Consider the following 57,671-nt stretch of genomic DNA (forward strand, 5'->3'; position numbering starts at 1 on the left):
TGCAGAAGAATTTGGTGACTTAGGCCCAGTCTATGGCCGTCAATGGAGATCTTGGCCGACGAAGGATGGTCAAACGATTGACCAATTGCGTAATGTTATAGAGCAGATTAAAGTAAATCCAGACTCTAGAAGACATATCATTACTGCATGGAACCCGGCAGAGGTAGATGAAATGGCTTTACCACCATGTCACGCCTTTATGCAATTTTATGTTGCAAATGGCAAGTTATCTTGTCAGCTCTATCAGCGGAGTGCTGATGTATTTTTAGGAGTTCCCTTTAATATTGCCTCATATGCTTTATTAACACATTTAATAGCTAAAGAATGCCATTTAGAAGTTGGAGAATTTGTACATACTTTAGGAGACGCTCATTTGTATGTAAATCATATGGAACAGGTGACAACTCAATTGGAAAGAGAGCCGCGTGCATTGCCAGAACTTCTATTGAACGACCAAAAAGAGTCTATTTTTGATTTTGAAATAGAAGATATTGCATTAGAGGGTTATGATCCGCATCCGCGAATTAAGGCACCAATTGCCGTATAAAATTAGAGGAGGAAACAAATGATTTCACTAATTGTTGCACATGATCCTAATCGTGTAATTGGATTTGAAAACAAAATGCCTTGGTATATTCCAGGTGATCTTGCTTACTTTAAAAAAACAACGATGGACAAAGCCATTGTAATGGGAAGAAATACATTTGAATCCATCGGGCGAGTGCTACCAGGACGGAAAAATATTATCGTCTCGAGAAATCCCGATTATAAAATTGAGGGTGCTGAGGTAGTGACAGACCTAGTTGAGGCAATTGAAATAGCCTCTGCTCATCATGAAGAAGTAATGGTAATTGGGGGTGAACAAATTTTTCGAGCTGTTTTACCTAAAGCAGATAGACTTTATATAACTTTTATCCAACAAAGTTTTGAAGGAGATACTTATTTCCCGCCATATGGTGATGACTGGGTGTTAGTTGAAACAACGGAAGATATGAAAACGCCAGATGGTATTACTTATGCTTATTTGGTTTATGAACGAAAGGTTAGTGAATAATTTGTTTTCGAGTCTAAGAACTTTTGGATTTTTGTTTGGATATTTACCAGTTTCTTTATCTAAATTAATAACTATTAAAAAGCAAAAGAATATCATTACTACTGAGCAATATGATCGACTTGTTCATCGTGTGCCTCAATTATGGTCAAGTGGAATTCTACAAAGAACGAAAAGTACTTTCAGATTTCAAGGGGAAGAAAATCTTCCAAGTGGGCCTGTGTTGTTCATTTCCAACCATGAAGGGAATTTCGATATTCCAAGTTTACTAGCGTATATTCCCAAACCTTTCGGATTCATATCGAAAATAGAAGTAAAAAAACTTCCCATTATCTCGCAGTGGATGGAAGAAATGAATTGTGTATTTTTAGATAGGTCCAATCGAAAAAGTTCCTATCAGTCAATTGAGGATACTGTGAACATTTTAAAAAAGGGGCACTCTATTTTAATCTTCCCAGAAGGTACAAGAAGCAAGGGAGGAGAAGTAGGCGATTTTAAATCAGGATTTGTACGAATTGCAAAAATGGCCAATGTTCCAATTGTTCCAATAGCCATATATGGCACTTCAAACATTATGGAAAAAAATAATAATAAAATTTGTCCTGCTAACGTTCAAATAAGCGTGTTACCCACATACACTGTAGAGAATATTGCCCACAATGAACCGAACAAAATTATAGAGGATTTACATACAATCATTGCTAAAGAAATCGATTTTATGAGTTCAGCTATCAAATAGTTTACAGAACACCAGTATTCTTCTTATAATAGTAATAAGTAGGAAGGGAAGGGATAGCATATGACGAAAGTTCATATAGTAACTGATTCTACAGCGGATTTAACATCAGCCCTGATAGAACAATATAATATACATGTAGTACCTTTGACTATTCATATTGATGGTGAATCATATATCGACGGAGTAGATATAAACCCAGAGGAATTTTTAGAAAAAATGGCGACATCTAAAGAACTGCCAAAATCATCGCAGCCATCATCAGGAGTGTTTAAAGAATTATACGACGAGCTAGGTAAAAATGGTGATCAAATTATCTCTATACATATGACTGGTGGCATGAGTGGAACTGTCAAATCAGCACAAGCAGCTGCTGAAATGTCAACTGCAGATGTTACTGTAATCGATTCGAAATTTATATCGTTTGCATTACTATTTCAAGTGGAAGAAGCAGCTAGAATGGCTTCCAATGGCGAGACAAAAGAAGCAATCATTCAAAAAGTGGAAGATATTCGTAGCAAGTCTGATTTATTTGTAGTCGTAGATACTTTGGATAACCTTGTGAAAGGTGGACGAATTGGAAAAGGAAAGGCAATGCTCGGTTCATTACTTTCTATTAAACCAATTGCAAGCTTAGCGGGTGGGGAGTATACACCGATTGCAAAAGTAAGAAGTCATAAACAAGTTGTTAATTACTTATTTGACCGGTATATAGCTGATACAAAAGGGAAAGTGGTCAAAGCAGTAGGTATTTCGCATGCAAATGGGTTTTCTATGGCGACTCCTTTGATGAATTTAATAAAGGAGTCAGGTTTTTTAGACATCCAAGTTTCGTTTACCTCTCCCGTTATTAGTACGCATACAGGACCAGGAGCAATTGGATTTATGTATATGACTGAATAGGTAAAAGGCAGAGGGCAGGGAAGCGTATTTTTCCCTGCTTTTGTTTTACCAAAAGGGGTTTCTGCAAATGAGATATTTAATAATTATTATAAGCATTATCTTTCTAGTAGGATGTAATTCCAATGATATGGTGGAGGTTAGCTTTTCGGAAAAACAGGATGTGCTTTTTGAAGATTATGTTATTCCTTTTCAGTTCTTCCCGAGAACGATAGAAGTCGTTGGGCTTGGGGATTCTTTAACACAAGGAGTTGGAGATGAGTTAAAGAGGGAAGGATACTTTGGAAGGCTCCAGCAACATTTTTCACAATACAATGGAATAGAAGCTGTAGATTTAACCAATACTGCAAAAAGAGGGCGCAGAAGTGATCAACTATTAAAAATGTTAAAAGCTAGAGATATTGATCATCATATCCGGAAAGCTCATTTAATTACTTTAACTATTGGTGGAAATGACATCATGAAAGTAATAAAAAAAGATTTATTTAATTTGAAAGTTGAGGCTTTTGAGAAGGAATTAAATAAATTCGAAAAGAATTATGAACAGATTCTTGATGAGATTAGGGAGATTAATAGTACTGCCCCAATTATCATCATGGGTTTATATAATCCTATTACGATTGTTACAGATGAGAAATCTGAATTTGATTTAATTTTAAATAATTGGAATGAAGCTATCGAAGAGATGGCTGAAGATGATATGAATGCTTGTTTTATACCAATTGATCATCTTTTCGTAACAAATACAAATTTGGTTTATCATACAGACTTTTTCCATCCCAATAGCAAGGGATATCAGCTTGTTATAGATGAAATAGTTAGCTCAATGCAAGATTGTGGTTTAATAGATGAGGATAACAGGGAATTGTTGTTTTAGGGAGTTGATGGATTGAATAAGTGGAAAATCGCGTTTTTTTTATTAGTACTACTTTTGATCGGCAGTATTGGAACTGTTGTTTATTGGATAACAGCTCCTGTTGAGTCTGTATGGATAGAGGAAACAAACACACCAGCAGAAGGAAATGTGTTAACTGTAAACGCTACGAAAGAGGATTTTCAAGCTATTGCCAATACTTATCTTAAAAAGGCGATGGGAGATAAGCCTCTTCCCCTTCAAATATCAGTGGATGATCAAATTGTTTTGTCATCAGAGTTCACTGCTTTTTCTATTAACTTGCCGGTAAGAATGTTTTTTGAACCATATGTAGAAGAGAATGGAAATATTCGTTTAGAGCAATCTTCCGTCGAAATTGGACGATTAAGTTTGGATCCTGAAACCATTTTAAAGCTCCTGAGAGATTCGATTGAGCTTCCAAAATGGATGGTGGTAGATCCAGAAAAAGAAGAAGTCCTCATTCAATTATCTGATATTCCCATGGACTCTGGAGTTGGAGTTCGAGCAAAAGAGTTGAATTTAGCAGAGGATATCATTACGCTTGAGATTGTAATACCGAAAGAATAGGAGGCAAAACAATGGAAAAAGCAACTTTTGCAGGCGGCTGTTTTTGGTGTATGGTGAAGCCTTTTGATTCGTACGATGGAATTGAAAAAGTAGTCTCAGGATACACGGGTGGACATGTACCTAATCCGACATACGAACAAGTTTGTTCTAATGCAACTGGACATTATGAAGCAGTACAAATCACTTTTGACCCAGCTGTTTTTTCATATGATCGTTTATTAGAAATTTTTTGGCTGAATATAGATCCAACTGATGACAATGGTCAATTTTTTGACAGAGGATCATCTTATCAAACTGCTATTTTTTATCATACAGAAGAGCAAAAAGAAAAAGCGATTGCTTCTAAGGATGCTTTGGATGCTTCAGGCAAATTTAAAGCTAAAATTGCAGTGAAAATACTACCTGCCGCGGAGTTTTACCCTGCAGAGGAGTATCATCAAGATTATTATAAGAAAAACCCTGCACACTATAATGGCTATTTTACGGGATCAGGGAGAGCGGCATTTGTGGAAAGTATAAAGGAGGGGCTATAAATGAAAGAAAATTTAACAGAAATGCAATTTTATGTAACCCAACAAAATGGTACGGAGCCTCCATTTCAAGGAGAGTATGATCAGCATTTTGATGAAGGTATATATGTAGACATAGTATCTGGCAAGCCTCTTTTCCATTCAAAAGATAAATATGATGCAGGTTGTGGTTGGCCAAGCTTTACTCGACCAATTGAAGAACATGAGGTTTTAGAGAAGTTTGATGATACCCATGGCATGAGAAGAGTAGAAGTGCGAAGTAAAACTGCGGACTCTCATCTTGGACATGTGTTCCCGGATGGTCCTAAGGAAGAAACTGGGCTACGCTACTGTATCAATTCTGCAGCACTACGATTTGTACCAAAGGAAAAATTAGCTGAAGAAGGCTATGAAGAGTATAGTAGATTATTTTAATAAATGAATAACTAAAAGGAAGTGGGGAATCCACTTCCTTTTTTTAGTTAAAGTAACAAGTTTTCGCGTGTATATTGAGTTCCCGTTAATCAACCAATAATACCGCTATGATCTCCGTTTCAGTTAGTTAACGGAACGGAAGACTAAGAGCATTATCTTTCGGTTTGTACTACCTAAAGTAGTGAAATTGCATTTTCGAAAGCTTCCTCAATGAATAAGAAAGTATTTTTTCTCTTGTTATCCGAAATGGACTTACCTGTTTCGAGGAGTTGTAGAAGGGTGACCGGACAGGCAAACGCCATAAAATTACCCAAAAAAAGAGATGCTGGTTCGTTGTGACGTCCGTCACAATCAAACTAGCATCTCTAAAAATTTTCTTTCAGTAATCATTAGCAACCGTCTGTCTAAAGCCTTCGAGAACGATTGAATTAGTCTTTACATTAAAGGATCGTCTGGTCTTTTGGGGGTAACGAAATTATAGTTTGAATTCATTTACTACTTTGCTTAATTCATCTGCTTGGTGCGATAATTCCACAGCAGATGCATTAATCTCTTGCATTGCAGCAGATCCTTGTTCAGCAGCAGCAGCGGACGTTTCCGTGTTGGATGCTGTATTTTCGGCAATTTGCGTTACTTCTATAAAAGATGCAGCAACTTCTTGACTAAAGTTTAGTGTTTCTTCGATTTGTTTTACCATCTTATCGATGATGGAAATAGTTTCATTTGTTTGATTCATAATTTGGTCTAGTGAAGTATTCGTTTCGTTTGCAACTTCAACTCCGCGAATTACACTTTCGACACCTTCTTTATTTTGTTTAACAATAGAAGTAACTTCAGTTTGTATAGAAGTTACAATGCCAGTAACTTCTTTTGCAGCCTTCTGGGATTGTTCTGCTAACTTTCTAACCTCATCTGCAACAACGGCAAATCCTCTGCCATGTTCTCCTGCACGAGCAGCTTCAATTGCAGCATTTAATGCTAGAAGATTTGTTTGTTCTGCAATAGCTGTTATCGTTTTTATAATGGATGTAATTTCGTGAGATTTGATACCAAGTGATTCTACAGTTTGAGTCGTATTAGCCATTGTTTCTTCGATACTCATCATTACGTTGGATGAATGCTGTACAGATTCTCCACCTTTTTGAGCAGCTTCAATCATGTGATCGGTAGCTTGTTTAACTGATTGCGCATCATTGTTTAAGTACCTTGTTGCTTCTTCTAATGAATTCATCTTTTGAATTGCTTCCGTCATACTTCTTAATGTTTGATCACTACCGACAGCAATTTCGTTGGTAGAATCAGCAATAGATTGTATCGTTAAGGCGGTTTCGTCTGAGGAAGCCATTAATTCTTGACCACTAGCCGAGACATTTACGGTAAGCTCTCTCACTCTTCTTACAAGGTCTGCTATGGATGATATCAATACATTCGTACTCATAGCTATCTCGGAAAATTCATCTTTTGATCTAACTTTTACTCGTCTAGTTAAATCTCCACCAGCTTGAGCAATATCTAATATAGAGCGGTTTATAGCATTAGTACTCCGCTTAATAGAATAGAAAAGGAAAATACCAAATGACAAAGTAAGTATGACAGAAAAAACAGTAAGAGCTATGAATAATATAAGTGATGTATTATTTTCTTTTTTTAACAAAGCAATTTGTTCAATGTTTTTCTTCTCCAGAATTTCATTCATTGCAGCGATATGTACATCCACATAATTCATCGCAGTTTTACCATTTCCTGTATTAACTAACTTTTGTGCTGCCTCTATACCTTGTTCATCACGAATTTTGATTACTCGTTCTGAGTATCCTAAGTATGTTGTGAAAAATTGATCAATTGATTGTAATTTTTGTGATTCTTCTGGACGATTTTTATATGTTTCTGTTAATTGTTTAATATGTGTAATAGTTGAGTCTTTATATTTTTTATAGCTTGCCATATAATTTTGCTTACCGGTAATAATATAACTTTGTTCTGCATTGGCAAGTTGAGCTATTTCGGTCGCAATCTGATTGACCATCATCTGCTCTTTTATATCCACATTTGTAAATTTCTCTAGAGCTTGTTGAGCAGAGAACATTTTGGTAGAGGTCAGTACAAGCATTAATATTAAAATAATGATAAGAACGGTGAATATTATTAATACTCGCCCTCGTATGGATTGTAAGAAACTCCCTTTGGATGTATCATTATTATCTAATTTATTATCCTTTTTCTTTAATCTTTTAAAAAGAGATAAAGGATTTTCCCGTTTAGCTTTTTCTTTACTCGTTCGATTTCTTTTTATAGAGGGGAATTTCAAGGATTTCAAATTCCTGGTAGTATTACTTCTCAATCAGACCAATCCTTTCAATATGTCAAACTATTATCATTTTTAAGTTTACTTGTTTTAGTTTGAATTATCTACATTTTTTTATTTTTTTATAAGTCTTCAGGACTAAAGGAGGGAAATTTTATGAGACAATCGTTTTATTTATTTGCATTAAAGTATCGTGGGGGTCAAAAGGATGATGAAAAGGCAGTATTTGCTAATAGTATGTTTAACCACCACGATTTTCCAAAAGCAGAAACTTCTTTCGATAAAGTTTCGTTGTATATTGAAGAGCTAGCAGATCCGAATATGCCTGCAACTGTATTTGATGAAATATGGGAGTATTATATAGAGGATTCTAAGTAGCAAGTTCATTGCAATTATAGGAAAAAAACGGTATCATTAAGCCGAAACGTATTAGAAATGAGGTTATTTAAATGAGTATTCATATTAATGCTAAAAAAGGTGAAATTGCAGACACAATCCTATTACCGGGAGATCCACTACGTGCGAAGTATATTGCGGAAACATTCTTAGAAGATGTTGTCCAGTATAATGAGGTTCGTAACATGTTTGGATATACGGGAACTTATAAAGGAAAACGTATTTCTGTACAAGGTACAGGAATGGGAGTGCCATCTATATCTATTTATGTTACAGAATTGATGAATGAGTATGATGTACAAAAGTTAATCCGCGTTGGAACTTGTGGTGCAATCCAAAAAGATGTGAAAGTGCGTGACGTAATTCTTGCTCAAAGTGCATCTTCAGATTCATCTATGAACAAAGTTCTTTTGGATGATATAAGTTTTGCTCCAACAGCTGACTTTGACTTACTATATAAAGCATATAATGCAGGCAAAGAAGCTGGATTGAATTTAAAAGTTGGGAATGTATTTACAGCTGATTTATTCTACAATGAGAACGCACAAAATGAGAAGTGGGCGGACTACGGAGTTCTTGCTGTAGAAATGGAGACAGCAGCTCTTTATACACTTGCGGCTAAATTTGGACGTCAAGCATTATCTGTTTTAACAGTTAGTGATCATATTATCACAGGAGAAGCAACTTCTTCTGAAGAGCGTCAAACAACGTTCAATGATATGATTGTAGTTGCATTAGAAGCTGCAATTCAAGACTAACAACTACTATTAGCTTTGAATAAGATAACAATCATAAATAGACTGTCATCTATATGACAGTCTTTTTTAAAATAATACGATGACTTAAATTATTAAATATTACATACATTATTTAAAGAAGTTTTTTGAAAAGGGTGAAGGATTTGGACGAACAAAAACAAAATAACGAAGAAGAAATTACAGAAATAAAACCAGCATCCAAATATATTAAAATGAAACCATTTGTTTTCCTATTAACTATTTTTGCCCTTGTTGTAGCAACAGCAGCTGTTACACTGATTGCGTTAACATGGGGGGATGAAAAAGTTGTAAATGTAAATGCAGGTGATAAGAGCGAGCGATCTGAGTTCTCTAAATTGTATTTAGCTTACGATAAATTAGAAGAAGAATATTATAAAGAAGTTGATGAAGAAGCTGTGATTAATGGTGCTATTAACGGGATGATTGATGCTTTAGAAGATCCATATTCCGATTATATGAACCAGGATGAGGCTTCTCAATTCAATGAAAATATATCTTCTAGTTTTCAAGGGATAGGTGCAGAGATTCAAGAAGTAGACGGTGTTATTAATATCGTGTCACCTATTAAAAACTCGCCTGCTGAAAAAGCAGGGCTGATGCCAAATGATAAAGTTATGGCAGTAGATGGAAAAGATATTAAAGGATTTAGTGCTTCCGAAGCAGTATTACTTATTCGTGGTAGTAAAGGAACAGAAGTAACACTATCTATACAACGTGGTACTAATGCTGTAATGGATGTAACAATTGTCCGTGATGATATTCCAATTGAAACCGTATATGCAGAAATGTTGGATGATCAAGTGGCACATATTATTATATCGAGTTTTTCAACAAACACATATGATGAGTTGTTAAAAGCGATTGATGCCATGGAAAAAGAGGGCATGAAAGCGTTAGTACTTGATGTTCGTCAAAATCCAGGAGGTTTACTATCTTCTGCAATAGATATTTCTAATCTCTTTGTAGAAGAAGGAAAGAACTTACTGCAAATTGAAATTCAGGATAACAAAGAGGTTACAGTAGCTACCGATGGAACTCGTATCAAAGTACCTGTTACATTAATCATTGATGAAGGTAGTGCTTCAGCTTCAGAAATATTGGCTGGTGCCTTAAGTGAATCTGCAAATGTACCATTAGTAGGCTTAAATTCTTTTGGTAAAGGGACTGTACAAACAGTAAATGATTTACCGGATGGTTCTAATATTAAAATTACAACTGCTAAGTGGTTAACGCCAGAAGGTAACTGGATTCATGAAAAAGGGATTCTTCCAGATCACGTTGTGGAATATCCATCCTATGCTATGTTACCACCTCTAGATACTACTGTAACATTGAAAACTAACCAATCCTCCGAAGCAGTTCAAACTGCTGAAGAAATGTTAAAGGCAGTTGGATATGATGTAGGTGAAGTAGATGGTAACTATGACGCAGAGATGAATGCTGCTGTGAAGAAGTTCCAGACCGACAACAAACTTAAAGTTTCTGGTGATATAGATGGCGATACTTCTTATCAATTGATGAATTTACTTAGAGAGAAAATTTTAGAAGAAGATCCTCAGTTGTTAAAAGCGCAAGAAGTTGTGAAAGATTTGTTAAACAAATAAAGAGTTGGATGAAAGCTGGCCTATACGGTCAGCTTTTTCAACGAGATTAAGGGAGTTTAAAATTATGAAGGATGTCTATTTACTTAGTGGGTTTTTAGGAAGTGGGAAAACTTCTTTATTGTCACATTTAATCGAACAAATGAAAGAAAAGGGTTTAAAGCCAGCAGTAATCATGAATGAATTAGGAAAATTACCATTTGATAGTCGATCTGTGGATGAAGATGTTCCTATTAAAGAGATGTTAGAAGGATGTATATGCTGTACAGGTTCTGAAAAAATGGAGGCACAGTTGCAAATGTTATTAGAGGGAGAAGTGTTTGATGTCCTCTTAATCGAAACTACTGGTGCAGCTCATCCAGTCGAAGCAATGGATGCCGTGTTATCTCCTTATTTTGCAAATAGATTAAATATGAAGGGTATTATTACAGTAGCAGATAGTAAAAGATGGCTTGAGCGTGACAAAATGACCCCTCAAACACGTATGTTATTTATGGAGCAGATAAAACATGCGCATTTAATACTAGCAAATAAAATAGATCTTCTTTCTGAAGATGAAGTAGCTACGGTAACGATGCAAATTCAAGGTTTTAATAGTCACGCACCTATTATTCAGACTTCTAACGCAAAATTGCCATTGAATATGATTACAGGTCTAGAAGCAACTTATCATGGTCAAGAAGTTAAACAAGCGGCAATAGGTAAGCAACTGACCTTATCTTCCCGCTTACATACTTTTTCGGAGCCAGTGGAAAAAGAAGTGTTCGAACAATGGGTAAAAGAACTCCCAGATACCGTCTATCGTATGAAGGGTTATGTACCATTAGTAGGCTATAAAAACCCTTTTCTGTTTCAGTATGCATATGGTATGGTGCAATGGTTACCAGAATATATAAAAATGGAGCCACAGATTGTAATCATTGGAGATCAGGTAGAAGCAATCACTGTAATTGGAAATACGCCAAATGATTAGTGCGTTTCAGTTACTCTACCAAAATCGTCACTCCGTTAATAATATACAAACTGTTGAAGAGGTTAGAACTATTATTCGGTCTGAGTTATTGGACGAATTTACTCATCCTAGAGCTAGGGTATCTATTCAACAGAAGTATAAATTGGCACTCGATCGTATTAGTAATAGTACGCTATCGGTCAGCGAACAACAGATGATGATTGAACTGTATAACGAAGAATATAAAAAACTGTCAACCGATTGTAAAAGCTAATATTTTAGCATAGTGGATAAGTTATCCATAAATCTTTGCTAGACTTGTAGATTTTAAAGAAAAAAATATTCTATTGGATTCATTGGTATATTTTATGTGAAAATTTCATTCCATTTTGTGTTTACAATAGGGGAGCACAAAAGAAGGAGGAAATGAAACATGAATAAAAAACATACGATTATGGCTGGAGTATTAGCTAGTGGATTATTAATCTCTGCCAGTACAGCTAGCGCATCTATGAATACTGGGTTTTCACCAACTACTTCCGAGGCAAAAACATCCATTGTATTTAATGGGGAAGTTCCAAAAAATCTTTCTTATAAAGTAAAATGGAATTACAATATGCAGTTATCATTTGCAAAGCTTCTAAATCTTAAGGATGTTTCTAAGATTAATATAGGCCAAGTAGTGAACAAACCAGTAGCTAAAGAAGATGAAAAACAAACAGAAGAAAAAGCACCGGTTCCTGTAGTGGAAAAACCAGCAGAACCAGCTAAAAAACCAGAAGTGGTAACTCCAGCTAAACCAGCTGAAGAAAAACCTGTAGTAAAAGAACCAGTTCAAGAAAAGCCAGTTGTTAAAGAACCGGTAAAAGAAACTCCTGCAGTACAAGAACCTACAGTTCAAAAACCTGCAGTACAACAACCAGCACCTACAGTAAAAGAACCTGTAGTGCAAAAACCAACGACTGAAGTGAAAGAAGAGGTTAAAGTTACTTCTGAAATTCAGCAAGTGGTGAATTTAACTAACCAAGAACGTGCTAAAGCAGGGTTGAAAGCACTTCAAATCGATACAAAACTTACTCAGTCTGCACAAGCAAAATCTCAAGATATGAAAAATAAAAATTATTTCTCACATACAAGCCCAACTTACGGTTCACCATTTGATCAAATGAAATCAATTGGAATTACGTATAAATCGGCTGCAGAAAATATCGCAATGGGTCAACGTAACGCAGCTGAAGTTGTAGACGCGTGGATGAAATCTCCTGGTCATAAAGCTAATATTATGAACGGCTCATTTACACATATTGGCGTAGGTTTATCAGATAGTGGTTATTATTGGACACAGCAATTTATCGGTAAATAATTAACACACAAAAAAGCGACGCCTATGCGTCGCTTCAGTTTGACGACAAAGGTATTTTTATAAATGGTTATGAATAGTAATAAATATTCATAAGAGTTTTATTCATCCTATTAAAAGTAAGATATTGAATACTCAATTGGAACTGTTTATAAGGCAAGGTCCACCACGAAGACTCCTGTGGGATAGCTTGAGCTGAAGACCCCGCAGGAACGTAGTGACGAGGAGGCTGAAGCCAAGCCCACGGAAAGCGAAGTGGTGGGCATTGCCGAGTTTAATATTCAACTCTATACATCTAAAATTAAGTTTGTCTACAGTCTAAAGCGACGCCTATGCGTCGCTTTTTGTGTATAAATTATTTGGTGCGTAGTTTGCTGAGATTTGATTTGTCTGAGTATCGCTTTATTATACGAACAGTTACTTGCAGTTCACTGAAGGTTCACAAACGTGCTCCACACGTTACTTACTATTCGTGGATATTGACTTGGGAAAAGTGGAACCTTAGGGATATACATCGGAGCTGCGCACTTTTACTTCATTTTCTTCTGTAAATAAACAAGTCTTATCGTAAGTGTGATAGCCCCTATAGATAATCCTACAATCAATCCAATCCAATATCCAAAGCGCTCAAACGACGTATAATTGGCTAGAATATAACCGGTTGGTAAGCCAATAATCCAATAGGAAATAATCGCCATGATAAAGGTGATCGTCACATCTTTATATCCACGTAATGCTCCTTGAACGGGTGCTTGAATCGCATCAGACAATTGGAACAATGCGGCGAAGAAGAAAAACTGAACGGTCAATTCGATTACATACTTATCATTCGTATATACAGAGGCTATTTGTTCTCTAAATAACAACAATATCGAAATAGAAACTAAGCTAAAGCAAATTGCTGTTGCAACGCTCAACCAACTATAGGTCCTAGCATCAGCGAATCGATTTGCCCCTATTTCATGACCGACTAGAATAGTTGCCCCCATGGCAATGCTAAGAGGAACCATATAAAGCAGTGAAGTAAAATTCATCGCTATTTGATGAGCGGAAATAACCTCGGTTGAATATACACTCATTAGAATGGTAACTGCAGAAAATATAGTGGTTTCTGCAAATAGAGATAAACCTATCGGCACTCCAATCTTCATGAGCATCCGTATTTTCACTAAAGAGGGTTTAGTCCATCTGTGAAAGATTTGTAATTCTGCAAATGGGTTACTCCGAAGTACGATAATAATGGCGATCAGCAGTATGAGCCAGTATGTAATCGCAGAGGCAAGTCCTGCTCCGACTCCCCCTAATTCTGGTAAGCCCAATTTACCGTAAATAAGTAGGTAATTTAAAACAATATTAATGGGAGCAGATACTAAGATGATAAACATAGACACTCTTGTTTTCCCTAATGCATCGATAAACGACCGTAAAACGCTATACAAAAATAACGGAATTAGTCCAATGCACAACATCAATAAATATTTCTTTGCTACGATGCGTACACTAGCTTCAAGAGGTATTAAATTTAGTACAGGGTCAATGACTAGAAAAATACCTACAAAAACAACGATTGCAAGCAATATTCCAATATAAAAACCCTGATGAACAAAGGTACGTACATCTTTCTTCTTTTTTGCTCCGATTAATTGTGCTACAATTGGCGTAATGCCTATTAGTATACCGGTTAAGGCGGTATATACAGGCACCCATAAAGAGGAACCTATAGAAACACCAGCTAAATGGGTAATGCTATATTTACTTGTCATCAGGATATCAAAGAAGGTCATCAAATAGAGTGCAATTTGCGTGATTAATATGGGTAAAACGATCTTAATCATATACTTACTTTTTTCTGGTAGAGTTCTCATTTCGTGCATGTTGGCATACATCCTTTAAAGTTATAAATTAGTTAGGAGATTATTAATGAATAATAACACAATAGTATTAACGGGTGGAGGGACGGCTGGTCATGTTTCGTTAAATGAAGCCATAATACCCGAGTTAATAAAGAAAAAATACGATATCCATTATATTGGTTCTTATAATGGAATAGAGAAAACAATTATCGGGGATAAATTCCCTAATATTCCGTATCACCCAATTTCTAATGGGAAGTTAAGACGTTACTTTTCCATAAAAAACTTTTCTGATCCATTTAAAGTGTTGTATGGAACAATGCAGGCCATTACTGTGCTAAAAAAAGTAAAGCCTTCTGTTGTATTTTCTAAAGGAGGTTTTGTATCTGTACCGGTTGTACTGGCAGCGAAGCTTTCCAATATACCAGTTGTCATTCATGAATCAGATTTAACTCCAGGGCTTGCCAATAAAATTGCATCGTCATTTGCAGAACATATTTTTACTGTATTCGAAGAGACAATTAAGCATTTACCGGCAAACAAGGCTTCATCTATTGGAGCGATACTGCGTCCTGATTTATTTCATGGTGATGAAAAAATTGCAGAACAGTTAACCGGTTTCGATGCATCAAAAGAAACAATTATTGTTATGGGTGGTAGTCAAGGCTCTGCAAAGATCAATGAAGTAATCAAACAGAATATTGAGCAATTGACAAAAAGATTTCAAGTTATTCATCTATGTGGAAAAGGCAATAAAGATGAGCTATTAGTCGGGAAACCGAACTATATCGCTTTTGAATATGTAACCAATGAATTACCACATTTAATGAAAATATCTAATTATGTAATTAGCCGAGCTGGTTCGAACTCTATATTTGAGTTTTTGGAACTGAAAAAACCAATGTTACTTATTCCTTTATCCGTTCATGCGAGTAGAGGGGATCAGGTTTTAAACGCTAAATATTTTGAGAAAAAAGGATTTGCTTCTATATTAGAAGAGGAAGATCTTACAGCTACCACTTTTATGGACTCTTTTAATCGACTTGTAGATGAGAAAGAAGAAATGATTGATCGAATGTTCGAGGTTAATGCTTCTAAAACACCTGAACAATTTGTTGACCTATTATTAACTTACCAAAAATAACAAACTCCCGTCACTTAATGAAGTGACGGGAGTTTTTTTACATTGCTTGTTCTTCTTCGTTTTCTTGTTGCATTAGTACTAAGTGGAACAAATCTTTTGGTATATAGTAAAGATCAAATACTTCTTCTGTCTTGTTAACCTCTGCATAGATAGAAGGATGAGATTCATTGGCTTTTAATGCATATCTGAGTTTTTCTGTTGCACGAATACTTTTACTATTACTTTTTCGAATACGTAAAAAAACAGTTTGTATATCTAATTCAAAGAAAATTTCCTGCAAAAATTGTTCTTTAGCTTTTTTATTGTAACCAAGACCTTGAAACGAACTGCCAATCCAAGTGCCTAAAAATCCTGCTCCATCTTCTACATCAAACAGATTTATAGTGCCAATTGGCTGGCCAAAATCACTAATAATAGTACGAGAAATAACAGTTCCTTTTTCTTCTTCTTCCATTAACTGTTTGGTCATAAACCAATACTCGTCAGCAGAATTTGCTTTTTGACGTACGAAAGGCAAAATGGTTGGATCTGACATTAGTTCATAAAGAGATGTACATTCAAATAAATCTCGTTTTTTTATCAAAAAAAGCGCCCCCTAAAAGAACCCATAAATGAGCATAGTCATCCTAGTTCCCCTGAAATTTTTCACTTCAACGTGCATAAAAAATTTCGGGGTAGGAATCGAACCTACTAGGACCAGCTCAAAACTGGTGGCGCACCATTTGCCTTCCCTCGGCAAAGCGAACTTTGCCTTATAAAATTATTTGCATTAATAATATACTAATTTTTTTTGGTTTTGCATAGTAGAAAGTATTTTAAAAATAATTAAATTTTTGTAAAAATTTTTTCAATTAATAGATGAAAGATACTTGTAAGTTTCTACATAAATACATATGATTAATATAGCAAAGTATAGAACTCGATTGGAGCTTTTAAAATAGATGTCTAAGTCCTTTTTAAACCATACTCAATTCCATTTATTATATGATTTATCTGATGAATATGTGTTCTTTATGAGAAAAGAAGATTCTACTTATGTCTATGAGTTTATCAATAAAAAAGCAGCTGAACTTTTTTCAGAGAATCCGATAGGGAGAACTTTAGATGAATGCTTTAGTGAATTTCATAACAGAACGATTATTCAACAATATAATCGTGCGTGTGCTCAAAAAGGATCTGTTTGCTACCAGGATCATCATTGTGTACAAAGTGGAACACATATAAACGAAACAACTGTAATTCCTATTTTTGATAATGGAAACACTTATATTCTCGCAATGACTAGAGAAGTTTCACGAACACAAGATTTAAGAGAATCTACCTATCTTTTAGAGACGTATCGAGAAGCTATCAATGAAGTTGCACTTGTTGCCATGACCAATCAAAAAGGAATAATTGAAGTAGTAAACGATTTGTTTGAAAAGACTACGGGGTTTAAAAAGGAAGAAGTAATCGGGAAATCCTTTCACATGTTAAATTCTAACTATCATGATGAATCTTTTTTTAAGGACATGTGGGACACCATCAGTAATGGACATATTTGGAATGGTCAAATACGTAATCGAACGAGAAACGGCTCTTTTTTCTGGGTAAATGCTATTGTTGTACCTATAAAAGATGATTTAGGGGAAATTGAAAAGTACTTAACGGTACAATTTGATAACACGGAAAAGAATCGTATGTTAAAGGAATTGCGCAATATTGAACGGTCCTTTAAGTTAATCACGGAGTATTCGAATGATTTAATTGCTATTACGGATGCCGAAGGATACTTGCTTTATTCCTCACCTAGTCATGAAACTATCTTAAATTACGATAAAGAAGAGTTACTTGGTAGTTATTACTTTAATCTTATCGCTGATCAAACGGAAGCTGTGAGTTTCTCCAAGATAAAAATGTTAGATAATTTTCGATTAGAACTTCTCCTTCAAAAAAAGGATGGAAAGTCGATTTGGACTGATACTTCTGTGACGTCCGTGGAGAGCACAGTAGACGATTGTAAGGAAAAGTCGTTTGTTATAGTATCTCGTGAAATAACAGAAAAGAGAGCTTTAGAAAACCAACTAAAGTTTATGGCTTATCATGATAGTTTAACTAGTCTACCAAATAGACGTTCCTTTTATGAAGATCTTCCTGAATATATTTCTTCCGCTTGTTTAGCGTTTCCGAATGTAGGCTTACTATATATAGATGGTGATAATTTCAAAGCCATAAACGATCAATATGGGCATGATGTAGGGGATCAGTTTCTAACTTATTTCGCTGAAAAGCTTCAAATAAGCTTGGACTATAAGTTTAATGTATATCGTATCGGCGGAGACGAATTTGTCATAATTGTTGATCAGATCAACGACTATGTAAATGGCAGAAGCAATGGTTTGGATAAAATTATTCAATCTATACAAGAAAACTTGCGTAAAGGCTGGACAATAGATGACTTTTACTTTTCACCTACCTCTTCTATAGGAGTTGCTATGTTCCCGGATGATGGCTCATCAGTAGACGAGCTTTTAGATAATGCAGATCAAGCACTTTATATAGCCAAGAAGAATGGAAAAAACAATTATATATATTCCAATACCGTTCATTCATAATGGAACGGTTTTTTCTTGATTTAGGTTATGCTATATAATATAAAACCAAGATGGAAGGAGCGGAGGATATGACGCAACAACATATTCTTTTAATAGAAGATGAAGTAAATATTGCTAAATTTGTGGAACTTGAGTTAAAGCATGAAAATTATCAAGTTACTGTTTCTCATGATGGACGGGAAGGGGCAGATTTGGCACTTAATCATGCTTATGACTTTATGTTAATCGATGTTATGTTACCAAATTTAAACGGTTTAGAAATATGCCGAAGAGTACGTAGGAAGAAAAGTACTCCTATTATTTTAATCACGGCTAGAGATGCAATTATAGATAGAGTTTCTGGGTTAGAGTCAGGTGCGGACGATTATATTGTTAAACCTTTTGCTATTGAGGAATTACTAGCTAGAATTCGAGCTGTACTAAGAAGAATAGAACCATCTGAAGAAAAAGTGAAAAACGAGTTGTCGATTAAGGGACTAACTGTTGAGCAAAAAGCGCATCAGGTCTTCTATGAGGGAAAAGAAATTGAGTTAACAAAAACCGAGTACGATATGCTGGTGTATTTAATGGAGAATTTTAATATGGTACTGACTAGAGATAACATTTTGGAAAAAGTATGGGGCTATGATGTAGAGGTAGAAACAAATGTGGTGGATGTATACATAAGGCATCTGAGAAAAAAACTTCCTGCCGATATTGCAGCATTAATTGAAACGGTTAGAGGCGTAGGATATGTGATGAGATGATGAGAAAATGGACTTTACAGCGTAAGTGGACTTATGCTTCAGCGATTTCCATATTTTTAAGTTTCCTTATGATGTGTATTATTTTATATTTTTCGCTCTTTAACTGGCTGCAAATTTCGGAGGAAAAAACTGCTCAAAATACATTGGATGAGGTTACTAACTTTTTCCAATCGAATGGTCCAATCATCTCCATACAAGATATTCAAAAAAACAGAACATTACTCAATCAGCTGGTCAATCAACAACAATCCGTTCGTGTACTGAATAACGATGGTATAGAAATTCTAAGAATCAATGATGCCAGTAATTTTCCAAAGTCATTTACACTTCAAACAGAGGAATTTATTAGAGAAGAAATTGATGGTCATATAATTTTTCATAAAGTGGAGGAATTAGACTTTGGTTTGTTTAAAGGATACGTACAAATCTCTCATAGTTTAGATAGCTTTTCTCAGCTCATGAATTATATATTAATAGCCATGGGAATATTCGCTCTAATTGCGCTTGTCCTCTCGGCTTTAGTAGGGTATATGTTGTCTTCGGTTTTGTTGAAACCTATTAAGGAATTACGAGATGAAATGCAGCTTGCAAAACAGACTAAGTTTTCTAAATCAGGCAGTTTTGTCTACAACAATGAAGATGAAATCGGAGAGCTTTTGAAAATTTATAAGGAACTAATGGATGAAGTATCGACAACCATTTCGAGACAAGATGAATTTATCCATAATGTATCTCACGAATTGCGTACCCCAGTACAAGTAGTGGAAGGACATTTATCATTGTTGAATCGATGGGGAAAAGAAGAGCGTGCCATTTTAGATGAGTCTTTAGAAATATCGCTTACAGAAATTCAAAAAATGAAGTTATTAATCGAGGAAATGTTAAAATTAGCAAAAAATGAGCATCATACGATGAAGGAAGCTACTTCCGTAATATCTGTGCTTCACGAGTTGCAACAAAATTACTTACATCTATCACCGGAGACGATAATTGAAATTAAAGGAGAAATGCAAGTAAAAGTTCCTGTTCCGCCTACAGCTCTTGAGCAAATTCTGCGTAATCTAATAGAAAATGCGATAAAATATAATGACAAGAAACCATTTATTAAAGCAACAGTTATTTGTAATATGGACCATGTCCAGATTACACTTGAAGATAACGGAGTAGGTATTGAAAGAACATTGTTACCTAAAATTTTCGAGCGTTTCTTTATCGTTGATGAAGCTAGAACCAAACGTAGAGGTGGATCTGGTTTGGGATTAAGTATAGTAAAAAGTCTAGTAAATGAATACGGGGGAACCATTTCTGTGGATAGTGAAAAAGGGAAATGGACAAAATTTTACATTTTATTCCCTAAATTAACAAGTGAATAATCATTCAGTAGCAATGTAAAAAAAATATGACGAATTACTGAATTTTTTTGAAAAAAACCATTGTATTTTTTCCCGATAGTAGTAAGATTGAGATGGAAAAATTGTTCTTATATAAGGATAGTTTGAGACTATATAAAAGAGTGGTAAACTATATAGAGGTATATGCGTGTATTTTTTACATGTATTACTCTAGAACTTTTTATCCACTTAAATGTATTTATGATAAATGCCTAAAAGGCACAAAATGTTGGAGGTTTTTCTAAATGTCGAACAATCAAACACCTTGGTCAGCTTTTTCTGGTCCGAACCTTGGGTATGTGATGGAGCAGTATGATGTATTTTTACAGTCTCCGGACGATGTGGATCCTGAATTAGTAGAGTTGTTTAAGCAATATGGAGCACCTAAGATGCCCGCTTCATCATCATCAAACAGCCCTGATACACCTATTGTAGAGCCTAATAACTTTGAAAAAGTGGTTAATGCCATTCAACTAGCAGATGCCATTCGGAATCATGGTCACTTAACGGCTAATATTTATCCATTAAATGATGGACCAAAAGAAGATTCAAAGCTAAATTTAACTACTTATGGTTTAACTGAGCAAGATTTACGAGAAGTACCCGTTTCTTTCCTTATTAAAAATGCTCCAGCCAATATAATGAATGGTTTACAAGCAATAGAATATTTGCGTTCTATGTACACAGATAAAATTGCGTTTGAAATTGCTCATATTGTCAATACGGAAGAACGTACTTGGTTACAAGAAAAGATTGAAAAAGGTGCTATAAGAGAAAAGCTTTCAGCTGAAGACAAAAAACAATTACTTAAACGTTTAACACAAGTCGAAGGATTTGAGAAGTTCATCCATCGTACGTTTGTTGGAGCTAAACGCTTCTCCATTGAAGGTTTAGACTCATTAGTTGTATTAATGGATGAATTAGTTCGTCAATCCAATAAAACAAATACAAAGCAAGTAAATATAGGTATGGCTCATCGTGGTCGACTAAATGTATTAACTCATGTCCTAAATAAACCATATGAAATGATGTTTGCAGAGTTTGCACATGTTCCTACTGAATCATTTTTACCGAAGGATGGTTCACTTGAACTTTCGGAAGGTTGGTTTGGTGACGTTAAGTACCATAAAGGGGCAAGCTATCGCTCTCAATCTGGTTTAACAGTAAAACTTGCGTATAACCCTTCCCATTTAGAGGTAGTAAGTCCTATTGTTACTGGTCAAACACGTGCTGCACAAGAAACAACAGATGAGGCCGGTTATCCTGTTCAAGATAAAAATGCGGCTTTTGCTATTTTAGTACATGGAGACGCAGCTTTCCCAGGTCAAGGGGTAGTAACAGAAGTATTGAACTATAGTCGAGTTCGTGGATATCAAACAGGTGGTTCTATCCATATTATTGCTAATAATATGATTGGTTTTACTACTGAACATTATGATTCTCGATCAACTAACTATTCTTCTGATCCAGCAAAAGGTTATGAAGTTCCTGTCATTCATGTGAATGCGGATGATCCTGAGGCAGTAATTGGGGTTGCAAAATTTGCGCATGAATACCGTCAAAAATTCGGGAAAGATATTGTGATTGACTTACTAGGTTATCGTCGCTATGGTCACAACGAAATGGATGAGCCGTTAGTAACAAATCCAACCATGTATCATTCTATTCATAAGCATCCAACTGTTCGTGAGTTATACGGCAAGCAGTTAGTAGCGGAAAACTTAATGGAGAATTCTGATGTCAAATCATTAGACCAGTCTGTTTTCGCTGAAATGCAACAAGCTTATGATCGTGTGAAAGAACTTCCACCATCGACTGTACATGATATCGTTATACCAGAAGTTGTATTAGATGGTATGCCAGAAATTCAAACAGGGGTAGAAGAGAGTAAGCTTGCTAAAATCAATGAAGATTTACTTTCATGGCCAGCTGACTTTAATGCTTTCAAAAAGCTAGAAAAAATATTGAAGCGCCGTGAAGAACCGTTCAAAGGTAAAGGGAAAGTCGATTGGGGCCATGCAGAAACATTAGCATTTGCAACAATTTTACAAGAAGGAAACTCTATCCGTTTATCTGGTCAAGATGCACAACGTGGGACTTTCTCTCATAGACATTTAGTACTTCACGATGAAAAAACTGGTGCTGAATTAACACCAATTCATGCGATTAGTGATGGAAACGCTTCATTTGTAGTGCATAATAGTCCACTTACAGAAGCAGCAATATTAGGGTATGAATTTGGCTATAACTTAGAGGATAATAACTCACTAACAATCTGGGAAGCACAATATGGTGACTTTGCAAATATGGCACAAGTTATGTTCGATAACTTTATCAGTTCGGCGAGAGCTAAATGGGGTCTTAAATCAGGCTTGGTTATGCTATTGCCACATGCTGCTGAAGGCCAAGGTTCTGAGCATTCTAGTGCTCGTTTAGAACGGTACTTACAATTAGCGGCTGAAAATAACTGGACAGTTGCAAATCTATCTAGTGCTGCTAACTATTTCCACATTTTACGCAGACAAGCAAAAATGCTTAAGGAAGATGCTATTCGTCCGTTAATCATTGTTTCACCTAAATCCTTATTACGTCATCCATTAGTTGGAGCTGATGTAGCAGATTTAACAACTGGTCAATTTGAAACAGTTGTGGAGCAACCTGGTTTAGGCCAACAAGCAGACAAAGTAGAGAAAATTATCTTTGTTAGTGGTAAACTTGCAATAGACTTAGCAGACAAAGTAAAAGATGGTGCAGGTTTCGATCATATTCATATTGTTCGTGTGGAACAACTGTATCCATTCCCACAAGAAAAGATTCAACAAATTGTTTCTCGTTTCCCAAATGCGAAACAACTTGTTTGGGCTCAAGAAGAACCAGAAAACATGGGTTCATGGAACTTTGCTCTACCATATCTATTAGAAATAGCAAAAGATCAAGAAATTACTTATGTAGGTCGTGTGCATAGAGCAAGTCCTGCAGAAGGTGATGGAGATACGTATAAAGTAGAACAAGCACGTATTATTGAAGAAGCTTTAAAAAGCTTATAAGATAGGATTACTAGAGGAGGAAATTTAAGTGGCAGACATCATAGTTCCAGAATTAGCAGAATCAATTACAGAAGGTACCATTGCACAATGGTTAAAACAACCAGGTGATACAGTTGAAAAAGGTGAGTTCATCGTTGAACTTGAAACAGATAAAGTAAACGTTGAAGTTATTTCCGAAGAGGCTGGAGTAGTTAGTGAACTTCTAGCAGCTGAAGGAGATACAGTTCAAGTAGGGCAAGTAATTGCAGTAGTTGGAGCTGGATCAGGTTCAAATACATCAGCACCAACAGCAGTAGCACCTGAAGCTAAAGAAGAAACTAAAGCTCCGGAAGCGCCTAAAACAGCGCCTGTAGCAGAAGAAACTTCATCTGAGCAAGACCGTACTATTGCTAGTCCTGCAGCTCGTAAACTAGCTCGTGAAAAAGGCATTAACCTAAGTGAGATTTCACCAGTAGATCCTATGGGTCGCGTACGTGTACAAGACGTTTCAGCTCATGGTTCGGCTCCAACACCTGCAAAAGCAGCACCAGCACCAACAGCTAGTGCTCCTAAAGAAGATGATGGTCGTACGACTCGCGAAAAAATGTCTCGTCGTCGTCAAACAATCGCAACACGTCTACTAGAAGTAAGACAAAATACAGCTATGCTTACAACTTTCAATGAAATTGATATGACAAATGTTATGGCACTTCGTTCACGTAAAAAAGATCAATTCTTTGAACAAAATGATGTGCGTCTTGGATTTATGTCATTCTTTACAAAAGCAGTAGTTGCAGCACTTAAAAAATATCCGTATGTAAATTCTCAAATTGATGGTACAGATATTGTGAAAAATAACTTCTATGATATTGGTATCGCTGTTTCTACCGAAGGTGGTCTTGTAGTTCCGATCGTTCGTGATGCAGACCGTAAAAACTTTGCAGAAATCGAAGCTAATATTGGAGAACTTGCTAAAAAAGCTCGTGATAACAAATTAACTCTTTCTGATATGTCAGGTGGTTCTTTCACTATTACTAACGGTGGAGTATTCGGATCATTAATGTCAACACCTATTCTAAATGGTACACAAGTTGGTATTTTAGGAATGCACACAATTCAAAAGCGTCCAATCGCTGTTGGAAATGAAGTTGAAATCCGTCCAATGATGTACATTGCATTATCTTATGACCACCGTGTAATCGATGGCAAGGATTCAGTAGGTTTCTTAAAAACTGTTAAAGAATTACTTGAAAGTCCTGAAGACCTATTACTAAATAGCTAATATTAAAAGACTCCCTTCGTTGGGAGTCTTTTTTTGTAGAATAATAAGGTATACAGCAAAAAATACATATTAAGAATAGTTTATTTTATAGCTAGACAGAAGCAGCATAACAAGACAATGAACTAACATATATTTATAGAGTAATAAAAATTAGGAGTGTTTTGATGTTCTTTATTCAGCTATAAAAGGAGTCCAGCCGATTGGAAATAAGAAATGGACAGACTATTACTACATTTGAAAGAATAAGTCGTGTATTGTTTATTATATTGGGAGCACTAATCACAGCTATCGGACTAGAAGCCGTACTGATCCCAAACGATATAATTGATGGTGGGATTACGGGAATTTCTATCTTATTTTCTCATATGACGGGATATTCATTGAGTTTATTCCTATTTGTTTTAAATATTCCCTTTATATTTATTGGTTATAAAGAACTTGGGAAGTCATTTGCTTTTAGTTCAGTTATTGGTATCACGGCATTATCAATTTCTACAAGCCTGTTGCATCACATTCCATCTATTATTTCAGGTGATACCATGTTAGTAGCAGTATTAGGTGGTATTATGATTGGTTTAGGGATTGGTATTGTTTTACGTAAAGGTGGTGCCTTAGATGGTACAGAAATTTTAGCAATACTAATTGCAAAGAAATTCCCATTATCCGTGGGAGAAGTTATTATGAGTATTAATGTGTTAATATTTTCATTTGCCATGCTAATTTATGGGCTAAAGGGTGCTTTATGTTCGGCTATAGCATACTTTATAGCTATGAAGGTAATTGACATGGTACAAGCTGGTTTTGATGAATCTAAAAACATTATGATTATTAGCGATCACTCCCGGAAAATTGGTGATGCAATTCAAGCTCATTTAGGTCGAGGGGTTACATATATAGCTGGTGAAGTAGGCCACACGAATGAACAAGTCGAAATAGTCATTTGTTTTATTAATAGGTTGGAAGAACCTGAACTTAGATCACTTATAAAGACAATTGACATAAATGCTTTCGTAGCGATTAATGGGATTGTAGAAATGCATCAATATTAATATCCCAACAATCTAAAATTTTTGCTGCTGTACTTATGTAATGGGCAGACCCTTTAGGAGCTGCCCGGCTAGAGAACTTGCTGTTTAGGACGTTTTTGCTTTTGGCGTTCTTTTTCTTGGTGCAGGTTTTTTCTTTTTCGTTTTGTCAAGAGACGCTTGTAAAGCAGACATTAAATCCGTTACATTGGATGGTAATTCTGTTTGTTTTTCAGTTGTCGATACTACCTTATTTCCTGCTTTTTTCTCTTCTATTAGCTCCATTAAAGCAGTTCGATATTCGTCTGTGTATTTGTCAGGTTCAAACGTCGTTGTCAACTGGTCAACAAGCATTAGTGCTGTATCGAGTTCTTTTTTTACTACAGACTGTTCCGTTGGAATATTGGGTACATCTGCAGTACTACGAACTTCATCGGGAAAGTGAATTGTTTCCATGATTAATGTTTCATTGTATACTCGTACGATTGCTAGTTGCTCTTTCGAACGAATCATAATTTTAGCTACTCCGATTTTCCCTGATTCATGTAATGCTTCTCTTAACAAAGAATATGCTTTGCTGCCACCGCTATCAGGAGCCATAAAATAACTTCGCTCAAAATATATTGGGTCTATTTCTTCTAATTTGACAAAGTCTATTATTTCTACCGCTTTGTCTTCATTTTCTTTTTTCAGTTTTTCTAACTCTTCTTCATCTAAAATAACAAATTTGTTTTTGGAGTATTCGTATGCTTTCACGATGTCTTCATTTTTGACTTCTTGTTTACAGCCTTCGCAAACCTTAGCGTAACTAATGGGTGTATGACATTCTTTGTGGAGCTGACGTAATTTAATATCCTTATTTTCAGTAGCTGTATGAAGCTTTATCGGAATATTAACTAGACCAAAGCTGATGCTGCCTTTCCAAACTGTATGCATTGCGCTCACCACTTTTTCATTTTCTTCTTACTATGCATTCTTTGCCTTCTTTTTATGTATTAAATAATGATATTTTTACGTAACAAAGATTTGAAAGGAAGATAAAGAAGCTAACAACCTATTTCTTCTAGGTCGTTAGCTTCTTTTACTATTTGAACATTTTCTGTGCTCTGAAGGCTTTCTTTAAGTAGCGCAATGAACCTTTGTTTGATAGCCGTTTGTCTTGTTTACCAAACGAATAATCCAACAAGCATTGCACTTAACAGCGATACAGCCATTCCGCTTACTAAAAGTTTCCAAACATTTTTGCCGATGATTTTTGAACGCTCTTCACCTAAAGTAGAGCTGTATGTACCATAAATCATGCCGACTGTACTAAAATTGGCGAATGAAGTTAAGAAAGTTACAGCAACCGCGACCGTATGTGGATTTAAGTCTTGGATGTTGTTTTTTAGATCCATCATCGCCACAAATTCATTTGTCGATAGTTTAATCCCCATTAACGATGCAACATACATCGCATCTTGGATGCCTAATCCAAGCAAAACCGCAAATGGGAAGAAGATGACACCGAAAATCTTTTCGATTGTCAAACCATCTATAAAGAAGCCCAGGATTCCATTAAGAGCAGTGGTTAATGCCACATACCCTATTACCATCGCTAAAATTACAATAACCATTTTCATCCCGATAAGCATACTGTTTGAAATAGTAGAAAAGAAATCTTGACGTTCTTCTTTAGGAGGAACATAAACAATATCGTCTTCTTTGCTAACCTCTACAGGATTTAAAATACTTGCTAATAACAGGGCATTTAGACAATTAAGTGGAATAGCTGCAAATACATACTCGGCAGGAACCATCGATAAATACGCCCCTATTATGGAACCACTGACACTACTCATACTCATAATTCCAAATGTCAATAATCGTTGGTCCTTTAAAACGACCAACTGTTGACGGATAACTGCTAGAGCCTCTGTATTGCCGAGGAACATCATCTGGATCGAGAAAAAGCTCTCTAGCTTAGGTAGCCCAGATATTTTAGAAATAACCCATCCTACTTTATCGATGATCCACGTCATAATTCCAAAATAAGACAAAATATCGAAGAAAGTTACAATGAAAACTATAGGCAGTAAAGCACTAAAGAAAAAATCAACAGTGTCGTTCGCCATTACAGATGGAAAGGCGAATGAAATTCCTGCATTTGCGGATGATACTAACCATGTAAAGAAAGAAGCAATTTTGTTAATTGTCCATGTCCCAATCGTGGTAGATAACATAAACCATGTAATAAGCAATTCAGCGACGAGCAGGGTAAGAATAGAACGCCATTTAATTTTCTTTTTATCCGGCGAACAAAGGTAGACGATGCCAAGGACAACAAATATACCTAGTATATTTAATAGAAAAAACATTTAATCAACTCCAACTTTATTTTTCCCAAAACAAAAACTCTTATTCATTCATCCCTTCAGTCACCAGACAGAAAGTATGAAAAAATAAGAGTCATAAACAAATACGCAGTAATACTAAACATTATAGAAGCAAATGATTAATTGAATTACCTTACTATTTATCTCTCTTTTTCATGCTTCCTTGTAGTCCGGCATTTATTGTGGCTGCCAGGTAGAGACTATCAGGCCAATTTAACTGATATTATACAAGGGTAAAAATTTATAGATTATATTTTAGGAGAAGGTTCATTATATACTAGCGTTTGATCCGAAACAATGAAATGAATAATGTTGTAATGTTAAAAATTATTGTAAAAGTGAGTAAAGTAAATAATGAGAAGATAGCAATAATTTTCGCTTCATATGTATTAAAAAAGGAATTATTATGAAGACTAAAGAAAAACCTCTAGGAAGTAGGAAATAATTTGTTGCCTATGCTTTTAACCGCTTCAACAGAAGTGCCCATAGGAAATGAGTGGCTATACGAAACTAAATATGATGGATTTCGATGTATTCTAGAATGGGATAAAGAGCCATTACTTAAAAGCAGGAATGGAAAATTACTAAATAATATGTTTCCTGAGATTATTAGCTTCTGTCATGAAATTTATGACAAAATCAAACCTTTTTTACCACTGACAATGGATGGGGAATTAGTATATTTAGTAAATAATTTTCAAAGTGATTTTTCAAAAGTTCAGTTACGAGGAAGAATGAAAAATATAGATACTATTAAAAATAATGCAGAAATATTTACGTGTCATTATGTTGTATTTGACCTGCTCATATATAAAGGTAAAGACCTAACCAAACTTCCATTAACGAAGCGAAAGCAGCAATTGAGTAGATTATTTAACAAAGTAAAGCTTCCTGTTTCTATAAATTATCAGGATACAAATAGGTTGCAGGCAATAAATGTTTATGAAGACAGTCCATTATTGTGGGATCGGATTGTCACGAATAATGGGGAAGGCTTGATAGCCAAACAAACTAAAAGTACATGGGATAGCGCTGAGCGGACTAATAAGTGGCTAAAAATAAAAAACTGGAGATATATTAGTATTATTTTAACGAAATATGATAAAAGTAATGGCTTTTTTCACGGCGTAGTTTACCAAAATGGCCTTTTAGTAGAAGTGGTTACGTTTCGTCACGGTCTATCCGAAGTCGAGTTAGCTACACTAATCACATTATTTCAAACGAAAGGAACACAACTTTCCAATAATATTTGGGAGTTAGAACCTTCTATTTGCGTAGAAATTGCATGTATAGATTTTGATGGGAAAAAGTTAAGGGAACCAAGATTTCATTTGTTTAAATTGAATACAGACATACAGGATTGTAGTTGGGAACAAATGCAAAAACAATTATACCCTTTACCACCAACAACAAAGATTACTCATCCAGATAAACCTATTTGGCCAAAATCTGGGATACAAAAAGATGATTACCTTATGTATTTACAACGTATAGCACCCTATATGTTGCCTTTATTAAAAGATAGGCTACTAACAGTTATTCGTTTTCCACATGGTGTTCCTGGGGAAAGTTTCTATCAGAAAAATAGTCCAGATTATGTTCCTGATTTTGTTGCGACAAAGAAAATGGACGATATTAACTATATTATGTGCAATGATTTAGAGACATTGCTCTGGTTAGGTAACCAGCTTGCTTTAGAATTTCATATTCCCTTTCAGACGGTACATACAAATAATCCTACTGAGATTGTATTTGACTTGGATCCACCCTCTGTTAAAGAGTTTTCGTTAGCAGTGGAGGCCGCACAACAGATGAAAGTAATATTTGATCAATTTCGCCTTCATTCGTTTGTGAAGACATCAGGTGGAAAAGGCATTCAGCTTTATATTCCTTTAGACGAGGATAGCTTTACGTATGAGGAAACGGGTATATTCACCAAATTTATATGTGACTTTTTAGTGGAACAGCAACCAAAATGGTTCACTACGGAAAGGTTGAAAAAGAATCGTGGCAATAAATTATATTTAGATTATGTTCAACATAAGGAAGGCAAAACAATAGTCGCTCCATTTTCCCCTAGAGGGAATGAGTTAGGGCTTATTGCAACTCCCCTTAAATGGGAGGAAGTAAAAGAGTCCTTAAAGCCTGATACATTTACGATTCCGTCCGTATTAGATCGCATAACTAAGCAAGGAGATCCTTTTAAATACTTTAGAGTAAACAGCGAAAAAGACAACTTTGCGATGGTGTTAAAACAATTAAAAGATCTTATAAAAAAATGATGATTAATTGTATTGGTAAAACGTATGTTCGCATATAGTGTTAAAAAGGGGGCACGAATATGCGTAATGATTTGGTAAAATATTTACATCGTGGATGGGTTTGTGAGTTAATATATTTGTCCAAAGCAGGTGAAATAAGTAAGCGTAAAGTAAAGCTACTTGGAGTTGAAGCCGATATATTCTACGCATATTGTTTTAAGCAGAAAGCGAAAAGAACATTTCGAATCGACCATTTATTAGCACTTTCTCCTTTACTACAGCAGGAAAGAGGAGCTGTATAATTTTTCTCCTCTTTTAGTAGAATCATTAATTGAAAAAAGTTGGGTTGAAACGTATACTAGTTATAAAGGAAGTGGTTAGATGATACATACAAATTGGGCTACAAAGCCAACTATTAAAACAGTGACATGCACGCAAACAGATGCTAAAAAATTCCTTGTGAGCAATGTACTTACCGTTGGGAAAACTTATGAAGTTAAAAATGAAACAGAAGAATTTATCTTTGTAATTGATAACACTGGAAAAATTGGCGGCTACTACAAAGAATATTTCCAATAAAAAAACCGATGTGAACTCATCGGTTTTTTTTCATAAGGAGACAAGAAAATGAAAAATTTAGTAATGGAAGAAAAACTGAAGAGATTAACCAGAGTGCATTCAGCACAAGATACAGCTCTTATTGGAGCAGGAGGTTATCTATCTCCAGAAGAACATTTGTTAGAAGATGTGCTTATTGCCGTATCTCTAAAAAAACCGGTATTACTGAAAGGACCTACAGGGGCAGGTAAAACTAAGTTGGCTGAAACAATTTCTGAGTTTTTTTCACAGCCAATTCAAAGTATAAATTGTTCGGTAGATCTAGATGCAGAGGCATTATTAGGTTTTAAAACAATTATTACAAAGGGTGGATTAAGCGAAATTGATTTTGTAGATGGTCCTGTGGTGGAAGCGATGAAGAAAGGGCATATTCTATACATAGATGAGATTAATATGGCCAAATCAGAGACACTTCCTATTTTGCATAGTGTATTGGATTATAGAAGAATGCTCACAAACCCGTTTACAGGAGAGGTGATAAGAGCTCATCCTGATTTCTCGGTTATTTCAGCGATAAATGAAGGATATATAGGTACAACCCCTATGAATGAGGCATTAAAAAATCGTTTCGTTACCTTTTCAATTCCATATATTTCAGGTGAGCATCTGGAAAAGCTATGGCAGGAGATGTTCCCCACAGCACCGAAAGACTTACATATACTTATGTTGAATTTGGCAAAAGATTTAATGGAACAAGTAGAACAAGGAATGCTCTCAGAAGAAGCAGCCTCCATTAGAAGTTTACTGTATGCTACTGAACTGGCATTATATATGGAACCAATCAGAGCGATTACCTATGCTATTGCTGAAAAGCTTGAAGATGACCAAGAAAAACAGCTTGTGTTAGCATTGGCATCTACTTGGATTAAGTGAGGGAGATAAATGGCTTCAGTTGACCGTTTTATACAGTTCAATAATGAAACGATAGATGCTAGGCAACTCATGCATTACGAAAATGTTGCTAAAGCTTTAACCAAAAATACATTATTAGCGATTAATGAGCGTAAACTGATCGAATTTCAACCAGCGGATCAAATAATTTCCTTAAGTGTGTTTTGGAGACATCGTGAGAAGCATGTGATGCATGCAGGCAGAATTTCTGACATTTTCTTGATGGCAGAAGGGTTTTGGAAGTCCTTTGACGTGTTGAAATGGCAGCAGTTTCAGGAGGAAAAACCGACTAGCTTAACTAAATTCATGGATCAGTTACTATTTTGTTTGGAAGAATTTCGTATGATTGAAATGATTCAGAAAAAAAGAATAGGTACGCAAAAAGTATTTACAATTCGTATTCATACTTATTTAGAATTTCACAAACAGCAACTTCGAGTAAATGTTCAAAAAGGTTTTTTAGCGGACGCTTTTATAAGTTATTTATATATTTGTCTGTATGAAGGTACGATGTATGGAACAGGTCCAGATATATTTTCTGTGACGAATAGTATCATTCAAAAAGTATATGAATCTAAAAATACTCAACAATCTATTGATTTGGCCTATCAGCTATATTTTCTTTTAAACGAATATATAAATGAGGATAGCCTGCTACAATATTATGCAATTATATCGTACACACGGGTAGCATCCAAAGACTTTCACTATCATCAAGGGGCTAAAGATTCAGAACGTGGTGAGGAAGGTGAAAAAGATACGATTGAAGAGATATTTAGAACCTGGCACCGAGAAAATGAACAAGAAAATGGTGTGCATCTTCAATATGAACTAGAGCACGGCAGAGATGGGAAAGCACAACAAGCAATAGAAGCGGAGGAAGGACAGGAAGGGCACGAAATTACGATGACCGGTAAAGGTCAATCAAGTGGGAATAGCAAGGAAGGTCAGGTGGATCAGTCCACTAATGACCAATCCAGTGACTTAAAAAAAGCTGGTAAGTCCTTCGGAAAAGAACATACAAATGTGATGTATCAGGAAAAGCGTATTGCGATTACAAGTATTTCCGAAAACCAACATCTCCTAAACAAATATCGCCAAGACCATGCACCTTATCTAAAAGCATTTGTACAGGAAATGAAAAAACGATTAGAACAAAAGCGAGTAGATAAGCGTACGAACTTAACAAAGGGTAGGTTATCTACAAAGCTAACGGCTCTTTGGACAGATGAAAGACCAAAACCCTTTTATAAAAAAAATGCGCCAAGTATTCAATTAGATGCTGTTTTTGGTTTGTTAGTCGATGGATCAGCCTCCATGCAGGATAAAATGGAGGAAACAAAAAAAGCTGTTTTACTATTTCATGATGTATTAAGAGAACTTAAAATTACCCATGAAATTGTCCTCCATTATGAAGATGCTTATGAAGCGACGGAAACCTCTCAACCAAATGCATTTGAATGGATTCACAAGTTAGAAGATGGGCAAAAAGATAATGGTTTGGACATTCTTTCCATGGAAGCACATGAAGACAATAGAGACGGGTTTGCCATTAGATGGATGGGTAAACGATTAGAAAATAGAGCAGAGGCTCATAAGTTTTTACTTGTATTTTCAGATGGAGAACCTTCTGCATTTGGTTATGCCCAAAATGGTATTATGGATACTGCCGAAGCAGTGTTAGAGCAGGAGCAACTTGGTATCAACGTTTTACATTTGTTTTTGAATGATCGGGAAGCAACAGAAGAACAATTAAACTTGTTTCGTTTAATCTTTGATAAAAAGTCTGCCACTGCGTCTTCATTAGAAAAATTTTCAGAGGAAACACTTCGATTACTTCGGAAGATGCTACATCTGGTTGTGCAAAGTTCTTAAAAGAATCCTTATAATATGTTTATGAACCTTTAAATAGGGAATAAATATACTCGAGGATTTTTTTCGGCAACTTGTTCCTATTTAAAACAAACCTCCGAGCAAAATATAATTTTGAAAGGAGAACTATTACACATGAATTGGTATGAAAAGCTTAATCAATATTTTCCAGTGGATGAAATGAAATCTCGCGTTCATATGGAAACACTTTTGACGGATAAAGAAGATATCTATATAAAAGACGAGGGACCAAAGCATGTATTGATGTACGTGGAGTTTGAAAACTTCATTTTTGTAGACTATCTATTTGTTTCTAAAGAAGCTCGTGGAGAAGGCCTAGGTAGGAAATTATTGAGTCAATTAAAAGAAAAGAATAAGGTCATACTATTAGAGGTAGAACCTGTTAACTATGATGACTCTGATTCTGAGAAGCGTCTAAAATTTTATGCGCGTGAAGAATTCAAACATGCTACTCGCATAGGATACTCACGGCGTTCTCTAGCAACTGGAGAAAATACCATTTTGGAAATTTTATACTGGTCCCCAACAGACCAAGATGAGTATGCCATTTATGAAGCTATGAAATGGACATATGAAAATATCCACACGTATAAAGATGAACATTTTTATGGTGATTCTTATGATGCTTCTCATGAGGTATTAGTATTTAATGATGAGGATAAGAAAAATATGCTGAAGCCTTACTAAAGGGTCTTGCGACTTAAAAAAGAATTCATTTTAAATCAATTGTGATTTAAAATGAATTCTTTTTGTTGTGGTAATCTATTCTTTACTGCTCCATATAATATTATTAGGAAGAACGGTTTTTAGATTGGTCAGCAATTAGTAGTAGACGTTGTTTTAGTTCTTCTTCCATACGACCAATTTCTATTTCTGCTGCTTTTCGTTTTACACGACCATCAGCTTGAATACGCATCGTTTCTTCGATTGTTTGTAGTAAATTTTCTTGTGTTTTCTTCAATGTATCAATTTCTACAATACCTCGTTCATTTTCTTTTGCAGTTTCAATACTATTCACTTTTAACATCTCCGAATTTTTCAATAATAAATCATTCGTCGTTTGCGTAACTTGCTTTTGTGCAGCTACTGCTTTTTGCTGACGATTTAAAGTTAAAGCAATAGCAATTTGGTTTTTCCAAAGCGGGATAGATGTCATAATAGATGATTGAATTTTTTCGGCAAGCGTTTGGTTGGTTTGTTGAATCATTCGAATTTGTGGTGCACTCTGTATCGTAATTTGACGAGATAACTGTAGATCATACACTCTTTTTTCTAAACGATCTACGAATTGTGCCATATCATTGACTTCTTGATAAGCCATTTGATCATTGGATAATTCCGCTTTTCGTCGTAACTCTGGAATAGTTACATTTACTATGTCATCCTTTTTTAACTCTGCAGCAGCAATATATACATTTAATGCTTGGAAATACGTTTTGTTTTGATCGTAAAGTTTGTTGAGCATTTGAACATCTTCCACAAGTCCTCTTTTAGAATGTTCTAGCTGAATGCCAATACGATCTACTTGTGTACTAAGCTTTTGATATTTTGTCATTACCTCCTGGACGGAGCGATTGACACGACTAAATAATTTTTTAATACCTGATTTTTTCTCAGTAGACAGTTCTTCGGGATTAATCTCGGATAATTTGCGCATCAAATCACTTAATATATCTCCAACAGGTCCGATATCTTTTTTTTGCACATGATCTAGCATCTGATGAGAAAAACGGGTAAGCTCAGATTGTGCGTTTGCACCGTAGGTTAGAATCGCTTCGTAGTCACCAGCTGGTATTTGGTCAGCTAATTGTCGAGCTTTTTGTTGCTCAGCTTCCGAAAGTCGATCGATCAGTTTAGTCGGGGCTGCTTCTGTTTCTGTAATGGCTTGTGGCTTAGTAGTATCTAGGTTAAAAGGGCTGGATAATAGTTCGTCCATTAATATATCTTCACTTGTATTTGATATCTTTTCGCTCATTTTCGGATTCTCCTTTTAAATATAAAGGTTTTTCTGTTTGTTTAACGGATAATTTAGCGAAATCTAACTCCATTTTAAGTAGCTCTACATCAGAGGCTAAGACGCTTTGTAAATCTTCTTCCATAACTGTGTTGATAGATTCTAATGTCTCTCGTGTATCTTGCAAAGCTAATTTCATATCTTTATTCTTCACCGGTTGGGAAACTAATAAAGTATACTTTGATGTTAGTTCTACTGCTGAATCTAAATGTGCATAAAAGAACTTTTCAGCTTGGTAGAACTTTTTAGGGTTAGATCTTACAAGTGAAATAATCCTTTTTGCTAATCGATTCATTTCGAATAATTGTTTAAATGAACTGATTGAACGAACTTTCAGATACAGACTATTTAAAGCTTTTATCTTTTTATTTGCTTCTTTTAATTGTTGTTGGATATGGAAATACTCAGAAAGAGTCATTTGATGTTTTTTCATAATTCTTCTCTGTTGAATTTTCTTTATCGAAAAGTTAGAAACAATATATACTCCTATAGCAAAAACGGAGCTCCATAAAAATCCACTCTCGAATGGAAAAAAGAAAACAAACCACGAAGTAATCATGATAGGGAAATTTAAGCAATGTCGTATGAAGGTTTGCAGTAGTTCACTCATGATGTTACCTCCTTTTTCCGGTATTAACGGGCAGTATCTCCCTCTTAATGGCTTGGGCTATATAACTAACTGGCATAAGGGGGAGAAAACTGCCTGTAAAAACCCGAATGGTTCAATTTACACTTTTTGTAGGTGAACCGATCCTACGATAGAAGTTTCACTTTTTCTATACTACTATATACGATTCATTCAGCAGAAAGTTTCATTTCATACAAATATTAAACAATATCTGACTCCATCGAAGTATAACCTTTTAGTTCATCAAATAATTCCATTCGATAAGCATTTGTCTGGGATAAAGGAGATACTCCTTTTTGAATATACTCCAAAAACTCCTCCAACTGTTGAATATTGCCTTCAATATGAATATGAATGAGTTTGTCTTCTGTTTGTTTGCAACTACCTTTCAATCCAAGTGATTGAGCTTTTTGTTTCACTAAAAATCTAAAGCCTACTCCATCCACATCACCATGCATTTGAATATAAGCCCGCTTTTTCATAGCATAGTCTCCTAACTTGTTTATAATAGTGTTATCTATAATTTAACTGAAAAAGTAGGAATATTCAATTTATAAAATTACTAGGCATTTAAGTAGACATTTTATATAGGAGCAGTAAAATATGAGTTAATAAAAAATGTTAGAGGCGATGTCTATGTTCGAAGTAATTTATATGAAGGCAGACTATGAACCGTGGTGGCTTTTTGAAGGTTGGGAGCAGCATATTGTAGAAAAGCATACTTTTGAAACACAAGCAGATGCCCAATCCTATTTAAATGAGAAACTAGTGGAATTACGAGGGAAATTTCCAAAAGAAAAAGTGAAGGATGAGAAATACTGGGCTTTTTGGTCAGAAAAAGAAGTATGTTTTTGTGAATCATGTGATGATGATTTACAAATATATCATGGTTTAATATGGAATGAAATTACCTAAACTATTTAGAATTATGAAAATACTCATTGACTAAATCGGTGCCAATGCTATAATTAATTTACAATTTAAAGTGAAAACTTGTACTAATGATTCACATATCCTATGAAGTGATCGATGTGAAATCGGTACTTCATGGAATATGTGAATTTTTTCACGTATTGATTAATTTTTTGGAGGTAATAGTATGAAACAAGGTACAGTGAAATGGTTTAACGCAGAAAAAGGATTTGGTTTTATCGAAGTAGAGGGTGAAAATGATGTATTCGTTCACTTCTCTGCAATCCAAGGTGATGGTTTCAAATCACTTGAAGAAGGTCAAAAAGTTGAATTTGAAGTAGTCGAAGGGAACCGCGGACCTCAAGCAGCTAACGTTACAAAACTATAGTCCCTTAAGAAGCACACCTTTAGGATGTGCTTCTTTTTATAGTCCTTCTAATTTAATTTAAAAGTGTGTTTAATTAGATTACATTTGGGTATAAAAAATAGAGTTTACTATTTTAGGGGGAACGACTTTGGACAGATTAACACTGGATCTTAACTTAAAACATTATTTAGAAGAAAACAAAGATGATTTTGAACAATATTTATTAAACCAGGCTGTTAATGTTAAAGATAAGATAAATGATATATTAAGAGTTGGAGATATAGATCTAATCAATAACGCTCATACGCTGACACATTATATTATTGATGAAAATACGAAAGATTTGAGTGCTTTTGCAAAGCAGGAAGGTATTGCATGGGCAACGTTTTCTTTGACGCTATCTTTTAAATTAGAATGGATCCAGGCCATTAGAAGAACTTTGTGGATCTTTATTCAAAAGTACAATAAAGACATACAACCGATTTCTATTGATTCATTCTTTGAGTTAGAAAAGCAAATTAATAATCAAATAGATTATTTTTTAAATGAGTTTTTTATCAACTATTCGACTTATAAGGATGCTTTAATTTCTTCCCAACGTAAAGTGGTTGAAGCCCTTTCAGTTCCTATAATTCCAATTACACCCTCTATTTGTATTTTGCCGTTAATTGGCTCAGTAGATACTTTTAGAACAAGTATTTTAGAAGAAAAAGTACTAACAGAGATTGGCCGTTTACATATACAAACGTTAATAATGGATCTCTCAGGTATATCTGAAATGGAAACAGAAGTAATAGACCATTTACTGAAAATTATCTATGGTACTTCGATGATGGGCTGTGGCACCGTTATTACCGGTTTAAGACCGGATGTTGTGAGACAAATGATTCAATTAGGCGTTAAATTTGATGATGATACTAAAACCTTTGCAACGTTACAACAAGCGTTAAACGAGTATTTAGTCAAGTAAAGGAGAGGGGGATCGGGGGTTAGATCCGAAGCTTCTTTTATTTTTATTGGAGAAAAACAATTGAAATTAACACTACTAGAAGGGCATTTATTATTTTTCCAGCTTCTGATTCTTTAGGAATAGAACATAGAAAGCCTATTATGTTTCAAATGGTCTTATTTTTGGTATAGTGAAGAGAGAGAGGGGCTATGACGATGAATGTAGAACTTAAAAAAGAATTACCAACTTACGATGAGCAACAAGACTTCTATATAAAACTACGATCTAAAATTACTGATTATGTAGAAAGTAAATCGGGTAAAGCAGGAAAGTTTACTCCATATCTTCTATTTGCTCCTGATTTGTTTCACTTATTAGTAAAATCGATGTTTGATAACCGCATAGATGCGAAGAGTAAAACACTCGTTGGTAGTGGTATATTGTATTTCATCACACCAGTAGACATATTACCTGAAGGTTTAATAGGACCAGGTGGTTTTATCGATGATATTATTGTAGCTACTTTTGTAGTAAATATGTTATTAAACAAATTTTCCCCTGAAATGATTGAAGAACATTGGGCTGGAGATGACAAACTATTAAACGTATTGAAGAAGGTTTCGGAAACAAGTGATTCCTTACTTGGAAAATTGCCGACAAGATCTCTGCTTGGTCGTTTTATTAAAACTTCTAAAAAGGGCACTGCAGTTAAAAGTTAATCCACACAGGAAAGTTCCAAATTCCTTATAAAAAAGCATTGCTATATATTATAGCAGTGCTTTTTTGATGTGTTAATGTTCTGAACTAGTCAATCCTATATCGTGTATTGTAGGGGGAAAAGAGAAGACATATCAAGTTAAGAAAAGTATTGTTTCCATAATCTGTACGATTTTCTTTTTATAACTTACATCTTCTATATCACACTTTTCCTCAATTTTAATCGATAATTTCTGTAATAATAAAAAAGAGTACAGGAAAATGACATATTGTCATCATCCTGTACTCTTTTATTAGGTATTATAAGTTTTGTGTATCTTTCCACTCTAAGAACTCATCATATGACAATTGTTTATCTAAGATAGACCCGTCTTCACGGATTTCAATTACGCGATTAGCAATTGTTTGAATGAACTGGTGATCATGCGATGTGAAGATCATTGCGCCTTTGAATAATGTAAGACCATTATTCAATGCTTGAATAGACTCAAGATCCAAGTGATTCGTTGGTTCATCTAGTAACAATACATTCGATTCGGAAAGCATCATTTTAGAAAGCATACAACGTACTTTTTCTCCACCTGAAAGAACAGAAGGTTTTTTCTTCACTTCTTCTCCTGAGAAAAGCATACGGCCTAGGAATCCACGTAGGAATGTTTCACTTTCATCATCAGGTGAATATTGGCGTAACCAATCTACTAATGATGGCTCATTGCCTTCAAAGTATTTAGCGTTATCAAGCGGGAAGTAGGCACGCGTTGTAGTAACACCCCAACGTACGGAACCTTCTTTTGGTTCTTCTTCCTCCGCAAGTATACGTAACAATGCAGATTTCGCTAATTCATCTCCAAGAAGAATAATCTTGTCTTCTTTGTTCAACGTAAAGCTGAAGTTAGAGAAGAGGTTTTTGTCTTCAGTAGAATGACCTAAATTTTGAACTTGTAATACATCATTCCCGATTTCACGTTTCATCGAGAAGTTTACATATGGATATTTACGCGATGATGGTCTGATATCATCTAGTTCTATTTTGTCTAGCATTTTCTTACGAGAAGTTGCTTGTTTCGATTTAGAGGCATTGGCACTAAATCGAGCAATAAATGCTTGTAGCTCTTTAATTTTTTCTTCTTTTTTACTATTTTGATCGGAAGCTAATTTGCCAGCAAGTTGACTTGACTCATACCAGAAATCATAGTTTCCTACATAAACTTGAATTTTACTGAAATCTAAATCCGCAATATGCGTACATACTTTGTTTAAGAAATGACGGTCATGGGATACAACGATAACAGTATTATCGAAGTTAATAAGGAAATCTTCCAACCACTGAATAGCTTTAATATCTAAATGGTTAGTAGGCTCATCCAGTAATAGTACATCGGGTTTACCAAAAAGAGCTTGAGATAAAAGAACTTTTACTTTTTCAGATCCAGTTAAGTCAGCCATTTTCTTTTGGTGCATTTCATCTGGAATACCAAGACCTTGTAAAAGTATTGCTGCTTCAGATTCAGCTTCCCAACCATTTAAGTCCGCAAATTCACCTTCTAGTTCGGCTGCACGCATACCATCTTCATCTGAAAAGTCTTCTTTCATGTAGATAGCATTTTTCTCATTCATTACTTCATATAAACGTTTGTGTCCCATCATAACTGTTTCTAAAACATTGTATTCTTCGTATTCGAAGTGATTTTGTTTTAAAATTGCTAAACGTTCATCTGGGTTCATAATGACATTGCCTTCTTGGGCCTCAATTTCACCAGACAAAATTTTGATAAATGTTGACTTACCTGCTCCATTTGCACCAATCAATCCATAACAGTTTCCTGGTGTAAACTTTATATTTACGTCTTCGAATAACTTACGGTCACCAAAACGAAGACTTATGTTACTTACTGCAATCATGCTAGTACCTCCTAAAATTCACAATGAACTTATTATAGCACGAAATAGGAACGAATTCTACAAATCCTTGATTTTATAGGGTTTCAACGTATTTCAGTTAATGCCAACCCCAAAATCAGCCCCATATGCGTTTAAGCTTTGACTGAACAAGTAAACAGATTCTAGTTCTATCTTTCAGGAGTTACTTTTAACTTTGGGTAGGGGGGAACTAGAAAGGATAAATGGTCAACCTGATATCCTTAGAATTAAAGCACCAGGGCATGAGGTATTTGATATACAAGGTTTTCATGAAATTTAAACACACAATTCATTCTAAAATAGTTATAGCATGAAATAGGGCTTACTAGGTATTCTTATAGTGTGAAAAATGAAATTTCCATTCTCCCGTATATAAAAAGCCCCCAAAACAATTTAAAATTGTCTCGGGGGGTCAACTTAGCTAAGTTTTACTTCCAATTTTTCTCGATAAATTCATCTCGACCTGATTGTGCTCGATCCTCTTTGTAATGGGTGGGGCTTTTTTTATAGAAGTCTTGATGATACTCTTCCGCTTCATAAAATGTTTTAGCTTCTCGTATTTGGGTAACAATAGGCTTAGAGAATTTCCCACTTGCCCCAAGCTGTTCTTTCGATTTCTCCGCGAGCTGTCGTTGTCCATCCGAATGTATAAATATGGCAGTGCGGTAACTTTCACCGCGGTCTTGAAACTGGCCTCCATCATCGGTAGGGTCAATTTGTTGCCAAAATATTTCTAATAATTGATTGTAAGAGAAGATGCTTGGGTCAAATTGTATTTCTACGACTTCTAAGTGACCTGTATCCCCTTTTTTAACGTCTTCATATGTAGGATTATCAAGATGACCACCCATGTATCCAGAAGTTACCTTATGTATGCCATCCCATGTGTCGAATGGTTTTACCATGCACCAAAAACATCCGCCTGCAAATGTTGCTTTTTCTATCATATTTATTCCTCCGATTCATCTCACCTATTGAAATGTTGCTTGTGTAAAATAAATTTTAACACTTGTTAACTAGTTGTACAAAAATCTGAAACTATCTTAGCTGAAATACGTTATTATTACTGTATAAAGGGGAGATTTTAAGATGGAAGAAGAATTACAACAAACTAGAAGACGTCGCAGAAAAAGACGTCCGAGAGTAGGACGCATACTTTTTGTTATTTTTTTGTTTTTGGCTGTAGGAATTGGTATTTATACATTTACTCAATATTCTAGTGGCTACAAATTAGCAGATACAGAACAAAAAGAACCAATGGAATTTAATGGTGATGAGCTTAAAAAAGGTGACCGTGAAAATATTCTAGTTCTTGGTGTGGATTCCAGAGGAGAGGATCAAGCTCGAACAGATACAATGATGATCTTTTCTTGGGATAAAGAAAACAATAATGTGAAAGTGATATCATTCATGCGTGATATATATGCAGATATTCCCGAACATGAATCATATAAATTAAATACAGCTTTTTATCTAGGTAAAGTACAATTATTGAAAGATACTATGCAAGGGATGTTCGATTTACCTATTCACCATTATGCGTTAATCGATTTTAGTAGTTTTGAGTCTCTAGTCGATATAATTGCACCAGACGGCGTGCCAGTAAATGTTGAAAAGGATATGTCTGAGAAAATTGGTGTCACATTAACGAAAGGACAACAGAATCTAAATGGTAAAGAACTACTTGGTTATGCTCGTTTCCGTTCCGATGCAGAAGGAGACTTTGGGCGAGTAGGTAGACAACAGTTGGTGATGGAGATCTTAAAAGACGAGCTATTGTCTATTGAAAACGTACCGAATTTACCTAAATTCATTGGAGCTACTGAGGGATATATCCAAACAGATTATTCGCGTTCAGACAAAACAAAAAGAGTATTAGATGCAGTTGTAAGTGGTAAGTTAGAAATGGAAAAATTGACAATTCCAGTGGAAGGTACTTATTCATTTAAGAATTATAGCCATGCTGGATCAGTCATCTTACTCGACAAAGAGATGAATAAAACGGCCATTACAGAGTTTTTAGAGAAATAAGTTGCTTTAATATTGCCATATTATTTTTTACTCCGTAAAATAAATATAAATAGAAAGGAAGTTTGATAGAAGTGGAGCCAGAAAAACCTTCTTTTTTCTCTACTAGATACATAAAATTTTTAGGTGGACGTAATACAATCTTTTCATTAGTTCTTTTGCTAATGATTGGCCTTGTTATTATGATCTACGATGAAATTTCCTTTATTTTTGTGCCTTTGACAGTGTTTCTCGGCAATGTAATTTTACCAATAATTTTAGCTGTCATTGTATATTATTTATTACGCCCAATACTGCGGTTACTGGAAAAAATTAAAATTAAACGGGTCTGGGGAATTCTGATCATTTTCTTAGTTTTAGTCGGTTTAATAACTTTACTGGTATTCCTAGTGTTTCCTTTTTTAAAGGGACAAATATTTAAACTAGTAGAGGAACTGCCTACTTACTTTATCCAACTGTTTAATGATCTCGATGCTTTCTTAAGAACATCTATTTTTAAGGATTATTATTTACAAATAGAAAATGACGTTGCATCAGTATTAAATGGGCTTCCTGACGAAATTGGGGAATTCGTTCAAAATACTGTAACTGGAATAGCAACTGGGATTTCCTCCATTGTAGGGGTTTTAACTAGTTTTGTACTGGCGATTGTAACGGTTCCATTTATCGTTTTCTACTTATTAAAAGATGGAGAAAAGTTGCCTAATTTTGTTATGAAGCTATTTCCTCCAAGAATGCGAGATGATTTACAGGAAGTATTTACAGGTATAGATAGACAAATTAGTTCATATATTCAAGGGCAAATACTAGTATCTATGTGTATCGGGTTTATGATTTATATAGGGTTTACTATTATTCAAATGCCATATGCTCTATTATTGGGAGTTATCGCTATGGTTACTAGTGTTGTACCATATTTGGGTCCAGTTATTGCTATTACTCCAGCAGCGATAATTGCGTTAGTAACATCCCCATTATTACTAGTTGGATTAGCAATTGTATGGACAGTAGTACAATTAATAGAAGGTAAGTTTATATCACCACAAATAATGGGTAAATCACTACATGTGCACCCAATTACTATTATTTTTGTTCTTATAACAGCAGGATCATTATTTGGGGTTCCGGGAGTGATTTTAGGGATACCAGGATATGCCATATTAAAAGTTATCATTTCACACTTTTATACATTGTTTAAAAAGCGTTATAATAAGTTTGAACCAGTTATTGAAAATCATTATGAGTATACAAATCACAAGGTGGACTGAGAATAATGGCGAAGAAGTTTGAATCTTCCATAGAAGTAAAATCTATTAAGATAGATACGGTTGTGGATCATCCTATTATTGAGCATGGGATAAACTTATCAGGTACAATTTATATTGATGGAGTACATGATGAATCGGTTGAAAATATCAAATTAGAGGTATTTAAACTAACGAATGGTGAATCATCTAAAATAGTTTCGAAACACTCTATAGAGTTAGTCGGTGCAGCTGCTTCAAAGGATATGCAAATGATTCCTTTCGAGATTATGCCCGATGAAAGATGGATACCAGATAATAATGAGGAAGTTACGAAACTTATTTTAAGAACAACCGTGTTATTTGAAAATGGATCTGAGTATAACGATGAAGACGAGATCCATTTTGATATTGAAGAATAATATATAAAAACTCCAGCCATGTGCTGGAGTTTTTTTTCTATAATCATTTACTTACAGAACTAAAGAGAAAACTGGCATTCTATGTAGATTATTTGTTCCTTAGAAATATGTTACTCACCCTAAAGTGAATTTTATCCGGAAGATATTACGTTTTTTTGTTTGCGCCAATTTTAGAAATCTTATAGTATAAATCTTCTTTGCTAGTGCATTCTAATATTAAATTGGGAGGCAACTAATGATGACTAAACGAATATTTTCAATATTGATTATTTCAAGTCTTTTACTGACTGCCTGTGGATTTCAAAGGGACTCCAATCAGCCAGCTAAACCAGAAACACAATTAAACAACCAAGATAAAGAAGTTCCTAACACAGGGAATGAAGAAGTAAATGAAGAAAATGATGTAGGAATTCCAAAGGTAGATGAGGGGCTAAATGATCCTTCGTTTGAAAAACCAAATGAAAATAACGATTGAATTGTTTGAATAATTGTGTTATTGTTTATTTAACTAACTCGAACGGAGGTGAAGAAAGGATGAAAAACACTATGAACGCACAATTTTTTATGTTGGAATTCTTATCAACTTCTTGTGCAATTACTCATGAAAATGCTACTAACGGGATAGGTCTGTCTATTTTTAGCCATTTTCATAGTAATACTCATAGCTGAGAAGTCATTCTTTCGGATCCAATTAGGTAGCGAAAAGACTGTGCTTTTTAGACAGTCTTTTTTTGTTGCGAAAAAAAGAATTGCTCCTCAGCTCATATAAGAATTGAAGGGAAGCGTTCATTATGATATGTACAGTTCAAAATATAACTAAAATGCTCGGAGGAAATATAATCTTTGAAAAGTTGTCTCTAGCTATTAAAACTGGGGAGAGGTTAGCGATTGTTGGTCGTAACGGTAGCGGTAAAACGACTTTATTCAAATTATTGGCGGGAATTGAGAAACCTGATGAAGGATCTATTCACTTTAAGAAAGGTACTTCTGTAGGTTATTTGGCTCAAATTCCTTCCTATTCGGAAGATGTCACTGGTCTAGATGTTCTTCATTATGCTTTTGAAAAAATAACAGCGTTACAACAGAAAATGATACAAATGGAAAAACAAATGGCAACTATTGGTGCAGCGGAGATGGAACGTCTGCTACAACAGTATGGAGAAGTTCAAGAACAATTTACACTTTTGGGCGGTTATACAATGGAGTCTGAAATTGAAAAAGTAGTGCAGGGACTCCAGCTTACTCGGTTTATAAACCAACCATTTGCTAGTTTAAGTGGTGGAGAACAGACGAAAATAATGTTAGGGAAGATTTTACTGTCGGATCCAGATGTATTATTGTTGGATGAACCAACCAATCATTTAGATTTGTTTGCTGTTGAATGGTTGGAACAATATTTGATTGGCTATTCAGGAACAGTTGTAATTATTTCGCATGATCGATATTTCTTAGATCAAGTTGTGACTAAAATTGCAGATTTAGAGGAAGGAGAGCTTTCTCTTTATCATGGGGATTATTCTGCCTTTATATTAGAAAAAGAAGCCAAATTAATGCGTGAATTTCAGCATTATGAGGAGCAACAGAAAAAGATAAAAAAAATGAAGGATGCAATAAGACGTCTTCGACAATGGGCCAATGAAGCGGTGCCACCAAATCCGAAGTTATTCCGCCAAGCACGCAATATGGAAAGAGCACTAGAACGTATGATAAAAGTGAGAAAACCACTCATCGACCCCAAAAAGATGGAGCTATCATTTGAATTTGCTTCTAGAAGTGGGAAAGAAGTAGTCATGATGAAAAATGTATACAAATCATTTGGTGAGAATGTTTTATTAGAAGATGCTCAGCTTAATCTATACTGGAAGGAACGGGTTGCGATAGTTGGGCGAAATGGTTCAGGTAAATCCACTATTTTACATTTGTTGTTAGGTAATCTTCCAATTGATAATGGAGAGGCTCGGTTAGGTAGCAATGTGCGTGTAGGTTATTTATCGCAGTATTTCGAAATACAGAATCCGAAGGCAAGGCTGATTGATGTATTTCGAAGTGAGTTAAATTTAGTAGAGGGCGATGCTCGCCATATTCTTGCGAAGTTTATGTTCTTTGGTCCCGATGTTTTCAAGCGAATAGGTGATTTAAGTGGTGGAGAACGTATGAGACTTCGCTTAGCGCAACTTATGCATCAGGATATTAACCTCCTAATTCTTGATGAGCCGACGAACCATTTAGATATCGAATCGAGAGAGGTCCTGGAAGATGCTTTGGGTGATTTTGATGGTACTATTTTAGCTGTTTCACATGACCGATACTTTTTGAACAAATTATTCCCGAAAACGGTCTGGTTAGAACAAGGTCAGCTAACAACTTTTGAAGGGTCATATGATTGGGCGCGTATAAAGTGGGAAGAGCAAGTAGCGATTGAAATTCCTTTTAAAAATGAAAAACAAGAAAAACCAACATATAAAAGAAGTGCAGGGGGAAGTGTAGAACGAAAGATTGAGGAAGAGATTCAAGCAGTGGAAAAAGAAATTTCCAACCTAAAAGAGCAAATCGAAATAGAAGAGGATTGGGAGACATACGAAAAACTTTTGAAAGCTATTGAATCAAATGAAATGAAGATAGAGAAATTGACTCTGGAATGGATAGAGCAAGAAGATGATTCAAATTGTATATAATTTTGATAATAGAAAATAAATTTATCAAATAGTTAGAAAAGAGCATTAACATTCATACATTTGTACTATATAATAAATTAAATACTATCCCAAATGGATTAGTAATATTGGCATGTATTTAATTTTATATAGAGAGTAGATGGAAAATGAGAAAATCAATAAAGTGGAAAATTATTGTTTCAGTAATGGCATTAATATTCGTAAGCATGATACCGCTAATAAGTATTAGTACAAATACAATAAGTGAAAAGACCGAAAAAGATTTACTTGACCAGAGCCAAGTAATAGTTAAAGAAATGACCTCATCCATACAAAATTATCTAGCTGTATACGAAAAAGGACTTTTACAACTATCTACTTCTAATGCAATTTTAGATTTTGAAAATAATGAAAAAGCTACGAATGTAGTATTGACTACTCAATTAGAAAAAAACTTAGATACTAGATTCAATGAATTTGTTTCTTTGTATGATGCTGTAGCATCTGTGTATATCGCTTTTCCAGATAAATCGATTGAAATAATACCAGAAGCGGATCTTGGAGCAGAATTTGATCCAACCTCAAGAGAATGGTATTCCAATGCTGTTTCAAACAAAGAGAGTTATAGCTGGTCTAAACCATTTGTGGATGCAGCAACTGGAGAATATGCTATTTCTGGTGCTAAAGCTGTTATTAAAAATGGCCAAGTGGTCGGTGTTCTTGCTATTGATATTTTACTGTCGAAGTTAACAGAAACGTTAGCTGACAGCGAGTTGGGGTACGAAGGTTATCCTATAATTGTAGATGCTGATGGTAATGCCATTGTTCATCCAACGTTATTTGGTGAAAATTTATCCAAGGATTCTTCTGTAAAGAAAATGCTTTCTAGTACCTCAGAAACAGGACATGTGACCGGTTTGATGGATGGTACTAACACAACTACTGTATACACTACGTTACCAGGATTAGATTGGAAGGTAGGCGCTGTTTATGAAGAAAGTAAAATCCATCAAACAGCTGACAGTATTCGTTCACAAATAATTATTATTGTTATATGTATAGAAGCGTTAATCTTTTTAGTATTATTTTTCCTAATAAGTCGTATATTGAAACCGATTGAACAACTAAAAAGATTGATGGATTCTATGGCAGAAGGAGATTTAACTGTTCAGGCTAATATTAAATCCAAGGATGAAATCGGACAACTAGCGAATAACTTCAACAAGATGGCTGTAAATATGAATGAAATTATTCAGGTCGTGAAAGAGTCTGCGAGTAATGTCCAATCGAATTCGGAAAGTTTAAGTGCGGTGGCAGAAGAAACAAACGCTTCCGCAGAGCAAGTTTCGTCAGCTGTGAGTGAGATTGCGGTAGGTGCTTCTAAATCCGCAGAAGATGCTGTAGACGTAACAGAAAGTTCGTTGCACTTAAGTGATCAAATCAATCTCATCAATGAAAAATCAGTAATGATGACTGATATAGCTATAAAAGCAAACACTATGAATTCGAATGGTCAAAACCAAATGAGTGAACTTAAATCATCTTTCCAAAACTGGGAGTCAAATCTAATCTCTATGTCCACGTTGTTTAGTACATTGGAAGTTAGAGTAAATGCGATTGGTAGTGTGATGGAAACTATTATGCAAATTTCTGCACAGACGAACCTACTCGCATTGAATGCAAGTATTGAAGCTGCACGGGCAGGGGAGCATGGTAAAGGATTTGCAGTCGTAGCGGATGAAGTACGGAAACTAGCGGAGCAATCTGCAAAAGCGACAGAAGAAGTAAAGCATACTATTACGGAACTTCAAAGTGAATCACATACTGTAGGACAACAAATGGAAGATACTATCAAAACTTTCCGTGAACAGGGCTCTGTTGTAACAAATACAGAAGTAACTTTTGGTGAAATATCGTTACTGATGAATAATTTACAAACTTCGATCGATGCTGTTTCAGCAGAAATTGAACAGGTTTCTACCTTTAAGGATCAAGTTGTAGATACGATTCAAATGATGGCTTCAACTTCAGAGCAAACCGCAGCAGCATGTGAAGAAGTAAGTGCATCATCAGATGAACAACTAAGAGCAATCCAATCGGTAGCGAAAGCTTCGGAGACTCTTACAGAGCTTAGTGACAAATTAGCGAATGCAGTGAATCGCTTTAAAGTTTAAAAGAAGTTGAATTGTTTGAAAACAAATGTTAATATTCACTCAGGAAGAACAATATAATTTAATAACTCTTATCAAGAGAAGCCGAGGGAAATGGCCCGTTGAAGCTTCAGCAACCTCTGAGTAGTCAGAAAGGTGCTAACTCCTACAAGATAATTTCTTGAAAGATAAGAATCGAGAGCAAAACGTTCACCCTCTTTTCTTGTTTATAGGAAAGAGGGTTTTTTGAATTTAAAGGAGGACAACAAATTGCCTATAAATATACCAAAACAGTTACCTGCAGCTGAACATCTTAAAAACGAGAAAATATTTATCATGGACACCGATCGAGCGATAGCTCAAGACATACGTCCGTTAAATATTGTTATCTTGAACCTTATGCCTGAAAAAGAAAAAACAGAGCTTCAATTGCTCCGTTTACTAGGAAATACGTCGCTACAAGTAAATGTAACCTTTTTACATATGGCAACCCACGATTCTAAAAATGTAAGTAAAACACATCTAGACACTTTTTATACGACATTCGAGGATATTAAGCACCGAAAATACGATGGGATGATTATTACCGGTGCCCCTATTGAGCATTTAAAATTTGAAGACGTTAATTATTGGAATGAGATTATGGAAATAATGGATTGGTCTAAAACTCAGGTGACCTCTGTTTTACACATTTGTTGGGGGGCTCAAGCCGCTCTCTACCATCACTATGGTATCGGGAAATATGACTTGTCTAAGAAATGCTTTGGGGTATTCAGTCATCGTTTATCAGACCCAACTGTACATTTAGTGCGAGGGTTTAATGATGAATTTCACGCGCCTGTGTCTCGGTACACAGCTGTATCTTTCGATGAAATAAAAAAAGACCCTCGTTTAATACTGCTTTCCGACTCAAAGGATGCGGGTGTTTTTCTAGTAATATCAAAAGATAAAAAGCATATTATGATTACGGGTCATTTAGAGTATGATGCAACTACACTTGCAGACGAATATAACCGAGATATTAAAAAAGGTGTGGATATTGATGTCCCAAAAAATTATTTTCCAAACGATGATCCAACACAAATACCGATGAACTCCTGGCGTTCCCATACACATTTACTTTTTTCCAATTGGTTGAATTATTATGTGTACCAAGAAACTCCTTATGATTGGGAATAACTAAAAGGCTGGCCGTGAGTGAATTCACGATCAGCCTATATATGTTGATGAAAATGAGCATTATAATTTTTTATTCTGTCTTAAAAATTCGGTTAATTTCCTGCATTTCTTCTATCGTCAGTTCCACTTCAAGTGCTTTCAGATTTCGTAACACTTGTTCTGGTTTTTTAGCTCCAGGAATTACTGTATCTATGGTATTTTGTGCTAGATACCATGCAAGAACAATGGAAGAAACCTCCGCTTGTTTATCATTTGCTATACTACGAAGAGACTCAATCTTTTCCAAGTTACGAATATAAACCTCCCCTTGAAATAACGGATTTTTTGATCGGCCGTCTTCAATTATAGAATCTTTATTGAATTTTCCTGTCAAAAGACCAGAAGCAAGAGGGAAATACGGGATAAATGAAATTTGGTGTTTGGCGCAAAAAGGGATTAAGTCATTTTCTGCCTCTCTTTTGAATAGATTATAGCCTGATTGGATTACTTCTAAATTCCCGTCTTTATTGGCTTCGGTTAATTGATCCATTGTGAAATTGGATACGCCAATTGCTCTAATTTTACCCTCTTCTTTAAGTCGTGAGAGTGTTCCAATTGCTTCATCCTTAGGAGTTCCTTCATCTGGAAAATGGATATAGAATAGATCAATGTAGTCGGTTTGCAGTCTGCGCAAACTATTTTCAACGGTCTCTCTTAAAAATTTAGGAGAGTTATCTACAATAACCTTTCCTTCCTCTATCTTGTGTGCCCCTTTTGTTGCAATAATCATATCTTGCCTCGTGTTAAATTCCTTTAATACTTCTCCTATGAGTTCTTCTGATCTTCCCATCCCATATATAAAGGCACTATCTATAAAATTGATTCCATTTTGAATAGCAGCTCGTACAATTTCCTTGCCTGTTTCATCGTTTAGATTAGGGAATAGATTGTGTCCACCGACTGCGTTACTTCCTAAACCAATAGGATTTACCAATAGACCAGTACGACCAATTTCTACTGCATTTTTCATAATAATAGAAACAACTCCTTTTCTCTGAATATTTCTATTATAATATAGAAAAACCAGAATACAAAAAGGTGGAGATTGATTTGACGGTACTAACGGATGTGCACACTGATTTTATTGGAGTAGTTCATCAAAAGTTTTCTGATTTAATGAGAGATGTAGAAAAAGCAATCATGCAGATGGAGGAAGATAAGTTATTTTGGACTCCAAATAATCATTCCAATAGTGTAGCTATCATCATTAAACATATGAGTGGGAATCTGATTTCAAGATGGACTGACTTTTTGACGACAGACGGTGAAAAGCCTGACAGAAATCGGGACGAGGAATTTGAAAGTACAGTGGAAACTCGTGAGGAGTTGTTAGAAATTTGGTCGAGGGGATGTCAAATATTCTTAGAAGCATTAGATACAATAAAATCAGTCCATTTGCTCCAAACTATTTACATTAGGAACGAGCCTCATACTGTTATGGAAGCTGTTATTAGAAGTCTTTCTCATACATCTTCTCATGTTGGACAGGTGATTTATATTGCGAAGCAAGTGACTACTGAAGAGAAGTGGACAACATTGTCTATTCCTAAAAAGCAAAAGTAGAAGTGGAGGCATTATTTTGAAGCTTGGACTATTAAAAAACGAGGTAAAGTTATCTCCATACGACGGGGAATGGGGGAAAGAGTTCAACCGGGTGAAACTAGAAGTTTTAGAAGCAACAGGACTTCTAGAAGATCGAATACAGCATATTGGAAGCACCGCAATAAAAAACATGCCTGCTAAACCAATTATAGATATATTAATAGGAATAGACGATATTTCAAATGTAGATAAAGCTATATTTAAACAATTACAAAGTATCGGATTTCTAAGATTGAGAGTGGAAAGACCAGGTGAAATAGTTCTGGCCAAATTTACGGATGAAACTTATGAAGTGAAAACTCATTTCATCCATATGGTAGATTTTGAAGAAGAACTATGGTGTAATCAACTATTTTTTAGAAATTACTTAAATTCCAACGAGAAAGCAAAAGAAGCTTACATGATTTTAAAAATTCAGAGTGCAAAGCAAAAGAATATTAATATTAGTGCATATACAGATTTGAAGGAACCATTTGTTAAAAGAATATACTCAAAGCGAACTAGTAAGGAAGTGAATTAGGAATGCTCACTAATCTTTATTTCGTCAGACATGCGCATTCCATCTATTCCACGGACGAATTGGGTAGACCATTGTCTGAACAGGGTATGGTCGATGCAAAGAAAATAACAGATCTGTTACTACAGGAGAATATAGAAGTAATAGTATCAAGTCCTTATAAGAGAGCTATTCAAACTGTGGAAGGAATTGCGAATCATTTAAAAAAAGATATAGAAATTATGGATGCATTCAAGGAACGACTTTTATCTGATCAACCAGTTGCTGATTTTAACGAAGCAATGCTAAAAGTATGGTCGGATTATGACTTTTCACTTCCAGGAGGAGAATCTAATCATGTTGCGCAAGCTAGAGGTATCCATGTAACGAAAGAAATCTTGAAGAAATTTGATGGCAAGAATATCGCAATAGGTACACATGGCAATATAATGGTTCTGATCATGAATTACTTTGACTCTATCTATGATTATCGTTTTTGGAAGCAACTTGAAATGCCTGATATTTATAAACTCACTTTTTACGAACAGCATTTGGTAGCTGTTAATCGAATAGACAATGAATCCAGAACGAAGAGTTCGGGCTATACTATTTACAAACGATCTGATATACAACATACCTTTCAACAAGTGGATTTGAATCATCAAAGAATGATTGGTACGGTAACCTTGCATGACCATGTACTAATAACTATTGAGGTAGATTTATTGAATGATTGTCTTCAAGTAGATGGGGATATCGAGCATTTGAAACAGTTAATGAGCGAAAGAGATTTAGACATGGATTATATGGTTTTCTTTAAGGAAATGACTAAGTTTTTTGTTGAAAATAAAATTAAAGATCCTCAAAAGTACGCTGAAAAATTAATAAAATAATGGGAGGAAATTACCGGAATAGAACGTATGTGTGGTATAATTGATAGTATAGATTGATCTTCTCATGGGTGGACGGCACAATTTTTTTACTTTCTGTTTAACGACCGGTACAGAAGGGGGTGCTGCTTTTGACGATATTTGAATCGCTCGTAATTATGATTAGTTTTTCTTCTCTAATCATTGCATTGATTACGCTGACCTTTTCAATGACACGAAAAAAGTAACCCACCTATGAGTTAGCGCTCGGATGGATTACTTAATCTCTTTGCCGACACCCTTGAAGGGAATCAGTCTATTTTACCGACCGGATGCTACTAACATCCGGTCGGTATTTTATTGTATACCTGTAATTCCTTTATTATACCAACTATCCTGAAGGGAATCAACGGAGTAGTTTTTTAACTATACACTTCTATGTTCAATCGGCAGTTTGTCGATCAATCAAAATCAAAGTCTTCTTCTCGTTCGATTTTCAGGATATTCCCAGTTCTTGCATGGACTTCCACTTCAAAAATCTGGTTGCTTGATGTCATGATGAATACTTCGTATACGAGAAGACCATCCTCCATATCCAAATCCACGTGTACAATTTCTCCAGGAATTCTCTGCAAAGCAATACTTATCGCTTGTTCCGAACTAATTCTCTGTCCATTCATTGGATTTACCACTAATTAAAACCCTCCTTGTCTTATTGATACCATTTTATGCAGACTGAATATAAAAGGATAAAAACTGTTTGACAATTGAAAGTATTCCTACTATCATAATAATTAACTTTTATGTTCGGAAAAAAGGCAGAAGATGCTAAAAGTAGTATCGCCTAAGAACAGACGAGCTGAGACGAGTTAGTATAGCTGAGAAATTGTTTGAGTAAGAATAGTAGCTTTTGCGGACAATCAAGAGAGTCAGTGGATGGTGAGAACTGATTTGTTGCTAGAGCGAATGGGCTTATGAGAGCTTCCTCGATAACATTCATTGTTGAAGAGGTAGACGTGTTTCCTACGTTACAGGAGCTTAAGTGGGAGTATTACACTCCAACTAGAGGTGGCAACGCGGTAAATACCGTCCTCTTCCAAGGGATTTTTCTGAAATCCCTTGGAAGAGGACTTTTTTTGTTTCAAAAATAGCTGAGCAGAGCAGAGGAGAGATTTAAGATGAGAGGATTTATAGACAAAGTGGAGAAGAGTGAGCATTTGACTTATGAGGAAATGGTGGATGCTTCCAAGCTATTGTTTGCAGAAAATACGGAAGTACACTATATTGTTGACTTTTTAAAAGCACTCTCCAAAAAGGGAGAGACATCTATTGAGGTTGCAGCACTTGCAACAGTTATGAAGTCATTTGCCATTAACTTAAACGAACCGCATGGTGATTATATGGATAATTGCGGTACAGGTGGAGATGGTTTGAATAGCTTTAATATTAGTACCACCTCTGCATTCGTGTTAGCGGGTGCAGGAGCAACAATAGCGAAGCATGGTAACCGGAAAATTTCTAGTAGCGCTGGAAGTTCGGATGTACTAGAAGCATTAGGAATTCATGCATCTATTAGCTCTGAGGCAACTATCGACCTACTTAAGCAAGAGGGATTAACTTTCCTCTACGCACCAAATGTACATCCAAAGTTAAAAAGGATTGGAATCGCTAGACAAATGATCGGCAAGCCGACTATTTTCAACCTGGTCGGTCCGTTAACTAATCCAATTAAATTAGAAACACAATATACCGGAATTAATCGTTCGGATTTCACGATGGAATATGCAGAAGTGTTAAGAATTTTAGGAAGAAAAAGAGCCATTGTTGTTTGCGGTGCTGGAGGGATGGATGAGGCTTCTCTTGCCGGTGTTAATCAGTTAGTCCTAATAGATAACGGAGATTTGATACCCTTTAAGCTGACGTCAAATGATGTAGGTTTAGCTTCTGCTCCTATTTCAGCGATACGTGGTGGAGATGGTCACACAAATGCCAAAATACTGCGTAACGTTCTCCAAGGTGAAGCAAGTCCTTATTTAGATACGGTGCTTTTTAACACTGGAATAGGATTATTTGCATCTGGAATCGTTAGCTCTATTCAAGAAGGAGTTAAGCTAGCAGCAGAAACGATCTGTTCAGGAAAAGCATTAGAAAAGTTGGAAGCAGTTATAACTTTCAGTCAACAATCTGTTAAACAGGAGGTGGCATTATGACAACAATCTTAGATAAGATATTAGCTTCCAAAAAAGGGCAAGTAGAACAGATGCTTCTCGGATCGATACCTGACCAGTTAGAAATTATTACACGACCATCGTTATTTGATGCACTTTATCAATCTGAAAAACTACAAGTAATTTCTGAGATTAAACGAGCTTCCCCTTCTAAGGGATTAATCGCAGAAGGGATTATTCCAGCTGACCAAGCATCTCAATATGCTAATGCGGGCGCAGCTTGTATTTCTGTATTAACCGATACTCCGTTTTTTCAAGGAACATTTGATGATTTAGCTGAAGTTGCAAGCACCGTTTCTATTCCAATTCTTTGTAAAGACTTTATCATTCATCCAATCCAAATAGATTATGCGAAGCATGCTGGAGCTTCTGTTGTATTACTTATCGTAGCAGCACTAAAACAAGAAAAACTTTTATCTTTATACGAATATGCAGTTAGCAAGGGTTTGGAAGTGTTAGTAGAAGTTCATGACTCAGTGGAGCTAGACCGTGCTTTGCAGCTGGATGCAAAACTAATTGGCGTAAATAACCGAGATCTTCGAACGTTTCAAGTAGATTTATCACGTACGGCTGAAATTGCAGCAAGCTTTCCATTTGAGGAAAAACGTGTGCTCATAAGTGAAAGTGGTATTTGGAATGCTACGGATGCTTCAAAAGTTGCTAACTATGGTGCCAGTGCTGTACTTGTTGGGGAATCGTTAATGCGAAGTGGAGATGTTCAGAATGCTCTTCAAAGCTTGCAAGTACAAAGAGAGGTAATTACTTCATGACGAAAGTGAAAATTTGTGGCCTCATGGAGAAAGAACATGTGGAAGTGGCAGTTCAGGCGGGAGCAGATGCGATTGGTTTTGTTTTTGCACCTAGCAAAAGAAAAATAACGATTGATAAAGCACGAGAGTTAGCAAAAGGCATTCCACCTGAAGTTTGGAAGATTGGAGTATTTGTCAACGCAACAAAAGAGGAACTATTAACTGCTTTTCAAGAGGTACCGCTCGATTTTATACAATATCATGGCCAGGAAACACCTGAATTTGTTCGAACAAATAATGTACCTTCTATTAAGGCATTATCTGTTCATAATGAAGCTGATGTTTTACAGGCGAAACAATATGACACTGATTTTTATTTATTTGATGCACCGGGTACGGATTATCAAGGGGGTAGTGGTGAAGTATTTGATTGGAAGCTGATGGAGGGTAATGATATTCCAACAGAAAAAATCATTCTAGCGGGTGGGTTGAATCCAAACAATGTAAAAGTGGCTATTGAGCAGATAAAGCCCTTTATGGTTGATGTTTCTAGTGGAGTAGAGCGAAATGGAACCAAAGATATAAAGCTTATTCAAGCATTTATAAGAGCCGTAAAAGATGATGGGAGTGTGGAATAATGGTAAAAATAGCAGATGACCAAAGAGCGGGAAGATATGGTAGATTCGGTGGTCAATATGTTCCAGAAACATTGATGACAGCTTTAATAGAGCTTGAAAAAGCTTACGAGAAAGCAATTGCTGATCAAACATTTGTAGAAGAAGTAAATTACTATTTAAAAGACTATGTTGGTCGCGAAACCCCATTATATTTTGCAGAAAGACTGACAAGAGAACTTGGTGGAGCACAAATTTATTTGAAAAGAGAAGATTTAAATCATACAGGTGCCCACAAGATTAAT

General features: G+C 35.4%; 58 protein-coding genes, 1 pseudogene, 2 riboswitches and 1 other annotated feature (2 of these 62 only partly in view). Of the genes and pseudogenes, 47 read left to right on the plus strand and 12 right to left on the minus strand.

Going from position 1 to position 57,671, the window contains the following annotated elements; translation table 11 throughout:
* The 8 genes from MHI40_RS08170 to msrB form a co-directional block, all read left to right on the plus strand.
* Window positions 1-547, plus strand: partial view of a thymidylate synthase gene (locus tag MHI40_RS08170; RefSeq protein WP_340762220.1) — the 3' portion only. 398 nt of this gene lie to the left of the window's left edge; the window shows 547 of its 945 coding nt (coding positions 399-945); the start codon falls outside the window, past its left edge; the stop codon is at window positions 545-547.
* An 18-nt stretch (window positions 548-565) separates the two neighbouring features.
* Window positions 566-1,054 carry a dihydrofolate reductase gene (locus MHI40_RS08175; protein ID WP_340762221.1) on the plus strand — a complete coding sequence of 163 codons (489 nt, stop codon included), beginning with the start codon at window positions 566-568 and terminating at the stop codon, window positions 1,052-1,054.
* Entirely contained in the window at window positions 1,032-1,790 is a 759-nt protein-coding gene (locus MHI40_RS08180) for a lysophospholipid acyltransferase family protein (protein WP_340762222.1), read from the plus strand. The genes MHI40_RS08175 and MHI40_RS08180 overlap by 23 nt, the downstream gene beginning before the upstream one ends.
* A gap of 60 nt (window positions 1,791-1,850) precedes the next feature.
* Complete coding sequence (locus tag MHI40_RS08185) at window positions 1,851-2,690, plus strand: DegV family protein (protein WP_340762223.1); 840 nt, start codon at window positions 1,851-1,853, stop codon at window positions 2,688-2,690.
* A gap of 67 nt (window positions 2,691-2,757) precedes the next feature.
* Window positions 2,758-3,564, plus strand: a complete 807-nt coding sequence (locus MHI40_RS08190; RefSeq protein WP_340762224.1) for a GDSL-type esterase/lipase family protein — start codon at window positions 2,758-2,760, stop codon at window positions 3,562-3,564.
* Window positions 3,565-3,576: 12 nt separating this feature from the next.
* Complete coding sequence (locus MHI40_RS08195; protein ID WP_093534387.1) at window positions 3,577-4,149, plus strand: YpmS family protein; 573 nt, start codon at window positions 3,577-3,579, stop codon at window positions 4,147-4,149.
* A gap of 11 nt (window positions 4,150-4,160) precedes the next feature.
* Window positions 4,161-4,682: a peptide-methionine (S)-S-oxide reductase MsrA gene (msrA, locus tag MHI40_RS08200; protein ID WP_340762225.1), complete on the plus strand. Its 522-nt coding sequence runs from the start codon at window positions 4,161-4,163 to the stop codon at window positions 4,680-4,682.
* Entirely contained in the window at window positions 4,683-5,093 is a 411-nt protein-coding gene (gene msrB, locus MHI40_RS08205) for a peptide-methionine (R)-S-oxide reductase MsrB (protein ID WP_245762610.1), read from the plus strand. It begins immediately after the preceding gene.
* A 475-nt stretch (window positions 5,094-5,568) separates the two neighbouring features.
* Here the strand turns inward: msrB and MHI40_RS08210 are convergent, their stop codons facing one another.
* A complete protein-coding gene (locus MHI40_RS08210; RefSeq protein ID WP_245762609.1) occupies window positions 5,569-7,410 on the minus strand; it encodes a methyl-accepting chemotaxis protein in 1,842 nt (613 codons plus the stop codon).
* Between the two features lie 144 nt (window positions 7,411-7,554).
* Here MHI40_RS08210 and MHI40_RS08215 point away from each other — a divergent pair, with 144 nt between their 5' ends.
* From MHI40_RS08215 to MHI40_RS08240, 6 genes are all read left to right on the plus strand, one after another.
* Window positions 7,555-7,776 (plus strand): YozE family protein, encoded by a 222-nt coding sequence (locus tag MHI40_RS08215; RefSeq protein ID WP_093534385.1) that lies wholly within the window; start codon window positions 7,555-7,557, stop codon window positions 7,774-7,776.
* 71 nt (window positions 7,777-7,847) lie between these two features.
* A complete protein-coding gene (gene deoD / locus MHI40_RS08220; protein WP_093534383.1) occupies window positions 7,848-8,552 on the plus strand; it encodes a purine-nucleoside phosphorylase in 705 nt (234 codons plus the stop codon).
* 143 nt (window positions 8,553-8,695) lie between these two features.
* A complete protein-coding gene (locus MHI40_RS08225) occupies window positions 8,696-10,177 on the plus strand; it encodes a lmo1851 family serine protease (protein WP_340762226.1) in 1,482 nt (493 codons plus the stop codon).
* Window positions 10,178-10,241: 64 nt separating this feature from the next.
* Complete coding sequence (locus tag MHI40_RS08230) at window positions 10,242-11,147, plus strand: CobW family GTP-binding protein (RefSeq protein ID WP_340762227.1); 906 nt, start codon at window positions 10,242-10,244, stop codon at window positions 11,145-11,147.
* Window positions 11,140-11,400 (plus strand): hypothetical protein, encoded by a 261-nt coding sequence (locus MHI40_RS08235; protein ID WP_340762228.1) that lies wholly within the window; start codon window positions 11,140-11,142, stop codon window positions 11,398-11,400. Before MHI40_RS08230 ends, MHI40_RS08235 begins: the two co-directional genes overlap by 8 nt.
* Before the next feature lie 159 nt (window positions 11,401-11,559).
* Window positions 11,560-12,489 (plus strand): CAP domain-containing protein, encoded by a 930-nt coding sequence (locus tag MHI40_RS08240; protein ID WP_340762230.1) that lies wholly within the window; start codon window positions 11,560-11,562, stop codon window positions 12,487-12,489.
* Window positions 12,490-13,016: 527 nt separating this feature from the next.
* Here the strand turns inward: MHI40_RS08240 and MHI40_RS08245 are convergent.
* On the minus strand, window positions 13,017-14,360 hold the full coding sequence (locus tag MHI40_RS08245; RefSeq protein ID WP_093534374.1) for an MATE family efflux transporter: 1,344 nt from the start codon (window positions 14,358-14,360) through the stop codon (window positions 13,017-13,019).
* 46 nt (window positions 14,361-14,406) lie between these two features.
* Here MHI40_RS08245 and MHI40_RS08250 point away from each other — a divergent pair, with 46 nt between their 5' ends.
* Window positions 14,407-15,483: an undecaprenyldiphospho-muramoylpentapeptide beta-N-acetylglucosaminyltransferase gene (locus MHI40_RS08250; protein ID WP_093534372.1), complete on the plus strand. Its 1,077-nt coding sequence runs from the start codon at window positions 14,407-14,409 to the stop codon at window positions 15,481-15,483.
* 37 nt (window positions 15,484-15,520) lie between these two features.
* Here MHI40_RS08250 and MHI40_RS08255 read toward each other — a convergent pair whose 3' ends face one another.
* Complete coding sequence (locus MHI40_RS08255; RefSeq protein WP_093534370.1) at window positions 15,521-16,066, minus strand: GNAT family N-acetyltransferase; 546 nt, start codon at window positions 16,064-16,066, stop codon at window positions 15,521-15,523.
* A gap of 358 nt (window positions 16,067-16,424) precedes the next feature.
* Between MHI40_RS08255 and MHI40_RS08260 the strand changes: the two genes are divergently transcribed.
* The 6 genes from MHI40_RS08260 to MHI40_RS08285 all read left to right on the plus strand — a co-directional run bounded on the left by MHI40_RS08260 (window position 16,425) and on the right by MHI40_RS08285 (window position 25,571).
* Entirely contained in the window at window positions 16,425-18,077 is a 1,653-nt protein-coding gene (locus tag MHI40_RS08260; protein ID WP_340762233.1) for a diguanylate cyclase domain-containing protein, read from the plus strand.
* Between the two features lie 68 nt (window positions 18,078-18,145).
* Window positions 18,146-18,823, plus strand: coding sequence for a response regulator transcription factor (locus MHI40_RS08265; RefSeq protein WP_340762234.1), 678 nt, complete (start codon window positions 18,146-18,148; stop codon window positions 18,821-18,823).
* Window positions 18,820-20,196 (plus strand): HAMP domain-containing sensor histidine kinase, encoded by a 1,377-nt coding sequence (locus tag MHI40_RS08270; RefSeq protein ID WP_340762235.1) that lies wholly within the window; start codon window positions 18,820-18,822, stop codon window positions 20,194-20,196. Before MHI40_RS08265 ends, MHI40_RS08270 begins: the two co-directional genes overlap by 4 nt.
* Before the next feature lie 263 nt (window positions 20,197-20,459).
* Complete coding sequence (locus tag MHI40_RS08275) at window positions 20,460-23,261, plus strand: 2-oxoglutarate dehydrogenase E1 component (RefSeq protein ID WP_340762236.1); 2,802 nt, start codon at window positions 20,460-20,462, stop codon at window positions 23,259-23,261.
* 28 nt (window positions 23,262-23,289) lie between these two features.
* The gene (gene odhB / locus MHI40_RS08280) at window positions 23,290-24,522 is read left to right on the plus strand and encodes a 2-oxoglutarate dehydrogenase complex dihydrolipoyllysine-residue succinyltransferase (protein WP_340762237.1); all 1,233 of its coding nucleotides are present in this window, start codon (window positions 23,290-23,292) and stop codon (window positions 24,520-24,522) included.
* Window positions 24,523-24,722: 200 nt separating this feature from the next.
* Window positions 24,723-25,571, plus strand: coding sequence for a YitT family protein (locus tag MHI40_RS08285; protein ID WP_340762238.1), 849 nt, complete (start codon window positions 24,723-24,725; stop codon window positions 25,569-25,571).
* Window positions 25,572-25,655: 84 nt separating this feature from the next.
* Here MHI40_RS08285 and ku read toward each other — a convergent pair whose 3' ends face one another.
* Both ku and MHI40_RS08295 read right to left on the minus strand, forming a co-directional pair.
* Window positions 25,656-26,483: a non-homologous end joining protein Ku gene (gene ku, locus MHI40_RS08290; protein ID WP_340762239.1), complete on the minus strand. Its 828-nt coding sequence runs from the start codon at window positions 26,481-26,483 to the stop codon at window positions 25,656-25,658.
* A 227-nt stretch (window positions 26,484-26,710) separates the two neighbouring features.
* On the minus strand, window positions 26,711-27,904 hold the full coding sequence (locus tag MHI40_RS08295) for a NupC/NupG family nucleoside CNT transporter (protein ID WP_340762240.1): 1,194 nt from the start codon (window positions 27,902-27,904) through the stop codon (window positions 26,711-26,713).
* A 164-nt stretch (window positions 27,905-28,068) separates the two neighbouring features.
* Window positions 28,069-28,173, minus strand: a riboswitch (purine riboswitch).
* Window positions 28,174-28,368: 195 nt separating this feature from the next.
* Between MHI40_RS08295 and MHI40_RS08300 the strand changes: the two genes are divergently transcribed.
* The 6 genes from MHI40_RS08300 to MHI40_RS08325 all read left to right on the plus strand — a co-directional run bounded on the left by MHI40_RS08300 (window position 28,369) and on the right by MHI40_RS08325 (window position 34,272).
* The gene (locus MHI40_RS08300) at window positions 28,369-30,204 is read left to right on the plus strand and encodes a DNA ligase D (RefSeq protein ID WP_340762241.1); all 1,836 of its coding nucleotides are present in this window, start codon (window positions 28,369-28,371) and stop codon (window positions 30,202-30,204) included.
* A 59-nt stretch (window positions 30,205-30,263) separates the two neighbouring features.
* Window positions 30,264-30,485, plus strand: coding sequence for a transcriptional regulator (locus tag MHI40_RS08305; protein ID WP_340762243.1), 222 nt, complete (start codon window positions 30,264-30,266; stop codon window positions 30,483-30,485).
* Between the two features lie 79 nt (window positions 30,486-30,564).
* Window positions 30,565-30,762 (plus strand): DUF6501 family protein, encoded by a 198-nt coding sequence (locus tag MHI40_RS08310; RefSeq protein WP_093534350.1) that lies wholly within the window; start codon window positions 30,565-30,567, stop codon window positions 30,760-30,762.
* A 48-nt stretch (window positions 30,763-30,810) separates the two neighbouring features.
* On the plus strand, window positions 30,811-31,674 hold the full coding sequence (locus MHI40_RS08315; RefSeq protein ID WP_340762244.1) for an ATP-binding protein: 864 nt from the start codon (window positions 30,811-30,813) through the stop codon (window positions 31,672-31,674).
* Window positions 31,675-31,683: 9 nt separating this feature from the next.
* On the plus strand, window positions 31,684-33,567 hold the full coding sequence (locus tag MHI40_RS08320) for a vWA domain-containing protein (RefSeq protein ID WP_340762245.1): 1,884 nt from the start codon (window positions 31,684-31,686) through the stop codon (window positions 33,565-33,567).
* 132 nt (window positions 33,568-33,699) lie between these two features.
* Window positions 33,700-34,272 carry a GNAT family N-acetyltransferase gene (locus MHI40_RS08325; protein WP_093534344.1) on the plus strand — a complete coding sequence of 191 codons (573 nt, stop codon included), beginning with the start codon at window positions 33,700-33,702 and terminating at the stop codon, window positions 34,270-34,272.
* Window positions 34,273-34,375: 103 nt separating this feature from the next.
* On the opposite strand, the gene MHI40_RS08330 is transcribed toward MHI40_RS08325, so the two are convergent.
* From MHI40_RS08330 to MHI40_RS08340, 3 genes are all read right to left on the minus strand, one after another.
* Window positions 34,376-35,560, minus strand: coding sequence for a toxic anion resistance protein (locus MHI40_RS08330; protein ID WP_093534342.1), 1,185 nt, complete (start codon window positions 35,558-35,560; stop codon window positions 34,376-34,378).
* On the minus strand, window positions 35,532-36,209 hold the full coding sequence (locus MHI40_RS08335) for a 5-bromo-4-chloroindolyl phosphate hydrolysis family protein (RefSeq protein WP_093534340.1): 678 nt from the start codon (window positions 36,207-36,209) through the stop codon (window positions 35,532-35,534). Before MHI40_RS08335 ends, MHI40_RS08330 begins: the two co-directional genes overlap by 29 nt.
* Window positions 36,210-36,427: 218 nt before the next feature.
* Complete coding sequence (locus MHI40_RS08340) at window positions 36,428-36,709, minus strand: acylphosphatase (protein WP_093534338.1); 282 nt, start codon at window positions 36,707-36,709, stop codon at window positions 36,428-36,430.
* Between the two features lie 154 nt (window positions 36,710-36,863).
* On the opposite strand from MHI40_RS08340, the gene MHI40_RS08345 reads away from it, so the two are divergent.
* The 4 genes from MHI40_RS08345 (at window position 36,864) to MHI40_RS08360 (ending at window position 39,174) form a co-directional block, all read left to right on the plus strand.
* Window positions 36,864-37,142 (plus strand): DUF1033 family protein, encoded by a 279-nt coding sequence (locus MHI40_RS08345; RefSeq protein ID WP_093534336.1) that lies wholly within the window; start codon window positions 36,864-36,866, stop codon window positions 37,140-37,142.
* Between the two features lie 184 nt (window positions 37,143-37,326).
* Complete coding sequence (locus tag MHI40_RS08350) at window positions 37,327-37,527, plus strand: cold-shock protein (RefSeq protein ID WP_093534334.1); 201 nt, start codon at window positions 37,327-37,329, stop codon at window positions 37,525-37,527.
* 127 nt (window positions 37,528-37,654) lie between these two features.
* Entirely contained in the window at window positions 37,655-38,476 is an 822-nt protein-coding gene (locus MHI40_RS08355) for an STAS domain-containing protein (protein WP_340762246.1), read from the plus strand.
* A 194-nt stretch (window positions 38,477-38,670) separates the two neighbouring features.
* Window positions 38,671-39,174, plus strand: coding sequence for a YkvA family protein (locus MHI40_RS08360; RefSeq protein ID WP_340762247.1), 504 nt, complete (start codon window positions 38,671-38,673; stop codon window positions 39,172-39,174).
* Window positions 39,175-39,472: 298 nt separating this feature from the next.
* Here MHI40_RS08360 and MHI40_RS08365 read toward each other — a convergent pair whose 3' ends face one another.
* Both MHI40_RS08365 and msrA (MHI40_RS08370) read right to left on the minus strand, forming a co-directional pair.
* Window positions 39,473-41,074: an ABC-F family ATP-binding cassette domain-containing protein gene (locus tag MHI40_RS08365; RefSeq protein WP_093534328.1), complete on the minus strand. Its 1,602-nt coding sequence runs from the start codon at window positions 41,072-41,074 to the stop codon at window positions 39,473-39,475.
* A 446-nt stretch (window positions 41,075-41,520) separates the two neighbouring features.
* A complete protein-coding gene (gene msrA / locus MHI40_RS08370; RefSeq protein ID WP_340762248.1) occupies window positions 41,521-42,039 on the minus strand; it encodes a peptide-methionine (S)-S-oxide reductase MsrA in 519 nt (172 codons plus the stop codon).
* 142 nt (window positions 42,040-42,181) lie between these two features.
* On the opposite strand from msrA (MHI40_RS08370), the gene MHI40_RS08375 reads away from it, so the two are divergent.
* The 8 genes from MHI40_RS08375 (at window position 42,182) to metA (ending at window position 50,769) form a co-directional block, all read left to right on the plus strand.
* Window positions 42,182-43,123, plus strand: coding sequence for an LCP family protein (locus tag MHI40_RS08375; protein ID WP_340762249.1), 942 nt, complete (start codon window positions 42,182-42,184; stop codon window positions 43,121-43,123).
* Between the two features lie 71 nt (window positions 43,124-43,194).
* The gene (locus MHI40_RS08380; RefSeq protein WP_340762250.1) at window positions 43,195-44,388 is read left to right on the plus strand and encodes an AI-2E family transporter; all 1,194 of its coding nucleotides are present in this window, start codon (window positions 43,195-43,197) and stop codon (window positions 44,386-44,388) included.
* A gap of 5 nt (window positions 44,389-44,393) precedes the next feature.
* Window positions 44,394-44,786: a sporulation protein gene (locus tag MHI40_RS08385; protein ID WP_245762606.1), complete on the plus strand. Its 393-nt coding sequence runs from the start codon at window positions 44,394-44,396 to the stop codon at window positions 44,784-44,786.
* Window positions 44,787-45,021: 235 nt separating this feature from the next.
* Complete coding sequence (locus MHI40_RS08390) at window positions 45,022-45,261, plus strand: hypothetical protein (RefSeq protein ID WP_093534296.1); 240 nt, start codon at window positions 45,022-45,024, stop codon at window positions 45,259-45,261.
* 71 nt (window positions 45,262-45,332) lie between these two features.
* Window positions 45,333-45,455: an RAxF-45 family protein gene (locus MHI40_RS08395; protein ID WP_281249738.1), complete on the plus strand. Its 123-nt coding sequence runs from the start codon at window positions 45,333-45,335 to the stop codon at window positions 45,453-45,455.
* Between the two features lie 122 nt (window positions 45,456-45,577).
* Window positions 45,578-47,461, plus strand: coding sequence for a ribosomal protection-like ABC-F family protein (abc-f, locus tag MHI40_RS08400; RefSeq protein WP_340762253.1), 1,884 nt, complete (start codon window positions 45,578-45,580; stop codon window positions 47,459-47,461).
* Between the two features lie 146 nt (window positions 47,462-47,607).
* Complete coding sequence (locus tag MHI40_RS08405) at window positions 47,608-49,614, plus strand: methyl-accepting chemotaxis protein (RefSeq protein WP_340762254.1); 2,007 nt, start codon at window positions 47,608-47,610, stop codon at window positions 49,612-49,614.
* Between the two features lie 65 nt (window positions 49,615-49,679).
* Window positions 49,680-49,785: riboswitch (SAM riboswitch) on the plus strand.
* A 75-nt stretch (window positions 49,786-49,860) separates the two neighbouring features.
* On the plus strand, window positions 49,861-50,769 hold the full coding sequence (gene metA, locus MHI40_RS08410; protein WP_340762255.1) for a homoserine O-acetyltransferase MetA: 909 nt from the start codon (window positions 49,861-49,863) through the stop codon (window positions 50,767-50,769).
* Window positions 50,770-50,839: 70 nt separating this feature from the next.
* Here the strand turns inward: metA and MHI40_RS08415 are convergent, their stop codons facing one another.
* Window positions 50,840-51,778, minus strand: coding sequence for an aldo/keto reductase (locus MHI40_RS08415; RefSeq protein ID WP_340762256.1), 939 nt, complete (start codon window positions 51,776-51,778; stop codon window positions 50,840-50,842).
* An 80-nt stretch (window positions 51,779-51,858) separates the two neighbouring features.
* Between MHI40_RS08415 and MHI40_RS08420 the strand changes: the two genes are divergently transcribed.
* The 4 genes and pseudogenes from MHI40_RS08420 to MHI40_RS08435 all read left to right on the plus strand — a co-directional run bounded on the left by MHI40_RS08420 (window position 51,859) and on the right by MHI40_RS08435 (window position 54,023).
* Complete coding sequence (locus MHI40_RS08420; protein WP_340762257.1) at window positions 51,859-52,371, plus strand: DUF1572 family protein; 513 nt, start codon at window positions 51,859-51,861, stop codon at window positions 52,369-52,371.
* Window positions 52,372-52,387: 16 nt separating this feature from the next.
* Window positions 52,388-52,930 (plus strand): GrpB family protein, encoded by a 543-nt coding sequence (locus tag MHI40_RS08425; RefSeq protein ID WP_340762258.1) that lies wholly within the window; start codon window positions 52,388-52,390, stop codon window positions 52,928-52,930.
* A 2-nt stretch (window positions 52,931-52,932) separates the two neighbouring features.
* Window positions 52,933-53,484: pseudogene (locus MHI40_RS08430) on the plus strand (histidine phosphatase family protein); the annotation flags it as partial.
* 443 nt (window positions 53,485-53,927) lie between these two features.
* Window positions 53,928-54,023 (plus strand): putative holin-like toxin, encoded by a 96-nt coding sequence (locus tag MHI40_RS08435; protein ID WP_245762605.1) that lies wholly within the window; start codon window positions 53,928-53,930, stop codon window positions 54,021-54,023.
* A gap of 213 nt (window positions 54,024-54,236) precedes the next feature.
* On the opposite strand, the gene MHI40_RS08440 is transcribed toward MHI40_RS08435, so the two are convergent.
* Entirely contained in the window at window positions 54,237-54,467 is a 231-nt protein-coding gene (locus MHI40_RS08440; RefSeq protein WP_245762604.1) for a PepSY domain-containing protein, read from the minus strand.
* A 189-nt stretch (window positions 54,468-54,656) separates the two neighbouring features.
* Window positions 54,657-54,872: a binding site (T-box leader), on the plus strand.
* A gap of 81 nt (window positions 54,873-54,953) precedes the next feature.
* Between MHI40_RS08440 and trpD the strand changes: the two genes are divergently transcribed.
* The 4 genes in view from trpD to trpB are tightly spaced (each overlapping or abutting the next) and all read left to right on the plus strand, a layout consistent with a single transcriptional unit that may run on beyond the window.
* Window positions 54,954-55,985, plus strand: a complete 1,032-nt coding sequence (gene trpD, locus MHI40_RS08445) for an anthranilate phosphoribosyltransferase (protein WP_340762259.1) — start codon at window positions 54,954-54,956, stop codon at window positions 55,983-55,985.
* Entirely contained in the window at window positions 55,982-56,773 is a 792-nt protein-coding gene (gene trpC / locus MHI40_RS08450) for an indole-3-glycerol phosphate synthase TrpC (RefSeq protein WP_340762260.1), read from the plus strand. Before trpD ends, trpC begins: the two co-directional genes overlap by 4 nt.
* Window positions 56,770-57,390: a phosphoribosylanthranilate isomerase gene (locus tag MHI40_RS08455; RefSeq protein ID WP_340762261.1), complete on the plus strand. Its 621-nt coding sequence runs from the start codon at window positions 56,770-56,772 to the stop codon at window positions 57,388-57,390. The genes trpC and MHI40_RS08455 overlap by 4 nt, the downstream gene beginning before the upstream one ends.
* Window positions 57,390-57,671: the 5' end (the start) of a tryptophan synthase subunit beta gene (trpB, locus tag MHI40_RS08460; RefSeq protein WP_340762262.1), read on the plus strand. 924 nt of this gene lie beyond the right edge of the window; the window shows 282 of its 1,206 coding nt (coding positions 1-282); it begins with the start codon at window positions 57,390-57,392; its stop codon lies off the right edge, out of view. Before MHI40_RS08455 ends, trpB begins: the two co-directional genes overlap by 1 nt.

It is taken from the genome of Psychrobacillus sp. FSL H8-0510, from assembly GCF_038008345.1.
Classification (GTDB): Bacteria; Bacillota; Bacilli; order Bacillales_A; family Planococcaceae; genus Psychrobacillus; species Psychrobacillus psychrotolerans.

Excerpts from the sequence above, each read along its gene's own strand:
- trpD (WP_340762259.1), top strand. The coding sequence starts at position 54,954 with ATGAGAGGATTTATAGACAAAGTGGAGAAGAGTGAGCATTTGACTTAT.
- MHI40_RS08185 (WP_340762223.1), top strand. The coding sequence starts at position 1,851 with ATGACGAAAGTTCATATAGTAACTGATTCTACAGCGGATTTAACATCA.
- MHI40_RS08340 (WP_093534338.1), bottom strand. The coding sequence starts at position 36,709 with ATGAAAAAGCGGGCTTATATTCAAATGCATGGTGATGTGGATGGAGTA.
- abc-f (WP_340762253.1), top strand. The coding sequence starts at position 45,578 with ATGATATGTACAGTTCAAAATATAACTAAAATGCTCGGAGGAAATATA.
- MHI40_RS08250 (WP_093534372.1), top strand. The coding sequence starts at position 14,407 with ATGAATAATAACACAATAGTATTAACGGGTGGAGGGACGGCTGGTCAT.
- msrB (WP_245762610.1), top strand. The coding sequence starts at position 4,683 with ATGAAAGAAAATTTAACAGAAATGCAATTTTATGTAACCCAACAAAAT.
- MHI40_RS08260 (WP_340762233.1), top strand. The coding sequence starts at position 16,425 with ATGTCTAAGTCCTTTTTAAACCATACTCAATTCCATTTATTATATGAT.
- MHI40_RS08265 (WP_340762234.1), top strand. The coding sequence starts at position 18,146 with ATGACGCAACAACATATTCTTTTAATAGAAGATGAAGTAAATATTGCT.
- MHI40_RS08230 (WP_340762227.1), top strand. The coding sequence starts at position 10,242 with ATGAAGGATGTCTATTTACTTAGTGGGTTTTTAGGAAGTGGGAAAACT.
- MHI40_RS08375 (WP_340762249.1), top strand. The coding sequence starts at position 42,182 with ATGGAAGAAGAATTACAACAAACTAGAAGACGTCGCAGAAAAAGACGT.
- MHI40_RS08295 (WP_340762240.1), bottom strand. The coding sequence starts at position 27,904 with ATGTTTTTTCTATTAAATATACTAGGTATATTTGTTGTCCTTGGCATC.
- MHI40_RS08335 (WP_093534340.1), bottom strand. The coding sequence starts at position 36,209 with ATGAGTGAACTACTGCAAACCTTCATACGACATTGCTTAAATTTCCCT.
- msrA (WP_340762248.1), bottom strand. The coding sequence starts at position 42,039 with ATGATAGAAAAAGCAACATTTGCAGGCGGATGTTTTTGGTGCATGGTA.
- MHI40_RS08405 (WP_340762254.1), top strand. The coding sequence starts at position 47,608 with ATGAGAAAATCAATAAAGTGGAAAATTATTGTTTCAGTAATGGCATTA.
- MHI40_RS08180 (WP_340762222.1), top strand. The coding sequence starts at position 1,032 with ATGAACGAAAGGTTAGTGAATAATTTGTTTTCGAGTCTAAGAACTTTT.
- MHI40_RS08305 (WP_340762243.1), top strand. The coding sequence starts at position 30,264 with ATGCGTAATGATTTGGTAAAATATTTACATCGTGGATGGGTTTGTGAG.
- MHI40_RS08455 (WP_340762261.1), top strand. The coding sequence starts at position 56,770 with ATGACGAAAGTGAAAATTTGTGGCCTCATGGAGAAAGAACATGTGGAA.
- MHI40_RS08330 (WP_093534342.1), bottom strand. The coding sequence starts at position 35,560 with ATGAGCGAAAAGATATCAAATACAAGTGAAGATATATTAATGGACGAA.
- MHI40_RS08345 (WP_093534336.1), top strand. The coding sequence starts at position 36,864 with ATGTTCGAAGTAATTTATATGAAGGCAGACTATGAACCGTGGTGGCTT.
- MHI40_RS08235 (WP_340762228.1), top strand. The coding sequence starts at position 11,140 with ATGATTAGTGCGTTTCAGTTACTCTACCAAAATCGTCACTCCGTTAAT.
- MHI40_RS08310 (WP_093534350.1), top strand. The coding sequence starts at position 30,565 with ATGATACATACAAATTGGGCTACAAAGCCAACTATTAAAACAGTGACA.
- MHI40_RS08350 (WP_093534334.1), top strand. The coding sequence starts at position 37,327 with ATGAAACAAGGTACAGTGAAATGGTTTAACGCAGAAAAAGGATTTGGT.
- deoD (WP_093534383.1), top strand. The coding sequence starts at position 7,848 with ATGAGTATTCATATTAATGCTAAAAAAGGTGAAATTGCAGACACAATC.
- MHI40_RS08360 (WP_340762247.1), top strand. The coding sequence starts at position 38,671 with ATGAATGTAGAACTTAAAAAAGAATTACCAACTTACGATGAGCAACAA.
- MHI40_RS08395 (WP_281249738.1), top strand. The coding sequence starts at position 45,333 with ATGAACGCACAATTTTTTATGTTGGAATTCTTATCAACTTCTTGTGCA.
- MHI40_RS08190 (WP_340762224.1), top strand. The coding sequence starts at position 2,758 with ATGAGATATTTAATAATTATTATAAGCATTATCTTTCTAGTAGGATGT.
- MHI40_RS08365 (WP_093534328.1), bottom strand. The coding sequence starts at position 41,074 with ATGATTGCAGTAAGTAACATAAGTCTTCGTTTTGGTGACCGTAAGTTA.
- MHI40_RS08215 (WP_093534385.1), top strand. The coding sequence starts at position 7,555 with ATGAGACAATCGTTTTATTTATTTGCATTAAAGTATCGTGGGGGTCAA.
- MHI40_RS08320 (WP_340762245.1), top strand. The coding sequence starts at position 31,684 with ATGGCTTCAGTTGACCGTTTTATACAGTTCAATAATGAAACGATAGAT.
- MHI40_RS08175 (WP_340762221.1), top strand. The coding sequence starts at position 566 with ATGATTTCACTAATTGTTGCACATGATCCTAATCGTGTAATTGGATTT.
- MHI40_RS08270 (WP_340762235.1), top strand. The coding sequence starts at position 18,820 with ATGATGAGAAAATGGACTTTACAGCGTAAGTGGACTTATGCTTCAGCG.
- MHI40_RS08245 (WP_093534374.1), bottom strand. The coding sequence starts at position 14,360 with ATGCACGAAATGAGAACTCTACCAGAAAAAAGTAAGTATATGATTAAG.
- MHI40_RS08385 (WP_245762606.1), top strand. The coding sequence starts at position 44,394 with ATGGCGAAGAAGTTTGAATCTTCCATAGAAGTAAAATCTATTAAGATA.
- MHI40_RS08275 (WP_340762236.1), top strand. The coding sequence starts at position 20,460 with ATGTCGAACAATCAAACACCTTGGTCAGCTTTTTCTGGTCCGAACCTT.
- MHI40_RS08315 (WP_340762244.1), top strand. The coding sequence starts at position 30,811 with ATGAAAAATTTAGTAATGGAAGAAAAACTGAAGAGATTAACCAGAGTG.
- MHI40_RS08240 (WP_340762230.1), top strand. The coding sequence starts at position 11,560 with ATGAATAAAAAACATACGATTATGGCTGGAGTATTAGCTAGTGGATTA.
- MHI40_RS08325 (WP_093534344.1), top strand. The coding sequence starts at position 33,700 with ATGAATTGGTATGAAAAGCTTAATCAATATTTTCCAGTGGATGAAATG.
- MHI40_RS08415 (WP_340762256.1), bottom strand. The coding sequence starts at position 51,778 with ATGAAAAATGCAGTAGAAATTGGTCGTACTGGTCTATTGGTAAATCCT.
- MHI40_RS08390 (WP_093534296.1), top strand. The coding sequence starts at position 45,022 with ATGATGACTAAACGAATATTTTCAATATTGATTATTTCAAGTCTTTTA.
- trpC (WP_340762260.1), top strand. The coding sequence starts at position 55,982 with ATGACAACAATCTTAGATAAGATATTAGCTTCCAAAAAAGGGCAAGTA.
- msrA (WP_340762225.1), top strand. The coding sequence starts at position 4,161 with ATGGAAAAAGCAACTTTTGCAGGCGGCTGTTTTTGGTGTATGGTGAAG.
- ku (WP_340762239.1), bottom strand. The coding sequence starts at position 26,483 with ATGCATACAGTTTGGAAAGGCAGCATCAGCTTTGGTCTAGTTAATATT.